36 protein-coding genes and 2 pseudogenes are annotated in these 43,336 nt (G+C 43.3%); 13 read left to right on the forward strand and 25 right to left on the reverse strand.

Annotation, left to right across the window (positions count from 1 at the left end; translation table 11 throughout):
* Positions 1–746 (forward strand): hypothetical protein (locus QT984_RS25095; RefSeq protein WP_333375184.1); only part of this gene is annotated, 746 nt, incomplete at its 5' end.
* Positions 747–825: 79 nt separating this feature from the next.
* Here QT984_RS25095 and QT984_RS25100 read toward each other — a convergent pair.
* From QT984_RS25100 to QT984_RS25120, 5 genes are all read right to left on the reverse strand, one after another.
* On the reverse strand, positions 826–2,139 hold the full coding sequence (locus QT984_RS25100) for a hypothetical protein (protein WP_333057282.1): 1,314 nt from the start codon (positions 2,137–2,139) through the stop codon (positions 826–828).
* A gap of 15 nt (positions 2,140–2,154) precedes the next feature.
* A complete protein-coding gene (locus tag QT984_RS25105) occupies positions 2,155–3,027 on the reverse strand; it encodes a hypothetical protein (RefSeq protein WP_333057281.1) in 873 nt (290 codons plus the stop codon).
* Positions 3,028–3,100: 73 nt separating this feature from the next.
* The gene (locus QT984_RS25110; protein ID WP_333057280.1) at positions 3,101–5,608 is read right to left on the reverse strand and encodes a dynamin family protein; all 2,508 of its coding nucleotides are present in this window, start codon (positions 5,606–5,608) and stop codon (positions 3,101–3,103) included.
* Positions 5,609–6,003: 395 nt separating this feature from the next.
* A complete protein-coding gene (locus QT984_RS25115; RefSeq protein WP_333057279.1) occupies positions 6,004–7,188 on the reverse strand; it encodes an aspartate aminotransferase in 1,185 nt (394 codons plus the stop codon).
* A gap of 99 nt (positions 7,189–7,287) precedes the next feature.
* Positions 7,288–8,433: an iron-containing alcohol dehydrogenase family protein gene (locus QT984_RS25120; protein ID WP_333057278.1), complete on the reverse strand. Its 1,146-nt coding sequence runs from the start codon at positions 8,431–8,433 to the stop codon at positions 7,288–7,290.
* 201 nt (positions 8,434–8,634) lie between these two features.
* Between QT984_RS25120 and QT984_RS25125 the strand changes: the two genes are divergently transcribed.
* Together QT984_RS25125 and QT984_RS25130 are read left to right on the forward strand one after the other, a co-directional pair.
* Positions 8,635–9,093, forward strand: a complete 459-nt coding sequence (locus QT984_RS25125) for a DUF29 domain-containing protein (RefSeq protein WP_333057277.1) — start codon at positions 8,635–8,637, stop codon at positions 9,091–9,093.
* A 97-nt stretch (positions 9,094–9,190) separates the two neighbouring features.
* Positions 9,191–9,658, forward strand: coding sequence for a DUF29 domain-containing protein (locus tag QT984_RS25130; protein ID WP_333057276.1), 468 nt, complete (start codon positions 9,191–9,193; stop codon positions 9,656–9,658).
* A 93-nt stretch (positions 9,659–9,751) separates the two neighbouring features.
* Here the strand turns inward: QT984_RS25130 and QT984_RS25135 are convergent, their stop codons facing one another.
* From QT984_RS25135 to QT984_RS25155, 5 genes are all read right to left on the reverse strand, one after another.
* Positions 9,752–10,081 (reverse strand): type II toxin-antitoxin system PemK/MazF family toxin, encoded by a 330-nt coding sequence (locus QT984_RS25135; protein WP_333057275.1) that lies wholly within the window; start codon positions 10,079–10,081, stop codon positions 9,752–9,754.
* The gene (locus QT984_RS25140) at positions 10,068–10,508 is read right to left on the reverse strand and encodes a hypothetical protein (RefSeq protein ID WP_333057273.1); all 441 of its coding nucleotides are present in this window, start codon (positions 10,506–10,508) and stop codon (positions 10,068–10,070) included. Before QT984_RS25140 ends, QT984_RS25135 begins: the two co-directional genes overlap by 14 nt.
* A gap of 41 nt (positions 10,509–10,549) precedes the next feature.
* Entirely contained in the window at positions 10,550–10,672 is a 123-nt protein-coding gene (locus tag QT984_RS25145) for a hypothetical protein (protein ID WP_333057272.1), read from the reverse strand.
* A gap of 6 nt (positions 10,673–10,678) precedes the next feature.
* Positions 10,679–12,364 carry a DNA repair helicase XPB gene (locus tag QT984_RS25150; protein ID WP_333375188.1) on the reverse strand — a complete coding sequence of 562 codons (1,686 nt, stop codon included), beginning with the start codon at positions 12,362–12,364 and terminating at the stop codon, positions 10,679–10,681.
* A gap of 390 nt (positions 12,365–12,754) precedes the next feature.
* Complete coding sequence (locus QT984_RS25155) at positions 12,755–14,620, reverse strand: hypothetical protein (RefSeq protein ID WP_333375190.1); 1,866 nt, start codon at positions 14,618–14,620, stop codon at positions 12,755–12,757.
* Positions 14,621–15,143: 523 nt separating this feature from the next.
* Here QT984_RS25155 and QT984_RS25160 point away from each other — a divergent pair.
* Positions 15,144–16,568 (forward strand): aspartate ammonia-lyase, encoded by a 1,425-nt coding sequence (locus QT984_RS25160; RefSeq protein ID WP_333211168.1) that lies wholly within the window; start codon positions 15,144–15,146, stop codon positions 16,566–16,568.
* Between the two features lie 173 nt (positions 16,569–16,741).
* Complete coding sequence (locus QT984_RS25165) at positions 16,742–17,068, forward strand: hypothetical protein (RefSeq protein WP_333057269.1); 327 nt, start codon at positions 16,742–16,744, stop codon at positions 17,066–17,068.
* 865 nt (positions 17,069–17,933) lie between these two features.
* Here QT984_RS25165 and QT984_RS25170 read toward each other — a convergent pair.
* Positions 17,934–18,266, reverse strand: a pseudogene (locus QT984_RS25170) (transposase); the annotation flags it as partial.
* A gap of 1,125 nt (positions 18,267–19,391) precedes the next feature.
* On the opposite strand from QT984_RS25170, the gene QT984_RS25175 reads away from it, so the two are divergent.
* The gene (locus QT984_RS25175) at positions 19,392–19,661 is read left to right on the forward strand and encodes a glycosyltransferase (protein WP_333057268.1); all 270 of its coding nucleotides are present in this window, start codon (positions 19,392–19,394) and stop codon (positions 19,659–19,661) included.
* A 23-nt stretch (positions 19,662–19,684) separates the two neighbouring features.
* The gene (locus QT984_RS25180) at positions 19,685–20,023 is read left to right on the forward strand and encodes a hypothetical protein (protein WP_333057267.1); all 339 of its coding nucleotides are present in this window, start codon (positions 19,685–19,687) and stop codon (positions 20,021–20,023) included.
* Positions 20,024–20,193: 170 nt separating this feature from the next.
* Here QT984_RS25180 and QT984_RS25185 read toward each other — a convergent pair whose 3' ends face one another.
* The 4 genes and pseudogenes from QT984_RS25185 to QT984_RS25200 all read right to left on the reverse strand — a co-directional run.
* Positions 20,194–20,547, reverse strand: coding sequence for a DUF1257 domain-containing protein (locus tag QT984_RS25185; RefSeq protein WP_006635781.1), 354 nt, complete (start codon positions 20,545–20,547; stop codon positions 20,194–20,196).
* Between the two features lie 130 nt (positions 20,548–20,677).
* On the reverse strand, positions 20,678–22,198 hold the full coding sequence (ycf46, locus tag QT984_RS25190) for a stress-responsive protein Ycf46 (RefSeq protein ID WP_333057291.1): 1,521 nt from the start codon (positions 22,196–22,198) through the stop codon (positions 20,678–20,680).
* A 107-nt stretch (positions 22,199–22,305) separates the two neighbouring features.
* Positions 22,306–22,656, reverse strand: a complete 351-nt coding sequence (locus QT984_RS25195; protein WP_006635783.1) for a hypothetical protein — start codon at positions 22,654–22,656, stop codon at positions 22,306–22,308.
* Between the two features lie 672 nt (positions 22,657–23,328).
* Positions 23,329–24,365, reverse strand: a pseudogene (locus tag QT984_RS25200) (IS5 family transposase); the annotation flags it as partial.
* A 97-nt stretch (positions 24,366–24,462) separates the two neighbouring features.
* Between QT984_RS25200 and QT984_RS25205 the strand changes: the two are divergent.
* Positions 24,463–24,633 (forward strand): hypothetical protein, encoded by a 171-nt coding sequence (locus QT984_RS25205; RefSeq protein ID WP_333211145.1) that lies wholly within the window; start codon positions 24,463–24,465, stop codon positions 24,631–24,633.
* Positions 24,634–24,700: 67 nt separating this feature from the next.
* On the opposite strand, the gene QT984_RS25210 is transcribed toward QT984_RS25205, so the two are convergent.
* The 5 genes from QT984_RS25210 to QT984_RS25230 all read right to left on the reverse strand — a co-directional run bounded on the left by QT984_RS25210 (position 24,701) and on the right by QT984_RS25230 (position 30,180).
* Positions 24,701–25,546, reverse strand: a complete 846-nt coding sequence (locus tag QT984_RS25210; RefSeq protein WP_333057265.1) for a WecB/TagA/CpsF family glycosyltransferase — start codon at positions 25,544–25,546, stop codon at positions 24,701–24,703.
* A 78-nt stretch (positions 25,547–25,624) separates the two neighbouring features.
* Positions 25,625–26,707 carry an NAD-dependent epimerase/dehydratase family protein gene (locus tag QT984_RS25215; RefSeq protein WP_333057264.1) on the reverse strand — a complete coding sequence of 361 codons (1,083 nt, stop codon included), beginning with the start codon at positions 26,705–26,707 and terminating at the stop codon, positions 25,625–25,627.
* 59 nt (positions 26,708–26,766) lie between these two features.
* On the reverse strand, positions 26,767–27,996 hold the full coding sequence (locus QT984_RS25220) for a glycosyltransferase (RefSeq protein WP_333057263.1): 1,230 nt from the start codon (positions 27,994–27,996) through the stop codon (positions 26,767–26,769).
* A gap of 113 nt (positions 27,997–28,109) precedes the next feature.
* Positions 28,110–29,270, reverse strand: a complete 1,161-nt coding sequence (locus QT984_RS25225) for a glycosyltransferase family 4 protein (protein WP_333057262.1) — start codon at positions 29,268–29,270, stop codon at positions 28,110–28,112.
* Position 29,271: 1 nt separating this feature from the next.
* Positions 29,272–30,180, reverse strand: a complete 909-nt coding sequence (locus QT984_RS25230) for a glycosyltransferase family 2 protein (protein WP_333057261.1) — start codon at positions 30,178–30,180, stop codon at positions 29,272–29,274.
* A 394-nt stretch (positions 30,181–30,574) separates the two neighbouring features.
* Here QT984_RS25230 and QT984_RS25235 point away from each other — a divergent pair, with 394 nt between their 5' ends.
* Together QT984_RS25235 and QT984_RS25240 are read left to right on the forward strand one after the other, a co-directional pair.
* Positions 30,575–31,519 carry a glycosyltransferase family 2 protein gene (locus QT984_RS25235; RefSeq protein ID WP_333057260.1) on the forward strand — a complete coding sequence of 315 codons (945 nt, stop codon included), beginning with the start codon at positions 30,575–30,577 and terminating at the stop codon, positions 31,517–31,519.
* Positions 31,520–31,532: 13 nt separating this feature from the next.
* A complete protein-coding gene (locus QT984_RS25240; RefSeq protein ID WP_333057259.1) occupies positions 31,533–32,234 on the forward strand; it encodes a CatB-related O-acetyltransferase in 702 nt (233 codons plus the stop codon).
* A gap of 39 nt (positions 32,235–32,273) precedes the next feature.
* On the opposite strand, the gene QT984_RS25245 is transcribed toward QT984_RS25240, so the two are convergent.
* From QT984_RS25245 to QT984_RS25255, 3 genes are all read right to left on the reverse strand, one after another.
* Complete coding sequence (locus QT984_RS25245; RefSeq protein WP_333057258.1) at positions 32,274–33,470, reverse strand: hypothetical protein; 1,197 nt, start codon at positions 33,468–33,470, stop codon at positions 32,274–32,276.
* On the reverse strand, positions 33,467–34,804 hold the full coding sequence (locus QT984_RS25250; protein ID WP_333057257.1) for a flippase: 1,338 nt from the start codon (positions 34,802–34,804) through the stop codon (positions 33,467–33,469). Before QT984_RS25250 ends, QT984_RS25245 begins: the two co-directional genes overlap by 4 nt.
* A gap of 267 nt (positions 34,805–35,071) precedes the next feature.
* Positions 35,072–36,493, reverse strand: a complete 1,422-nt coding sequence (locus QT984_RS25255; protein ID WP_333273769.1) for an O-antigen ligase family protein — start codon at positions 36,491–36,493, stop codon at positions 35,072–35,074.
* Positions 36,494–36,698: 205 nt separating this feature from the next.
* On the opposite strand from QT984_RS25255, the gene QT984_RS25260 reads away from it, so the two are divergent.
* The 3 genes from QT984_RS25260 to QT984_RS25270 all read left to right on the forward strand — a co-directional run bounded on the left by QT984_RS25260 (position 36,699) and on the right by QT984_RS25270 (position 41,331).
* Positions 36,699–38,171, forward strand: coding sequence for a polysaccharide biosynthesis/export family protein (locus QT984_RS25260; protein ID WP_333057255.1), 1,473 nt, complete (start codon positions 36,699–36,701; stop codon positions 38,169–38,171).
* Between the two features lie 135 nt (positions 38,172–38,306).
* Entirely contained in the window at positions 38,307–40,643 is a 2,337-nt protein-coding gene (locus tag QT984_RS25265; RefSeq protein WP_333057254.1) for a polysaccharide biosynthesis tyrosine autokinase, read from the forward strand.
* A gap of 322 nt (positions 40,644–40,965) precedes the next feature.
* A complete protein-coding gene (locus QT984_RS25270; RefSeq protein ID WP_039886668.1) occupies positions 40,966–41,331 on the forward strand; it encodes a response regulator transcription factor in 366 nt (121 codons plus the stop codon).
* A 66-nt stretch (positions 41,332–41,397) separates the two neighbouring features.
* On the opposite strand, the gene QT984_RS25275 is transcribed toward QT984_RS25270, so the two are convergent.
* Positions 41,398–41,895, reverse strand: coding sequence for a hypothetical protein (locus QT984_RS25275; RefSeq protein WP_333057253.1), 498 nt, complete (start codon positions 41,893–41,895; stop codon positions 41,398–41,400).
* 351 nt (positions 41,896–42,246) lie between these two features.
* Positions 42,247–42,489 carry a transposase gene (locus QT984_RS25280; protein WP_333057252.1) on the reverse strand — a complete coding sequence of 81 codons (243 nt, stop codon included), beginning with the start codon at positions 42,487–42,489 and terminating at the stop codon, positions 42,247–42,249.
* Positions 42,490–43,336 lie beyond the last annotated feature (847 nt).

Below are 43,336 nucleotides of genomic sequence, written 5' to 3' on the forward strand. Positions count from 1 at the left end.
GCGATCCTGAACAGATTTTTGAAGAGTTTCTCGGTGCGGATGCTAATGAAGACCTATTTTGGCAGAAGGTTAAAACTAATTTGCAAGCGGGTAAAGTTCGCTTAGTGTTTGTAGCTGACGAGATTTCCGCTGAAATGCGCCGAGTTGTGGAATTTCTCAACGAACAAATGGACCCCGTTGAAGTTTTGGCCCTGGAAATTAAGCAGTATGTAAGTGAAGACGGTTTGAAAACGCTGGTTCCCAGAGTGATCGGTCAGACAGCGGAAGCACAGCAGAAAAAATCCAGCGCAACGCGCGAAAGAAGGCGCTGGGATGAATCTTCATTTTTTGCCGAAATCAAAGCTAGACGAGGCGCGGACGAGGCGCAAATGGCAAAAGCTATTTACCGATGGGCAAAAAGTCAAGAACCCGAAGTTCAAATCCACTGGGGAACGGGGGACGCCTACGGCGGTTTCACGGCTCAATTGCCTCAAAGGGGAAGAAAACCCTATCAGTTATTCACTGTAGATATTGCTGCCAGAATGGAGATTTCGGCTGACAATTATGGTTCCCAGCCGCCGTTTAATGCGGAACAAAATTGGCTAGAATTGAGAAGTAAACTGAGTTCGATCGGTCTGTCGCTGCCTATAGAACCGGGCGAGAGAAGGTCGCCGAGTCTGGCTTTGTTTACTTTGCAAGACGAATCTGCCCTCAAGCAAGTTATGGAAACTTTTGATTGGGTGATAGAGCAAATTCAAACGTTATAGTTATCAGTCATTTGTAGGGTGCGTCAGAGCAAGTTATAGATTGATAGAATAAGGGTTTGGGCTTCTGACGCACCCTACCCTATGTGCTGGGTAGTATGTATATGCCCGGTTCACTGTCTGGCCCAGGCAGAATTTCACGGCTGCTTTTAACACCTTTACTTTCGCACAGATTTGCAAACGATTCTAAACCCTCTAATCTTGCTGAAAGTTCACTCAACCCATCCAAATATTCAGCTACAGCAATTTGGCGATGTGTCCATGTTTGATCAAATTTAGCAGAACTATAGGACATTTCAAACTCTACATCAACATAATTTTTTTTGCCTCGGATTTGGTCAGGAGATAAAGTGCGATCGCTTGGTGATATTTCCGTAATTCGTTCTACTCGTTCTGAGGCAATATGGTTTTTAAACCGAGAATTAGTAAAGCGATAAGCAGTAGATAGATAAGTGTTTTCATCATTGATTAGTGCCTTACCCCATCTTTCCGCGACTTGTTTAAATTGGGGGATTTGTAACGCCAGTAATTCTTTAGCTTCTTGATGTTTCCCTATTTCTAAGAGAAGATTGGCTGCTGTTGCTATGGCTACAGCCCAACCTTGAATAGAAACATCAGCATTAAGCATAATTTCAGCATCTAATTCTGGGGTAGCTTGCATTGCTTGATTACTGAAAAATAATCCCACACGGGAAGCTGTTTTAATGGCTGATCTCGGTGATTCATCAGGAAAAAGAGAGCGATCGTAAAGTTCAGCTTTTAAAGCTGCAATTTCTTTAATTAGCATGGCTTGATGAAGATGGGAAATAGCTTTAGCAAGGCTTTTTTGCTTTTGGCGGCTGTCTTCTACTAATAAATACAGATATGCCAATTGTCCAGAGATAATATTTAAGCCATCGTCAACACGATTTAAGCGATTATCAATATGATTAAAACCTGCTATTAAGTTATTTTCAATCCGATTTAAGCCCGCTTCAACTCGGTTAAATCCTTCTTGCATTGACTGTTGAATGTAGCCTAAATTTTCTTGTATTTGGTGCAATTTATAGCCCATATAGGCAAAGCCAGCAATACTAACACCAAGGTTTAAAACACTTGCGCCGGCAGTAATTTGAGTTAACCCCATCACTGAGGATAGGGTTTTTTCAATACCCATTAATTTATGATAGCTAAGCCCATGACCAATAACATCAACTCCTCCCAAAATGGGAGAAAATGGAACAGTCATCAGTTTGCTAGTCAGTCCGGGAGTTTCGGCTAAATGGCGGACAATTTGACCACCATTTGCAGTACCCGCAGCCCATCTAATAACGCTTCCGTAGCGTTGCATTGAGCCATCGAGTAAACCCTTGATAATTTCGGGATTGTTAACTAACAGAGTGGTATCAATCAGCATTTTACTTTCTCCTGTTTAACGATTGTAAACTTCAATGTTTCCATAGGCTTCCATTTGCAATCTATCGGAGATTGTAAGATTAACTGATAAATCAGCTAATTTACGGAAAGCATCATATCTATCCAGTTGATCCACATTTGAAGTGAATCCTTCATCAGCTTGATCTAGTTTTATATAGACTAGATAAATATCATATTCTGATTCTTCTCCTTTAGCGACTAAATACTCGCTGATATTACTTTTTATTTTAGAGTATTCAGTTTCAGAGCCTAGCCATAAATATTTCGTGATTTCATAAAGAGATTCCCCATCATTAGAATTAATGCGGCTTTTGGCCACCAGTGATTTAAGAAAATCGGCTTGTGAATGAGACACTACTAAAATTAAAAACTGATTAGTAACTTTTGGAATTGAAGGAGTTGGAATTGAAGGCGTTTGAACTGTAGAAACAGTAGGAGCCAGAGGATTAGGATTATCTTGTCTGGGTTCTTCTCCACGAGTTGTTTGTTGTTTTTGTTGATTGAGTATATATATCCAGTAACCAATTGCGGTAATAGCGAAAGCAATAAGCACAATAAATTCCATGTTTTCCCTCCTAATGTTCATTCGATTAAAAAGCGCGTTTATATATTGATAGAATCCAGATCGAGTTAGTATAGCCCAATTTGGCTTTTCTATTTGGCCTTCTTGATAAATATAATTGGTTAAGTCTTTTATTTCAGGCTGACGATCATAACCTCTCAGAATATAGGCAGAAATATCTTTATTTATATCAAGCTCTTGGCACCAAATTCTAGTAGAGTGATACAAATAAAAATCCAGAGGATTACTACCTGTTAATTCATGTCTTATTCGTTCTCTTACTTCGTTTAACTTTTGAGAAAACATAATTGTTAATCCTTAAAGAATAGATTGTTTAAAGAGGGAGCAAGATGCTCCCTCAAATTATACAACAGCAGACTTAAGATTGACGACAATCTTCTTCTAAAGTTTGACAAACCGCTGTTGCATGATCTTTTTGAACTTCAAAATCAAGCCAGAACTGTTTTTGCTGCTCAAAATTTTCCTCAAGGATAGTTAATTGTTGTTGTAAAGCACGTTCAGCTAGATTGGTAATCTCATCAACTGATTCTTCAAAGATACTGCTAACATCATCTAACCGTTTGATAATCCACTCACGTAAAATCTCCCACAAACTCCCTTTCCCTTTTTCAATTCCACTTAACCATTGTTTTGCCATTAAGTCGGGAGAAGGAAGGAAAAGTTCAACATACTCGATATCTTCGTAAATATTCCGAGTTACCGCTTCTTGGTAATTACGGGTTACAGGTCGTGTTTTTGTTCTCGTTTTTGTGCTAGAGAAACAAGAACCATCTTGATAAGATTCTGTATAGTCTTGATATTCTGTTTTTGTGCGAGTTTCATACTCTGTTTTTTTGCCAACTACTTCTCTTTTTGTGGAGCGATTTTGTTTGATAGGAGCGGAAAGTTCAAAAAACTTCTCAGGTAAAGTTGGCAAGTTTTGAGCTAACTTTTTGCGTAAATTACTGATGGCTGCTTGTTCAAGATTAATCGAAGAAAAAGTTTTATCTGACAAACAAACTTTTAATCTCTTAACTTGCTCATTCACTAATGATTCTAATGCTTGTTCAAATTGCTGGGCTTTTCCTTGCAAGAAAAACTCCGCTCTTACGGATATAGCTTCTCTCATCCTGTGATATAGCAGGCGAACATAGCGTTCATCATGTTCAAGTTCTTTTTTTCCGTTATCATCATCAGCCCGTACACGCTTAACTAAGTTGTCTGACTCAGAAGAAAATGTACTGAGTCTACGACTAACATTATCATAGGCTTGAGAAATATCATCAGCCAATGAAGGGAATATAACTTCCCGTAGTTTATCTCTTAGCTCAAAAGCTCCTTGATTATTTTTAAAAGCATCACGAACTGGAACAATTAGAACCTTGGTTAAGTCTCCTTCTACCTCAGCGACAGCATTCTGCATCAGAGAAAAACCATTAAAAACTTTTTTTTCAGCCGCTTGTTTACTCTTAATCTGATCATTAGGATCATTGCTTTTCAAGAGATTTATTATTTCCTTAATTTCGCCCTTAAATTGTTGGCTAATTTTCTTAAAATTTTTATGTAAATCTTGACGGGTTTTAGCAATTTTATATTTTTCTTGTTCAACCTGCTCTTGATTGTAAATTTTTCTGGTTTGAATCAGAATATCGAGAGATTTGGCCAAAGCATCGTAATTATCGAATACTTCCAACAAAGCAGGAAGTATTACCAATTCAGCAAATGATTCTTGAACCCGCACACGGAAACGATCCCAAAGTTCTCTACCTCCACTCCATTCAAAAGAATAGTGGAGAATTTGCCGCATGGTTTCATCATCAATAGCCTCATTGTCTTCTACCCGATCTTCAATATCGCGAAACCAATTCTTTAAATCGCGGTTCTCCTTAGTATTTAATTTAATAACTCCTGCACAGTCTTGAAACATAGCTTTAAGGAGTTTTAACCGTATCTCCTGACTCATCACTGACGGTTGGTTAAAAGCTCCTGAACCCCAAGCACACTGAGCATAATATAAAAGACGAGCATTAAAAGGCAGAACATCAGGAAGTTCGGGAAGCGATAAGACCTCTTTAATTTCTTCTCTTAACTTATCAATCCGCTCTGATAGGGGTAAATCATCTGCTCCTAGGTTATCGACCCGATTTAAGATAAAAATCATCGAATCTGTGCGACCTTGTAGATATTCGACAACTTTCTTTAATTCTTCTAATAAGCGTTTTCTGTGCTCATCATCTACCTGCATATAGTCCAAAGCCACTAAACTAAAAGCTTTATTAACTTGCTTTTGGATAGTGGCTAAGTTAGCCCGGTCTTGAACAGATTTCAATCCCGGTAAATCAATCAATTCAACTCCGATTCCGTTGGGTAAATCTAGCAAAGAAGCATCACAAGCAGGTAAAAGAGGAAGATGAGCGGTTATTTGTGGCGCAACATACTCACGCTTTTTCCGCGCCGCGTGATAGGAGTGCATCACCTCGCGAATCCGCTGGTATACATCCTCATCGCTTAATCCCGTCCATTCACCAACATCCCAAGCAGCATCTTCCGTTTCTGCAATCATTAATCTCGGTTCTTGAGAATGTTTGATGGTTAATACACCCCCACTCATTTCTCCGGCTTCAATCGGTGCGATTTTTCGACCAATCAGCGCGTTAACAATCGTTGACTTTCCAGAGGAAGTTGTGCCCAGAGTAGCAATCCGAAAACTAGGATTTTCTAGGCGTTGGACGGCTTCTTGATAAACAGTTAAAAAATCCTGTAGGCAAGATTGAATCGCCGAATCAGCAAAAACATCCGGGGACGATTTGACTAAGGTAGAGACTGAGTTGCCTAATTCTTGTAAAAGGTTGCGGGTGTTGTTTAACTTAGATTCAATTAGGGACATAGCAAAAATGCTTTCTTAATGATCTTTGTTAAGTATAACTAAGGAGGCACGGCGTCGGACATCGTACATCCACGGATGTTTTAAACCTGGCCACAAAATAAAGAGTGACTCTTAAATCAACTTGTAGAGTGCGTCGGAGATTGATTATTTCGATTTTAACAGGTTTATTCTGCTCTGGGGCATCCTACACACTAGGCTGTCCCGCACCTTGCGTTATATTTTTCGGGCGGGCGGGACACCCCACCCTAATTTCATCAAACTTGACTGTACAATTTATATGCGCCTGAGCTTGTTAATCTCATTATTATGTTTAGGGGATAATGGGTGTCACCCTCAACATAATAATGAGTTGATGCAGAGTGAGCGGCCGATCGCCAATAACCAATAACCAATGACTATTGATAGCGAATGTTTGCTTGTTTCAAACGCCGCAATGCTTCTCCCAGTCGATCGCAATCTGCAATTAAACTAATTCTCACATATCCTTCGCCGCCCGGCCCAAAAGCATTGCCAGGAGTCACCACAACACCCGTTTGCTGCAAAACATTGAGGGCAAAATCAGTCGAACTCATGCCCGGAGTGCAGGGAACCCAAAGATACATTGCAGCCAGAGGTTTAGGAATATTCCACCCTAATTCTGCCAATCCTTCCACCATGAAATCCCGGCGAGTCCTGTAACGATTCTGCACTTCGTGCAAGTAACTATCCGGCAATTGCAGTGCTGTTTCTGCTGCTGTTTGCAAAGCGGAAAATATACCGTAATCTAGGTTAGTTTTTAATGTCCGCAAACCTTGAATAATTTTGCTATTTCCTACTACAAAACCGACGCGCCAGCCGGCCATATTGTAGGTTTTGGACATGGTGTGAAATTCCACCCCGATTTCTTTACCGCCGGGAATTTCTAATAAACTTGTCGGTTGATAGCCGTCAAAGGCTAATTCCGCATAACACAAGTCGTGAACCAGCAAGATTTGATGTTTGTGTGCGAAAGCAACAATATCTTTGTAAAATTCGCGGGGTGCAGTTGCTCCAGTCGGATTACTGGGATAATTGAAATAGAGTATTTTGGCTTGTTCGGCTACGCTGTCGGGAATGTCGGCTAAGTCAATTACCCAGTCGTTTTCTGGTTTGAGGATGATGTTGTGAACTTTTGCACCGGCGATGATTGGGCCGCGAAATAATACGGGATAAGCAGGACTTGGTACTAATATTACGTCCCCTGGATTGATATAGGCGATCGCAAAATGTGCTAAACCTTCTTTAGAACCCAACAAAGGCAATGCTTCGCTTTCTGGATCGAGTTCAACGTTGTAGCGGCGGCTGTACCATTTAGTAATTGTACGGCGGAAACTGGCAGTTCCTTCAAAGGGTGGATAGCCGTGATTTGCAGAATTTTGGATGGCTGCGACAGCCGCTTCTACTACTGGTTGAGGAGTCGCCCCGTCGGGGTTTCCCATTCCTAAGTCTATTAAATCGAGTCCTTGTTCGCGGGCGCGGGCTTTGAGTTCGTCGAGACGGGCAAATACGTAGGGCGGTAGTTTTTGCAACCTGTCAGCAGGGGTAATCCAATCCAAGGTCATTTATTTTTTGTCAGTTGTCAGTTTTCGTGGTTTGTAGTAAGGACTTTCGTCCTTGCTAGCACAGCCTTTTCAGGACTTTAGTCCTTACTACAAACTGTTTTAATTCTTAATCTTTAATTCTCCCACAGGTGCGGTGGTAGAAACCATCGCTGCCATTAATTGTTGGGGAACAACTTTAAAAGGCAGTCGGTGGATGTCGGAATTGGGATTGCAGGCTATGTCGGCGGCGCGCTGCAATTCTGTGATGGTAATGTCTCCGAGTCCGAGGTTGTCTAAAGTTTGGGGCAATCCAATCTCGGCGTAGAATTTTAGCAGTTGCTGTCTGGCGCTAGCGGCGAGTTGATTGTTTTGCAGCATTTCTTCTAGTCGCAGTTGTACTAAAATGCCGTAGGCGACTTTTTCGCCGTGCAATGTGCCGTGACTTGCTAATAGATGAGTTAGGCCGTTGTGGACGGCGTGGGCGGCGACGGTGCGACATTGAGCACCACCGATTCCACCGATTACTCCTGCTAGCAATACGGCCGCATCTGTGACTTCTTGCCAGGTTTCGCTACCGGGTTCTTTGAGGGCGGCGGCTGATTTTTGGAATAAAATATCGCGCAGTATTCTAGCTTGTTGAACGGCGGAAATTATCAGGGTTTGTTCAGAGTGTCCGCTGCTGACTGATGCTTCGTACCATTTGGCGATCGCATCTCCAATTCCTGCTACTAATGTCCGCTGCGGTGCGGTTTGAATCAAACCGTAATCGAGTATTAATAAGTCTGGACATCTGGCTAATGTGACATCGTATTGGAATGCACCTTGTTCTGAATAAATGTTAGAAAGGGCTGTCCAAGCGGCACAGGTGGCTGCTGATGTGGGTATGGTGACGATCGGGATTTTGCACTGATGGGCGACGAGTTTGGCTGCGTCTAAGGCTTTGCCGCCGCCAACTCCGATGATGAAGTCGGCTTGATGGGTTTTGGCTGCTTCGCGGAGGGTTTCGAGGCTGGTTTCGCTGCAATCCTTGCCGTATGCTGTTTCGGCGGATTTTAACTGCTGCTGTTCGAGGACTGGTTGCAGGTAGGGTTGGGCGGCGGCGAGGGAGTTGCTGCCGCCGACGATTAGCGGCCGCTTTCCGAAACGGGCGATCGCATCTCCGGCTTGTGCGATCGCCGATCGACCTCGCAATACACAGGCGGGAGCAATTGTCAAGGAATAAATTGCTGGTGCGGTGGCGGTTTTAGTGCTTTGGGTTTGAGTCATCGAACCACTGGATAAGTGACGAGAAGGTTGACGCTTTGCAGGATTGCTGGATTTTCTAGGATAACTCTAATCTATGCGGAAATGGTAAGTTTTATAAAGTTTTTATTAAGTATTGTTGGGCTGTTGGGGGATGGGAGGACCCAGTTGAGGGGCGATCGCTATGATAAATTTAGGAATATAAGCAATTTCAAGGATAGGGCAATGCTGACTAAACAAGATTGGGACTGGTTAGCAGTGTGTTCTCATTATCAAACGGCTGTCACAGTCCAGACACTTCTCAAAGAAGGAAAATCTATGGAAGCAACGGCAGGTTTAGAATCTTTAATTGAAGCAATGGGAAGAACCGAAAAACGAGCATTAAAAAGCCAGTTAATTCGTTTAATGCTTCATATTATTAAATGGAAATCTCAACCTCAAAAACAAACTACTAGCTGGGCTATTAGCATTCTATCCGCACGCCGAGAAATAGAAGATATTCAGGAAGAAGTTCCTAGTTTAAATCGTGAATTTATTGCATCTATTTGGGATAAATGTTTTCAAGCAGCCGTGAAAGAGGCTAACACCGAAATGAGGAAAGTTGAATGTCAATTGACTTCCCTTTCTTGGTCAGAAGTTTTTGAGGAGGAATATACTTTATCTGATAACGATGAAGAAAATTAAAGTTTAGATCGATACGAAATCTGGATTCAACCGCCGATTGCCATAACTATTGATTTATGATAAATTTAGGAATATAAGCAATTTCAAGGATAGGGCAATGCTGACTAAACAAGATTGGGACTGGTTAGCAGTGTGTTCTCATTATCAAACGGCTGTCACAGTCCAGACACTTCTCAAAGAAGGAAAATCTATGGAAGCAACGGCAGGTTTAGAATCCTTAATTGAAGCAATGGGAAGAACCGAAAAACGAGCATTAAAAAGCCAGTTAATTCGTTTAATGCTTCATGTTATTAAATGGAAAAATCAACCTGAAAAACGAACAGCTAGCTGGGCTATTAGTATTCGTTCGGCGCGGCGAGAGCTTGAAGAAAGTCAAGAAGAAATGCCGATTTTAAATCGTGATTTTATTGAGTCTCTCTGGGAGAAATGTTTTAAAGTTGCGCTGAAAGATGCCCAGGATGAAATGGGTAAAAAATGTCAATTAACCTCACTTGCTTGGTCGGAAGTTTTTGAGGATGAATATAATTTGTCGGATGGCGCTTTAGAAGATGGAAATTTTGAGTAAAGTGCGCGATCGCATTTTTTGGACTGACGTAGCCACCTGGTTTATCAACCCAACCTGTTTACTGATCGGGACTTACGAAGAACCTTATATATGTTAGAATTGAGGCTTAACGTACAACTCCCAGACTTGTTTCACTGCTGCTGCATCTGCTTGAGAAATTGGCCCGATTTTCGCTAGCAACAAAGACTTTTCCAAACAATCTAATCTAGACAAACGCACTGTTGAAGAAACGCGCAAACCGCTGACAGACCAATCATTAAGAAATACATCAGTTTGGCTGCGGGGTTTTGCAGAGGTGACGGCGGCTGCTACCACATCATCCCCATCCAACCAAAGTAAAAGTATGGGGCGTTTTTTATAGTCTGCGCCGTTTGTAAAAGGAATATTTGCCACCCAAAAATCACCAGGATTAATAGTCGTCATAAAGTCCTTCGTCTTCGGGTGCGTAGCTGTTCAAAAAAGCTTCGTGACTGCGAGTAATGGTTGAATTAATTAAAAAGTCTTCGCTGTTGACTACAAAAAACTCTGTTAATTGGGCAGCGGTTAAATCTTCTTGGGTTGTTATCTCTACAAACGGTTTTAGTATTGGAGGGGATTCTAATACGCAACTCAAAAACTCAATAAACGAGCGCTTGGGATGCGATGGCTCTGTTTGCAAAATATTGGACTCAGAACTTTCATTTGGTGACTGTTTTACTTGTGCTTGATGTACAAGAAATTGCACAAAATCCAGAACTTCCTGTCGCTTTTCTGTGGGAAGCAGTTGCAAATTTTCTAATAAAGTTTTTTCGAGATTTCCGAGTCTCAAAAAAATCACTGGGTATGTAAAAGTTTGTGCTGGTTGGTTCATGGGAGTTTTACACTAACAGTAAAATTAATTTACTTATAAAATTATAGCTGACTTGCTCCCTCTCCGGGCGATCGCCCTTGCTCATCAATTTTAGCTTTTTGCAAACTGCCAGTTTCACTTCCAATGCGCGCCGACTGTTGATTTGTCAGAAGTCTATTATGCAAGGCTAACTAACCATCGCCTTGAACTTCTATGCGATAGTTGTAGCCCTGTTCAGTCAGAAACAGTTGGCGGTGTCGGGCAAAATCCTCCTCGCAAGTTTGTAGCGATACTAATGTATAAAAACTTGCAGTATGTCCGTCGGATTTCGGGCGGAGAATTCGTCCGAGGCGCTGCGCTTCTTCTTGGCGAGAACCATACTTTCCTGATACCTGAATCAACACATCGGCATCGGGTAAATCGACGGCAAAATTGCCCACGCGAGATAGAATTAATCCGGGAATTTCTTTGTGACGGAATGCTTCGTATAACCGATCGCGATCTGCCTGTTTTGTCTTCCCCGTAATCAGAGGCAATTCGGTAATTTTGGCGATCGCATCCAACTGTTCGAGATACTCACCAATAATTAAAATACGGTGTCCCGCCTCCTTTTGCAACAAACTTTGTACCACATCCAACTTACCCGGATTTTCCGCAGCAATCCGAAACTGGCTGCGGCGGGGCGCTAGGGCATATTCCATTTTTTCCGCCTCATTTTGGGCGACACGGATTTCCGTACAATTCGCAGTCGCAATAAATCCCTGTCCTTCCAATTCGCGCCAAGGTACGTCATAGCGCTTGGGCCCAATCAATGTGAAAACATCGCCTTCTTTCCCGTCTTCGCGAATCAATGTCGCAGTTAAACCTAACCTGCGTCGTGCTTGCAATTCAGCGGTGATCCGAAATATCGGTGCAGGTAATAGATGGACTTCATCATAAATAATCAGTCCCCACGATTGGGCGTTAAACAACTCGAAATGCGGGAATTCATCATCTTTATTCGATCGATAACTTAGCATTTGGTAAGTCGATAGGGTGACAGCAGCCGTCTGTTTGGAGACACTGCTGTACTCAGCGATCGCATCCTCAGTTAAACTCGTTTTGTCTAATATTTCCCTGCGCCACTGGTGCACTGAAGTCAAACTGCTGGTGAGGATGAGTGTCTTTTGCTTTACCAAACTCATGGCTAACATCCCGACTATGGTTTTACCAGCCCCGCACGGTAGGACGATCGTCCCACTTCCACCTTTTACCTCCCCGTCCTGATAGAATGCCTCTGCTGCTTCTTGTTGATAAGCACGCAAATTAAAGGGCAAGTCCGCTAAAGTACGATCGCGCAAAGAAATCCCTAATTCGGCACCCTCGACATATCCAGCCAAATCTTCTGCCGGATAGCCCACCGCTAGTAAAGCTTGCTTGAGTACGCCGCGATTCCCGGCATCGACTTGAAAGCAAAGATCCGAGATGCGCTTGCCCAACATTGGTTTAACGCGATCGTCCCGTACCAGCAATTCCGCTAGGGGCAAATCGGCAATTCGCAGTTGTAAATCCGGGCTAGCCGCATCGATTCTTTCAATTACAGTTAATCCATATCGCGTCCCCAACAGTTCAATTTCCTGCGCTACGGACTCAGGAATGGCATACTTGGCATATTTTCGCAAAGCTGCGATCGCGTCTTCAACTGGCATTCCCGCCGCCCGCGCATTCCACACGCTGAGGGGCGTGATGCGATAGGTGTGGATGTGTTCGGGACTTTTGATTAATTCGGCAAAGGGGGCGATCGCTTCTCGCGCCTGTTGTGCTGTGGGGGCGTGAACTTCTAGTAAGATCGATCGATCGCTTTGCACGATCAAAGCATTTTCGGGAACATAATTCATAGGTTGTTGCGATCGCAGATAAAAGGCAGATAAAAGGCAGATAAACGCAGATAATTTTAATTGGTTGTATAGCAATCCTTGCAGGAGTCATAAATTTTTTACCCCACCCCAACCCTCCCCTTGGTAAGGGGAGGGAGTAAGAAACTCACAAATGATTTAGGATTGCTATAGATACTTGTAGCGGTGAAGGAGTCGGGCGATAATCTGAGTAATAATTTCAGAATTTGTATCCGACTGCTGCATCCTGGCGCAAGTGCGATCGATACCACCGGACACAATCTTATACCAATTTAAAAAAAGAATGCAACAGTATTCTTGTTCCCCCCGCAATGCAGCGGGGGGGCTAGGGGGGGTCAAAGAGTGTTGCACGATTTTAGAGAAATGGTATTACTATTTATCCCGCTGGGGTAAGACGTAGCCGATTTGCCGCAGGGCGTTGCGAAACTTAGTTTCCTGGAATAATGGAACTGCTAAAGTGCGATCGCCCGCTAGCTGACAGAATTTTTTGGTACGGGAATCATTGGCAATCAACACTGCTAAATGGGCGTTTGTACATTCGATTAACTTGACAGTTCCTACATCTTGCAAACTATTCGCTCGTTCTGTAACATCCGTCAGAAATTGCTGTACAGTTTCGGGTAGCGGTTCGATACTTCTTGTCTCTAAAACTTCTTTAAATTCTGCTAGCGGGTATCCGGCTTCAATGGCGGTAAATAGCTTTTGTCGATCGAGTTGCCAGACGACATCGGAAACTTTTTTAGCATAGAGATCGAGGACGATCGCATCTGATGCCGCAATGCCTTCTCCTGCTACAACAATATCTAAATTGGGCAGTACGCGGAGTGTTTGACGGAACTCAATTGCTGGCGGGGTGTAATTGTGAGTCAATCCCAAACAGTAAGCCCCCAAAGCTGTCAGGCGAAAAGATATTAAGCCGTCGTAGCGACTGAGAAATCTCAAATCGTCCGTTCCCCAAAGATCGTCAAAATCGCTGGGTATGAGGGACGGATCGGCATAGGCAACATCAATTATTCCGAGGGTAGCAACATATTCAAACAACAGGCAGCGCATATATCTTTCTTGTAGAATATGCCAATCGTGACTGCCCGAATATCCTAAGTTACCATACCCAAATTCAGAAATATAGAGATTGTCGGGATCGCGCGTTACTTCAAACCGATTGCCCGTTGCCAACATATACCTGCTAAATTCGCTAAACAGAACCCATTTACCGACAGGACATTCTGCTAGCCTTGAGGCGATCGCCTCTCTCCGCCCCGCCACCGCTGTCATGCCGCGCGCGCCCTTGCCAGTTTGTCCTTTAATCGCATCAATGCGGCGAAATTCATCAAAAGTGTTTGTTTTTAACCAGCGCTTCCATGCTGTCTGTAATCCTTTGGCAGGTGATTCTTGCAAAGCTTTCTGTCCCGCTTTGGTCAAAACTAGCTTTTTGCCCGATTGTTCGGCGAATTTGCTCCCTTGGGCGATCGGGGCCCAAGCAAAGGATTTGATGTTACCAACCTCGTAGAATAGATCGCCCTTTTCCAAGGTAGCTTGGCGCTGTTCGTCGTTATAAAAATCACCCCCTTGCAATACGGCGGCGATCGCTTTTAGAGTTGCAGCACCAGGTAATGCGGTTTTTTCACTAACGGCAACTTTGCCCGACTGAATCAGACGCAAAACTGCTTCCAAATCCTTTGGGGCTGCCCGTTCCATTTCACAAATAGTCAAAGGAAGTTCGTACTCGGATACCTCTTTTTTAGATGTACGAAAGTTACGTTTTTCTACACGAACCATAAAATTATCTGGCAGTACATCACCAACCAGATTTAAGGAAATTCCTTGAGGTTTTGGCACAAACTTCAGCAATTTTTCTTCAAGATCGTAGGGTATCACAGTGCCGTAGAAGAACAAGCATAGTAGGGATGGTTCTCGGTTGTATCCATAGCGATCGCTGGTTCCCCAGTTTGGTTGTTGTCCGTATTTCGCCACAAATACATCGGCATCATAGCCACCACCTGACCCATGTATAACTTCCGCTACGGCCGCTTTTTGCAAATCGTCTAATTGCGCCCAAACTTGCTTAAGTTTTTCTCCCTGCATTTGCTGTTTAATCCCAGCAACCAGGTCAGCTTTGCGGGTTAATTTACGATCGCCCGACAACAGTGCATTCAGCTTTTTTAAATCTTCAACAATTATTCCTTCCAGTGCCTCTTGGAGGGTAGGAACATCATCTATGGTTTGGTAACGCGGCATAATTTTTGGCAATTCGCCTGCTGCAAAATTGTTTGTGCTACCAAATATAACAACTTTCCCCGATTTGTAATTTGAATTTTTGTGACAAAAATTCAAATTCTGGTTTAATATTTATTTTTAAGCACGCAAATTTATCTGCTCAAGTACAGAAGGAGGCGTTCTAAACAACTCGGAATTACACAACTATTCTTGCACACTTTTAGGTAAATAATCTTAATTTAAGATTTGAGATTTGAGATTTAACTCGGAGTGTGAGATAATTATTTACAATCGTGAGCGAAAGCATCCAGGATACAAGCCCCCGGATTCATCCGTGGAGAAATAAAAAACCTGTATCCGATAAACTTGCCCCCCCAGTTTATCCGTGGGGTCAATGCTTCAATTCTTTAATCGAAAATCGAAAATCGAAAATCGAAAATCGATTGACTTGTATTTTACTGAGTCCGCCGACGCGGTAAAACAGCAGTGGCAGTCAGCATTCTTAAAAAAAATCCCAATTCCTAATTCTCACAAACCAGACGATATGACTCAAAAGCCAACCGCAACCTATCGCACCGAAAGCGACTCGATGGGAGACAAACAAATCCCATCTAATGTCTATTATGGCATCCAAACTCTAAGGGCTATTGAAAATTTCCCGATTAGCGGCATTAAGCCTTTATCAACATACGTTGATGCTTGTGTTTTAATTAAAAAAGCAACGGCGATCGCCAATGGTGAACTAGGCTGCATTCCCCAAGACATCAGTCAAGCAATTGTCCAAGCAGCAGATGAAATCCTAGCTGGCAAATTGCGCGATCAATTTGTAGTTGATGTCTACCAAGCCGGCGCCGGAACTTCTCACCACATGAACGTTAATGAAGTTCTTTCAAATCGCGCTTTGGAAATTATGGGCGATGAAAAAGGCAATTACAAGCGCGTTAGTCCTAACGATCATGTAAACTACGGTCAATCGACAAATGATGTGATTCCGACGGCGATTCGGATTGGCGGATTGTTGGCGTTAGAAAAAACTCTGTTTCCGGCTTTGTCGGATGCCGTAGTCGCCCTAGAAAACAAAGCCGAAGAATTCAAAGATATTGTTAAATCCGGCCGCACTCACCTGCAAGATGCTGTGCCGGTTCGACTCGGCGACACCTTCGGCGCTTGGGCGCAAATTCTGAAAGAACATACCTTGAGAATTGACAGGGCATCCGATGATTTGACATCCCTGGGATTGGGGGGAAGTGCGGCAGGAACCGGGTTAAATACTCATCCTGAATACTGTCAAAAAGTTGCTGAAATTCTCTCCGAATTAATTGACCACCCCCTGAAACCAGCAAAGCATTTAATGGCTGCTATGCAGAGTATGGCACCGTTTGTAAATGTCTCCGGTGCACTGCGAAATCTCGCTCAGGATTGCGTTAAAATGTCCCATGACTTGCGTTTGATGGACTCCGGGCCGAAAACGGGTTTGAAAGAAATTCAACTGCCTCCTGTGCAACCTGGTTCGTCAATTATGCCGGGAAAATACAACCCTGTGATGGCAGAAATGACATCGATGGTTTGTTTTCAAGTTATGGGTTACGATAGCGCGATCGCCCTTGCCGCCCAAGCGGGACAATTAGAATTGAACGTGATGATGCCCCTGATTGCCTACAATCTCATTCACAGCATCGAAATTTTGGGCAATACCATCAGCGCTTTGACTACACAATGCCTCGCCAAAATTGAAGCTAAGGGCGATCGATGTCTCGCCTACGCAGAAGGCAGTCTCGCCCTCGTTACCGCCCTCAACACTCACATCGGCTATCTCAACGCCGCCGCTGTCGCCAAAGAATCTCTAGAAACCGGCAAATCTTTGCGGCAAATTGTGCTAGAAAGGGGTTTAATGAGTGCAGAAGACTTGGCAAAAGTTCTAGATTTAGAGAAAATGAGTGCGATGCCAACATCTTCTGCTAACGTATAGGCGATCGCAGGAATCAGCTATAAACTAGAAGGCTGAACTCGATTTAATTCTGCCTTCAGTCTTCTGAGTTCTGCCTCAGCCCTGTCACAGGTTAAAGTTAAACAATTCAGAATTCAAATTTTTTAGATTTAATTCTGATTTTTTTTATAGTCTAAAGTTGGGGAGCAAAATTTATGCGCGCCGGTTCTTTTGCCAAATTAACTCAAGATAAAGAGAACACAACTCAAGTGACATTTCATTATGTGGAAGGTCAGGCTGAAACTTTCACTATTCCGATACCTGCACAAGAACTACAAGAAGAACTGCTGAATTTGTTAAATCAACCTTGGTTGACTTTCCATTTAGCCGATCAAACGGTTTTTATCTGCACAGCCAGGGTGGTAAAAGTAGAAGTAAAACCTGCTATCCCTGAACTGCAAGGTCAAGGAATATTCTCTAACTCGCTGCGAGTTAGTACCATGCAGCGGGCTGCATCTGGTAGATTGCCGATGAATAGTTAGGGTTCATTTGTATTGAGATGATTCTTGATAACGCAGGCGCATATCACCCTGGTTAGGGTGTTCCGTGCCTGCGTTACATTGAGCTTAAGCTGAAGTGCATTGGGAGCATCTCAATGAAAGCAGGCCTCCGCTAGAAATTGGAGTTTTGAGGCAGGAGTTTTGAGGCAGGAGGGAAGAGGGAAGAGGAAGAAGGAAGGACCCAGAAGAAGTGTTTTTACAAATATGAGATGCTCCCAGTGCATTTAAATTGTATAGTCAAATTTAAAAAAAGTCTTGTGGGGAGTAGGGTTTGGCACTCTTAGCCCGCCCCAAAAATACAATTTAGATGCCCAACAGCTTAGACCTATTGTAAAATAATTTTATGATATAATGAAACATTTTGCTTGAGTTAATTGAATCCCAACTCGTAACTTATTTTCACTCTTGTCTTGCCATAGACAGGATAAGATGCTAGAAAGTTCTGTTGTCATTACACAATAAGTAAATCACGAAAAATCAATCTTATATAAATTTGCAATCTTGTCAATTTCCACGTTGATTTGGTATCAACATTCAAACCCTCAAAGCAATAGTTAACGCCAAGGGTGAACTTTGCTGTAGAAAATAATAAAGACAGAAGAGGACTTCGCACCATCCTAACTCTCGAAGAAGATGTCTTAGTCGCCTTGGAATATTGGCAACAATATCGAACATATTTTGGTATTTTTTTTTGTAAAGGACAGAGAAAAACAATCGATATTGTTATGCAATCCCCATTTTTTTTCTGACTTGTTGGTTATATTCGTGGATGACGTTCCAGATTGCCCCGATCTGATTTTATAGCTTTTTCGAGAATGATAATGTTTTTCTCACTAATATCAATTCACTATGAACCTGCACTTAATATAGCTTCAAGGATATAGTCCCAACCACAGAGAGATAAAACTTCTTCATTCGTGAGAGATTTGATAATTATATCTACCTGTTCTTTGAGTTTATCTAAACTCGAATAATTTTCCCACTTGAGGTCTTTTTTTGTATGTTCCCACAATCTTTCAATCGGATTCAATTCAGGACTATAGGCAGGTAAATATATTGGCATTACATGGTCATGCCAGTCTAATAAGAGAGCTTTATGAAAGCTACCATTATCCATGATAATTAGATTGAAATAGTCTGAGTATTTTTCAGCAAATTTATGTAAAAACTCTTGAAAGCAGTTGTGATTGAGCTGAGAAAATTATTGATAATATAGTTCACCTGTTATGGCTATACAACTCCATACACATAGAATTTTCCTCGCTTCCATTGCTTTTTTCCGACTGGTTTTATCCCCTTCAATGTAATCATCATGCCCTGCATAGTAATCAATCCAAATCTACTCTCGTCCTGACACCATATCCTTACAGGCTGTCCTGTTCCGAAATATTTAATCATTACTTTGATAATCTCCCACAGTTTTTTTTTTAAAAGTTTGTCTGTGCAACTTCGTTCACCTTATTGCTTTGGGGTCTTGGGACGAGAGAGGTAATATTTTAATTTATAATGAACTAGGTCATGTACGACTTTATAGCTCACTTTGATTCCGCATTCTTTTTCTAGCCATATCTGTAATTTGCCATAACTTGTTTCCCCCTCTGGCTCTTGCAGTTTTTTGATTAATTTTTATCTAACTTCGGGCGGTATATGTGGAGTCTTACCGGGAGCTTTTTTTTACTGTGAGTAATGAGGTAATTCCACCTTATTTGTAAGCTCTTAACCAACGATATATTGTTGATTCGTCTCGATCGGTGCATCGTGGCTAATTCTTCTCTTGTTTTGATTTTTTTGGTGGCAATTCAGTATAATAGCAGTAATTTTTCTTTACTTACTGCGGTTATAGCCCGTTCGAGTCGATGCTCTAGTTCCTCAACCGTTTCCGGGATTTCTACCTTAAATTTGTTGCCCATATTGCATCTCCTCTACTTTTAGCCTACATGAGCGTGTACCTTCATAGTGAATTGGTATTAATACAAAGCGGTATAATTATAACGTGATTAAGAATAACCATCCACGTGTTGAAATAATTTAATAAGGTGAAACTCCTTTCTTTGGTTCGTCTCAGCTTGACTGTAGCCTGACCAAACAAGCAATAGTGAATTATTGAGCGTACCTATCTGGCGTTGTGATGGACTCTGAAAGCATAAACAAACAAACAAAATATACGCAAGGCTTGGATTTGTGCAATCGCTGAGTGGGTAGAGGTGCATTGATAACGCCTTTGAAAGTCCCTTTGTGGTCTTAATCAAGAATCCCCCCGATTCATCGGTGGGGAGTATCAAATTTCCCCCCTCAATCCGCCTATGTGCCAGTTGAGAGTGCCGAATGTGGGTTGGAAATCATCGGTGATGGGCAAATCCGAGGGGAACTCGAAGCTCAAACAGCTCGCTTAGGCATCGACAGCAGCGTTGTATTTAGTGGCTGGCTGTCTCAGGGGGAGTGCGCCCTCAAAATGCAACAAGCTCATGCAATGGTTTTCCCCAGTGTGCGGGAATGCGGCCCGGCAGTGGTGATGGAGGCAATGGCAGTGGGCTTGCCCGTCATAGCAACGAACTGGGGCGGCCCGGCAGATTAGGAATGAGAATTAAATAACTTACAATGCGTGATGGTTCTTGTGGGATGGGCTCTTATAGCCCGTCCAGAAAGGGCGGGCTATCAGCCCATCCCCTACTCCCCACTTTCAAGAGTGTAAATTATTTAATTCGCGATCCTTATCTGAATTCCACTTGCGGTATTTTAGTAGAACCCGCTTCCAGAGAAGGCTTTGTCAAGGGACTGACAGATGCGATGCTCAAGCTCGCTCAGTCACCAGAATTGCGGCAGAGTATGGGTTGTGCGGGACGGGAACGAGTCCGGCAGCCTTTTGATTGGGAACGCAAAGTCGATCGAATACTTGAAATTTCTCAACAAACGATCGACGATTGTCCTAAGCATTAGGAAGCCGACCATTAAAGGATAAAGCAGCAGCTTTCAGGTTGAAAGCTGCTGCTTGGGAGTGCTAAAAAAGTATGTGGCGGCCCAAAGACCCCCCTCTACCTCCTAGCGATCTAAAAACGGGTTAACCCGTTTGTTTGGTTAACCCGCGAGCTTGGAAATATGCAGTTCAATTAGTTTTGCACTACCAGCTTAACGTTGGCATTTTGCAAACCGCGCTGCTTGACTGCTGCCAAGGTCTTGTTGACTGCGTACTTCTGGTTGATGGAGTTGATTAACTCAGTTTGATTGTGCTTTTTGGCGACGCCCCAGAGGTCGGCAATCAGGTCAAAAGAACCATCGCTATTGCGAGACCAACCCAGGTCATATTCGCCTTCCAGAATCGCCACGATGTCGGAGCGAACGCGCTGACCGTTATAGCCACGAACATCAGCTTCTGACTTGACTGAAATGCCCAAGTCGCGCAGGGAAGCTTTCAGGATTTCGGCATCGGTGATTTTGGTACGCAGTGTGCTAAAGTGAGACATTGGATTTCCTCCTAATAAAACTGAGAGAGAAACAACAACGGTCTGGATTTAACGGTGCCGCTTGGCGGCTCTTGAATCGAACTGCTAGCTGTTGCTAGCCTTTGCTCCTGTTTGGACCAGGAGAAAGCTTTTAAAATTCCATTCGCTGATATTCAGCGACGGAAGACGCAGCGGGCCGTGCACGCTGTCTAGCCCAATCTCGCAGGGCGGTGACCTGTTCGGTCATTGTTTTAGACAGTGGCATTGTGGATTTAATGGCCGCGATGATGTCTAGCTGCGTAAACTCTCGATCTTGAGCGAAGGCTTCGTACATTGCGGCTACTAGCGCTTGCTCAATCTCTGCACCTGAAAAGCCCTCGGAAACATTGGAAAGTTGCTCTAAATCGAAGCGAGTAATTTCCCGACGGCGCTTTGACAGGTGAATCTTAAATATATCTTGGCGTTCTTCTTTGGTAGGCAGATCAACAAAGAAGAGTTCGTCGAATCTGCCTTTCCTCAAGAATTCTCCCGGCAACCGCTCGATTCGGTTGGCTGTTGCCATTACGAAGACTGGGGAAGTCTTTTCTTGCATCCAAGTGAGGAACGAACCGAAAATCCGGCTGGAGGTGCCTCCGTCTGAGTCGGCCGAACCAGTGCCTCCTGCAAACGCTTTGTCTAGTTCGTCGATGAAGAGGAGGGCTGGAGAGATGGATTCTGCGGTTTTGAGGGCATTGCGGAGGTTGGCTTCCGATCGACCCACCATCGAGCCGTCGTAGACTCTACCCATATCTAGCCTCAGCAGGGGCAGTCCCCAGAGGCGGGAGGTGGTCTTGGCAATCAGCGATTTCCCGCATCCCGGTACGCCGAGAATTAACATCCCTTTTGGTTGGGGCAGACCGTATTCTCTCGCCCTTTCTGTAAAGGCGTTGGAACGCTGTCTCAGCCACCGCTTCAGCTCTTCTAAGCCGCCGACTGCATCCAGGGTTTCGTCTTCTTCAATGAACTCTAGAATGCCGTTGCGCCGAATTAATTGCTTTTTCTCCGAAAGAACTATGTCTACTTCTTCTTCTGTGAGGCGCCCAGTCGAAACTTGAGCTTTGCGATAAACTTTTTCAGCTTCGTCCTTGGTCAATCCCAAGGCTGCTTTTAAAAGTTTTTCTCGCCCTTCTGTGGTAATGCGTCGCGATTTCGTTTGTTCCAACTGACCAGACAATACTTGGTTTAGTTCCTTCATGTCTGGCAACGCGAAGTCTAATACCACTACTTCCTTTTCTAGCTCGATCGGAATTTGCTGCAAAGGAGACATCAGTATAATTGTCTTTTGCGTTCCTTTGAAGTGGGCGATCGCATCGCGCAACCACCTCGTTACCGGAGGAGAATCTATAAAAGGATGCAAATCTTTGAAAATGTAGATGCTAGCGTTACTGTTGGGTTCTCGCTGCCTGATCACCCATTCAATTGCTGCCTCTGGCGAGACGGTGTTGTGTTGGGTGGTGGTGCGGGGTTGACCATACTCCACAATGCCGTGAGTTACAGTCCAGATAAATACTCGTCGCTGTGGTTTTGCTTGAGCTATTGTCGAAATTGCTTGCTCACACCGCTCTTCCTCGGATGTCACGAGGTAGATCAGAGGATATTGAGCTTGGATTAGAATACTGATCTCTTCTTGCATATTCCTCGACCCACTAGAGACGGTGCTATCTTTGCTGAATCTCAATGCTGCCATTAGCCCTCTTACTGAAATGTTCAGTTTTAGCTTTTTGGGGAAGCAAGGCATTCTTAGCAGGGAACCAATTCTTCCTCTCCCGGTTTTGCCGTGCTGGCACTGACGCCCGACACCTGCTTTACTGGAAGATCCTGTTCAGCCAATACGCTCGGCTGACTTGTTACGGATGCCAGTTCTCCATCTCGCATTACTACTGAACCCGTGCATTCTGGACAGTTGTATACCCGATGGGTTTGTCCGTAGGAGGCTTCTACTTCGTCAACCAGTTCGGGATTTCCTAGGTAGAAGACAATTGCCCTTTCTGCAATTGATGACATCGGTTCAGTTTCGACTGCGGCTCGGATTTTGAGCTGGCGATGCAGTTCTGGTGGAAGATACAATGTAACTTTTTGCTTTTCTTGCATAGGACAGTGAATTGACTTACCCGGGTATGTATATCAGATTAGCCGCTTAATTCTTTGCTGTCAAGCCTCTATGCTGCTTTAGCGTCATCTTGTAATATTTCGTTACATTTGAGGTAACTCTGGGGCTGTTAACAACGAAAAAGTTAGGGGTGTAGCTGATGAGGCCGAGGTGCAGCGGCAGGTATGGGTAGCGTCAAGGACGATCGACCAACTATAAATATGAACAATAGATATATAGGAGTAGGGCCAACAAATTCTTTGAGTCGCCATCTGGGGTAAGGTGCGCCATCAGTGCCCAGCCCGCTCATGAGTGCGCCGTCATTACTGACAAGTTAAGCTAAAACCCACATTCCGCAGATGTGATGATATTACTGGTATTTTTCAAAAATCAAAGCCATCAAACTTTTTTTAGTCTAACTTTTTTAACTTTAATTTATATTTTTTATGAAAATTAAGTAGTCAAGCAAAATTAATTACATAATTATCTCCAAATTCTTTAACAATAGTCCGGACAGTTTTTGGAACTATACTACAAGCTTACGCGGGGCAAGGAGCATAAAAAAGTCGAATTAAATGTAAGTCAGGGGTGGAGCTGACATTGATTTAATTATCCACAGTGGCTCAAAGTCAAGCGAGCATAAGCCATTGGGCCAAAAACTGTCCGAACTATTGTTTTAAGTCTCCTGATTCGTTAAAATTATCCCAGCTCATCCGATCTAAGAATACATACCCTTCAAAGCAACTAGCTGATAGTTTGGCTCGCCTCTCTACGCTTTTTCCGGCTTTTCCTCTGACTATCGGACGGATGTGGGGTTGGCTTAAACTTACTATTCTATCCTCAATACTCTGTTTATTATTATCAAATAACCATTGCTGTTGGCGATAGACATCTGTAAGGACTAGCAAGGTTTTATATTGCTTTTTGTTCAGGCATTCTATGGTCGCACCTGCATCGATTAGCTGTTGAATATGAGGTAGATTTCTTTTAATATATTGGAGCTGTTTTTTTAGTGCCTGTTTTCTTTTGTTTCGGGTGGGCTGTCTTTGTTTAGCTACTGCTAAGTAGTCTTTTCTTGCTAGATTACGGTAGGTTGTTGGTTTTTTACTGGTTTGATATTTGATCTGTTTATACAGGATGTCTATAATTTTTTCGGTATGAACTCTGGCTTTGTTTAATAGTCCTAAGTCGGTCGGATAGGTAATGTCGGCTGGGGCACAGGTAGCATCTATGATTAATTTTCCGCGATTGGGTGACTCATTTTTGGCGTCCGAATCCTTTTTTTTTATGGTTTAACTGGGGTGATGGAGCGGATTTTTTCAACCATTCGTTCGTTAAGTTTATTAATTAGATTCTGGCTAATTCGTTGCCGAAAATGAACTAATAGAGAGGGGTCAAAGGGTAGCTCGTTACTGTAGCTTGATTGACCAATAAAGTATTGTAGATAGGGGTTTTCCCTAATCTGTTCTACTCTTGGACGATCGCTAATTCCCAGTTTTTTTTTAATGATTAATACTCCCAACGCCATCCGAAAAGATTTGGCTGGTGCACCATGCGCTGTCGGGAAGTTAGCCGCATATTCTGATTCAAATTCATCCCACGGGATTATTTGGGCCATTTTTACCCAACGGTTGAGGGCTGACAATTTACATCCGTTGGTTAGTTCAAAGTCTAAGGGTTGGAGGGGAGCAAGCTCAGCTTTTCTGTACATGATCGCAGGTGGCTATGCACGGGTTTTGACCTATTTTACCTGTTTATCACGGCGACTTTACTCTCGCTCGCGCGATCGAAACCTTTCGCCACGCAATATGCGATCGATTATTCAGCAAGCCCTAATATATTCAGATCATCTCAGTGGGATGTTAAGAACTCGCGATTTGGATAGCGAACTCTTAACCTCCCACTATAATTCCGATGTCAGCGGATTTGATAGAAGTTTTTTTGAACAGGCGATCGCACTTGCACCTCAAAACGATTAGTTACGATGTGTTTGCTTTTTTAGCTTTTACTTGCGATCGCCCATAATTCACCAGAAACGTTTAAATTTCAACCATATAATACTTCTTCTACAGGCGGCGTGGCGTCTGTGGGGTCGAACTGTTTGATTTTCAAAGCTTGTAGCAAAAACAACCAGATATAAAGTGGATTCAAAAAAACATACCGCTGCCAAAGCCGCCGAGGTTCCTTCATCATCCGAAACAGCCATTCCAAACCTATTTTAGATAAAAAGTCAGGAGATTTAGCCAAATTACCCGCATGAAAATCGTAAGCAGCACCTACAGCAATCAACGGCATTGATAAGTCGTCCCGGTATTCGTAAGCCCAGACTTCTTGCCGGGGACACCCCAAGCCGACAAAGGTAATTGCTGCACCGCTGTTGCGAATTTGCTGTGCAATTTCTTGTTTCTCTTGGGGCGAAACGTGCCTAAATTTAGAAGGCTGAGTTCCAGCAATAATTAACTTGGGAAAACGCTGGCAGAGATTGTGAGATAAAGCTTCCAGTACAGAAGCTTGAGATCCGTACAAATAGATAGGTAATCCTTCTTCTGCCGCACGTTCGCAGATTTGTAACATCGCATTCGGCCCGCAAACTCGATCGGGCAATTCCGTATGGTAGAGCCAATTTAACGCCCACCTGACCGGCTGTCCGTCTGGCAATACTAAGTCCATGTGATTAATCCGATAACGATGAGTGCTGTCGAGAACCCCAGTCATTACCCCGTGAACCGCGAGAGCAGAAACTGACATTGGTTTTCCGGCGCTGGCTGCCGCAATAATTTTGCTAACAGCCGCTTCATAATTAACGGCATTTACTAATATGCCCAGTACATTCTTTTTGCCTTTATCAATCATGGAGCACCTCTTTAAGTCAACGCTCGCAGTTACACTCATAAATCTCCCCTAAGATTTGTTTAACGTTGTATTTTTCAATCGTTTACCGAAATTCCCAGCACATTATTTTTGCCCCGCTCAATCATTGGAATCCTCTTTCAGCCAACGATCGCGGTTACATTCATAAATCTCCTGTAGGATTTGTTTAACGTTATATTTCATTTTCCAGTTGGGATAGTGACTGGAAAATTTGGAATTGTCGCTAATCCACCAAATGTGATCGCCAATGCGATTCCCTTCAGCATAAGTCCAATTAAACTTGCGTTCCGCAATTGCCTCGCACATCTGGATCGCTTCTAACATTGAACAATTGCTGTACCTGCCTCCTCCTGTATTATAAACTTGGGCGCTTTGGGGAGCTTTATAAAATTCATAAAATGCCGAAATTAAATCAGCGCTATGAATGTTGTCGCGAACTTGCTTGCCTTTGTAGCCAAACACCGTGTAAGGAGTTCCCGTGACTGCACACTTCATCAAGTAGGCGAGGAAGCCGTGCAATTGAGCTCCTGAGTGATTTGGGCCAGTCAAACAGCCACCGCGAAAACAAGCGGTGTTCATATTAAAATATCGACCGTATTCTTGGACTAAAACGTCAGCAGCTACCTTAGAAGCACCAAACAAACTGTGCAGGCACTGATCGATTGACATATCTTCCCGAATGCCGGTTTCGTAAGTATGGCCAGGTTCAATTTCCCACCTGTGTTCTAATTCAATTAAAGGCAAACTGTTAGGCGTATCGCCGTATACTTTATTGGTAGAAGTGAAAATGAAAACCGCTTTAGGACAGTACAAGCGAGTTACTTCTAGAAGATTGAGAGTGCCGTTGGCATTGACGGTAAAGTCTATTTTCGGAGCACGGGAAGCCCAATCATGGCTGGGTTGGGCTGCTGTGTGAATTACTAATTCGATCGACTCGCCGTACCGCTGAAAGATATTGGTAATCGCTTCATAGTCGCGAATGTCCACATCTAAGTGATAATACTTGGTACCCAAAGACTTTTCGAGCAGTTGGCGGTTCCAGTTTGTAGAACCATCAGCACCAAAAAAGAACTGGCGCATATTATTGTCGATGCCAACGATATCTAAGCCTTGTTTGGCAAAGAACTTACACGCCTCAGAACCAATTAAACCCGCCGAGCCAGTAATGATTGCAACGCCCACGTTTCACCGCCTGAAAAAATATAGTTTTCTTTGTTTTGCTCGATCGAACCCATCAGAAGTTATCCTGATTTTCCATCGAATACATCTTCGCACAATTGGGCAAAGAATTTACCTTTGATATTCCAATCATAGATTTCCCTGACGCGCGTTTGACCCGATCGACCCAAGCGATCTCGCAATTCACGATCTTGGGCTAAACACACTATAGCTTCTGCTAGACCTTGCACAGTGCGATCTGGGTCAGTAGCAGCCACTTTAATCCCCGTTTGAGCCGTTACTTGAGTAGCCGGACCCCCCAAATCCAAACAAATCGTCGGACGACCAACCCCCATCATTTCCGTGCAGACAAATCCGCCAGAGTCATGCAAACTCGGATGGAGGAGAACGTGAGACTCCCCCATTTTAGAAAGAGTTTCACTGCGAGATAAAGTTCCCCAAAAAAATACTTTATTTGCCAGTCCCAATTCTGTTGCCAAAGCTTCCAAACGCTGCCTTTCCGGGCCGTCTCCCACAATCCAGTATTCCGATTGTTCCAGCTTCGCCTCCGCAAATGCACGGAGTCCCAAGTGCACCCCTTTCCAATGTAAGAGACGACCAACACTGATGAATCTAATTGGTTGCTCCGGCGGGGTAGGAAATTTCTCTAGTTCTTGAATTTCCTGCTGCGATAAACCGACTTGCGAGAAAATCTTCACGTTTTTTGCTTTAAGAAATCGCAGTCGGGCTGCGGTTTCTTCCGTAGTCGCCAGTGCCACGGCACTGCGGCGCGCCGTCAGACCCACAAACGGATCGCGTTCTCCTACGCTTTGAGCCAATGCCCGCAGCGTTTCGTAAATTTTCCCCCGGCGACTAAAATCTTGCCAAAAAGGCTTTGGTGCTGCTTCTGCACCCCCCACAGGCCCCCAAATAAAAGGATGCGGCAACAGCGCCAGGAAACTGGGAGACCAATGTTTGACATAAGTCACGTGATGTACTATGTCAAAACCAATTTCGCGATCGAGCTTCCGAGCGATAAAATATGCCCAGATTTGCCACAGATAGTAGTGAAGTTGCAGCAATCCTTGTTTCCCCTTCCAATCTTCGCTCCACCCAAACGGATCAAAATAAACAAAGTGCAGGTTGGGCACTGGGTTCCGCTCTAGTTCTGCTTCAATGTACGATCGACAAAACGTGCGAGTAAATACCCAACTTTCGTGATGTTTAGCAGATTGGATAACAGTATTCCATCCTACTCCCTCTTCGGAGCCGAGATTCGGTTCGCAAGCAAACGCAGATAATAAAACTTTCATGGCTAAGTGGTAATTGGTAATTGGTAATTGGTAATTGGTAATTGGTAATTTTTCCCTCTTTCCTCTTCCATCCCTCCGTTAAATCCTTTAAAAAATCCTTTGCCGAACTTGCTTTACCTATTCTCCATCAAAAAAGATGTAACTTCGACGTAAGCTTTAGCTGCTGTTTCTGGCGTTTTTTGAGAAATTATCTGTCGTGAACGCTCTCCCATCGACTCAATCAAATCAGGATGATCTAGAAAAACTTGCATTTTCTCCGCTAATTCTTGAACACTGCTAGGGTCGAAAATATAACCGTTCTCGCCTGACATAATTAACTCACAGGAAGCTGCACCATTTGAACACAAGACTGGTTTTCCCAAAACCATCGCTTCGGGTACAACCATACCCCAGACATCCTCAAAAGTAGGAAACACAAAAATATCAGCTTGCTGAAAATAAGCACCTAAATTTCCATATTCTACCCATCCCGCCCACGTTACTTGCTCTTCAAAATCGCACTGTTTAATAAATGCTTCCAGTTCTTCCCGCTGATCTCCCTTGCCAATAATCAACAGCGAATAATCAACATAACCTTGATTTTTAAGAATAGCGCAAGCTTCTAAAAGCGTTTTAATTCCCTTTCTAGCCGTGATGCGCCCTACATACAGAAAAATCGGGCGTTTCAACTGCAAGTTTTGGGGCTGAGTCTGATCCAATCGTTTCAGCAAAGCACCCGCATCAGGTACCAGATAGGTTCGGGTAAAAATTTTATCCTCCGGTACGTTGAGAACTTCCATCAGATATTTTTTACCCGCATTGCTATTGGCAACAAAAGCATCGGCAAACCGCACAATGATGCGGCGCACAAATGTCCTAAAACTGGAATCTCGAAAGTCTGTATTTGGGGAACTACCATCGTAAATAATTGCAACTTTCCACCTCAGTAGCGGTTTTAAAAACGCAACAATTACAGTCCACAAAGAGAAAGCTTGGGGAAAGACCACATGAGGTCTAAATTTTAGCAAATAGCCGATAATACTAGGCGATACTACAATGAATCCGCGATCGTATCCTGTTTCTATCTTTTCCGTCTCGACAAATTTAGTCTCCCCTACCAACTGAATTGCCGATGCTCCCGGCAGGGTCGGATCGAACCCAGACCAAACACGACCAGTATAAAATACAGTATTCTTAAAAAATTTCGTAAATTCCCTCAAAACAGGCTGCCAGTAAGCTCCCAGTTCCACTTCCGGGACAAGCCAAGCAATGCGGAGTTCATTTCTATCAACCATCCTATTCACCTTGAGTTTTGTTTTTAGTCAATCCCAGTTTACTCAACACTGAAAGCCAAACTAACCTGCGATAAGGTAGCAGCCAATAAATTGGCCACAACCAGCCACCATGCCGCTGAGTAAATACTTTCCACTCTTGAGCCGGTTGCAGGGTAGTATCTTTGAATGATAAACCTTTCGGTTTGCTCATTTTATCCAATCCTTCACTTAAATTATCAGCAGCCGTTTTGATCACTTGGGGGTTGAGAGAACAAGTGCCTAAATAGCCAGGAGAAATCCAAACTGTACATCCTTTCTGTCTGGCTCGTAAACCATAATCCCAATCGCCAATATAATGGACAAAAGCCGGATCGAGGTTGCCGACCTTTTGCACAACACTGCGGGGAATTAATACGCAGTTGCCGTGCATAGTATCGCACATCTGAGGCTCTTTTGTTGGTTCGAGGATACCATATCGGAAGGGGTGCAAAGGGTTATTTCGCACCACACCTCCGTATGTTGTTTGACCCGTTTCGGGGTCGCAGGTAGAACCGCCAATGATGGCTTTTGTTTCTCCTTTTTCTGATAATTTTTGAGTTGTTTCTAGCAATACACTTACGGTGTCTCGATAAATAAGAGTGTCATCATTTAACCATAGGTAGTAGTCGGGATCATCTTTCATTGCTTCGGTAAAAGCCCCACGCATTCCCCCGTTCCAAAATAAGTTACCATCGCCGGAAAAAATATTGACTTGAGGATAGATTTGACGAACGGCCTCGCTGGTGCCATCGGTACTGGCGTCATCGACTAGATAGGCTAAAATATCAACATCGGCTGGAAGTGCCTGCTTAAAAAGAGCATCTAAGCAAGCTAATGTTTTCTCTTTGCGGTTGAAGCAAGTTAAAAGGGCGGCGATTTTAGTACGGTTCATTATTCCCAATTTTGCTGCTTTTAACGATAGGTAAGGCTAAAAGTAACAGTGTTTTATTTTACCACTCGCTCGGCGGTTGCAACCGTCGCTACAAAAATGAAAGTATGGCTTACGCAGTCGCTCCCCCCCCCTTTTCACAATGGGGCTTTAAGAGTTCCCCACTTGGGCAACGGGGTGGGGGTATCAAGGTTTTAGAGTTTAAGAGCGTCAGTCCTAGAAGTCTGTCTGGGTAAACTATTGCTGTATTATAGTTGACCCGCGAACTTTTTGGTGATAAATTGGAATTTAGAACTTAAGTTAACAAGCGAAGCCTGCAAACTTCCTAGCACATTCATAATATTGATGAGTTGTACTAAGCAAAAATATTTATACTCGTAGGAGTTGAACAGTTTAAATGCCACATTATCATACAAAAAGTCCCATTGTTTTTGTGGTCTTCAATCGAGTGGATACTACTGAAAAAGTCTTCGAGGCGATTCGACAAGTTAAACCCCCTAAGCTGTTAGTAATAGCTGACGGCCCTCGTGCCAACAAACCTGGGGAAGATGAAAAGTGCGCCGCTGTACGTGCAATTATCGATCGGGTCGATTGGGACTGTGAAGTTCTGAAAAATTATTCAGAGATTAATTTAGGTTGCAGGGATCGCATTTCTAGCGGTTTCGACTGGGTATTTAATACCGTAGAAGAAGCAATTATACTCGAAGATGACTGTTTGCCACACCCGAACTTCTTCCCTTTTTGTGAACAGTTATTAGAGCATTATCGAGATGACAAACGGATTATGTCAATCGCTGGCGTAAATTTACAATTTGGCAGAAAAAGAACAGAAGACAGTTACTATTTTTCGCGTTTTAGTAACTGTTGGGGATGGGCGACTTGGCGCAGAGCATGGCAATACTATGATGTTGACATGAAGTTATGGCCTCAACTTCGGGAAGCCGGTTTTCTCGAAAATTTATTAGGTAATCCTCAATCTGTAAAAGTTTGGGATAGTGCTTTTCAAGTTTCCTATGATGGAACTGTCAACAATTGGTTTTTTAGATGGCTTTTTACTTGTTGGGTTCAAAATGGACTTGCTATTATTCCAGAAAACAATTTAATTTCTAATATTGGATTTGGCAGTCAAGCCACCCATACTTCAGGAGAAGATAGTATATACAGTAATATGCCAACGGAAGCAATGACCTTTCCTTTAAAGCATCCCAACCACGCGATCCGAAATTTTGTAGCGGATCAATTCACTCAAGATACATTTTATGATTATCATCCCCCATTAATCAGGCGCATCAAGAAAAAATTAAATAAGCTATGTGGGAACACAATATTTAACCTTCACTAAGTAATTAGTAACCATGTCTAAAATCTCAACATTTCTCAGTTCTCTACTCAAAAATCCAATCACTGAATATCTGCGATTTTTAGTCAATTGGTGGAAAAACAAGTTTAAATATAATAATTTTTATCAAGACTATATGGCTTTGGTTACAAATTCAACTATCAGTCACAATGTTAGTGTGTCTAGTCGTGTAGCCATAGAAGGTTCTGTCATAGGTTCTTACACTTATGTGCGCGATAATACGCGAATTTTCAATGGTGTTGTCGGCAATTTTTGTTCGATAGGGCCAAACTGCATCATTCGCTTAGGCGTACATCCTGTGGGAAATTTTGTTTCAAGCCATCCGATATTTTATTCGCCAAAGATGCTAGTAGGGACAACCTTTGTAGACCAAAAATATTTTGAGGAAGAGGAAAAAACTGTCCATATCGGCAATGATGTTTGGATTGGATCAAATGTTATTGTTGTAGATGGTGTAACTATTGGTGATGGAGCCATTATCGCAGCCGGAGCCGTTGTCACAAAAGATGTGCCACCTTATGCTATATATGGAGGAATTCCGGCCAAACTTATTCGCTATAGGTTTGATGAACAAAAGATTGATTTTCTGCTGAAGTTTAAGTGGTGGGACAATGATGAAAAATGGTTGAGAAAAAATGTCAAAGATTTTCACAACATTGACAAATTTATCCATATTTATAACACGGAAAATAGTTGAAGGCTAGCGGATTCGGTAGTAGGTCTAATTAGCCCGATGTTATATAACATCAGCAGTCATCTGGGATTTAAACTTAGACCAATTCAGAACCATCACAGCCGCTATGAATGCCAGTGTCTCATTGCTAGTCTGATACGGTAAAAATCTATAGCGAAAACTAGCCATTCTCGGATCACGTTCTTGGTATAAAATATCTTGGGCAAAGTTCCCCCAACGCTCATCTATCAAATCAATTGTCATACCAGCATGAGCCGAAGGTAGCAACATATTAGAGCCGTGAAGACCAATTACTAAGCGGCTTTGTGAATAAATACCGCATATTTCCTTTTCAACTTTTTCATTAAAACTATCCACTCTGTAATCTTCAATCCATTCTGGAAACTTAGTTTTTCTCCCCAAACCAGCTACTGCAAATTTTGCTTCTGGTACTTGCAACCTGATCTTCTCAAATAACTGCTGAATTTTTAAATTTTGCAATGGCAGTGACATTGCTTTTTGATCTATTTTTCTAAGCACTCGAAACAGCAAACGGTTAACTAATAAACGATCTTCGCGCCAAATAAAAGTAATTTTTATTTCTTTGTTCTCAAAGTTATGTTTTGGAACTCTAGTAAAGCGCGTGATGTCGAACTGACTGGGATGAGAATGAGCTTCGCTGACATAAATTTCATCAAAGCGTTTAGTTTCTTCTTCAACAAACTCGGCGAAGCTGGGATAGTAATTCTGACCATTTTTTAAAGAAATAGGTACGGTCCAGACTTCTGCAACTTCATCAGGAACCATCCACCTTAAAAACTTAGGAACTATCACAACTAACCCGTAGTCCGAGTTGCATTCTAAGTGCCTTTGTGCATTTAGCAACTTGAGCAGGGAATGACCATAAAGATGATCGATACAGTTTAAGATAATTACCCGATTGCAGGGTTTAAAAATTTCTTTTACAATCTCAAGTTTTTCCGGTTGAGGATTTTGGAGTGAATTAAGTAATGGTTGGCCTAACCATTCCTTCTTGTAATCCTCGGCTGCAAAAATTTCTCCTTTTATTAAATTAACTTGGATGTAGTTTTTCACTCCATGACCTACTCTCAAATCGTCGATTATCTCGCTGCCGCATCCCTCGCACTTAGAGTCTAGAACAATGTGGATACCGTGCCACAGAACATTTTTCGGATTAAGTTCTGTTCCACAATAGGGGCAATTCGATCGCTGTTCGATTTTAGGTTTAATTTGAATCACTTTACTAATCCTCGGATTCTACAAGCTGCCTTGTATAAGTTAAGCGAACGCCAGATAAAATTTGCGAAGGGGCGCAATTCCTTAATCAAGAAATTGACTAATATAATCACGTAAAAATAAGTTATCAGAGTAGCTGCCGTTGCTCCAAAAGCTCCATATTTAGGAATCAGAAAAAAGTTCAACCCTACATTAAAAATAGATCCGACTACAGTCAAGTAAAGACCGTAGCGCAACTGACCTTCTATGTTCAAATATGTACTCCGTGCTACTCCAAAGTTACTGCCAAATTGCGCCCAAACATAGATTGACAGTACCGCTGCTGACTTCGCATAGTTTTCACCGTAAAGCAGATGCACTATCCAGGGAGAAAGTAATGATATCGGTATCGCCACTCCCAACCATAAAAATATCATAATATCCGAGTAAATTTGAAATTTATTTAGATATTCTTCATAATTTGTATTTCTCAAATTCGCTAATTTGGGAAAAATAGAACCGGATATGATCATCGGCAAGAAATCGCAAATTTCGGAAATTTTAACAGCGGCAGCATAATAGCCAAGTTCAGCATTTTTATTCATCGCACCGAGCATTATCTGATCTGTTTTTGAGTACACATAAACGGCCAATCCCGACAATATTATCGGCCAACTCTCCGATAGCAGTTCCTTACACCTTTCCCAACTGAAGTGCCAATCCTTAATTTTATTCCCCGTAAGCTGATAAAAATATACATAAGCGATTCCTACTAATGCGACCTCTGTCAATCTAACCCAGGCGAAGGCAAGCAGGGGGGCTTTAATTGTTACTAACCCAATTCTGACAGCAGCAACTAAAAAACATACTGAATTTTTAGCCAACACTGTATATTTTGACTGGATTTGGGACTGAAACCAAAAATTGATAGCCTCAAAAGCATTAAAGATAGTTCCGGCTGCGATGATACCTACCAGCCACCGAGTCAGAGTGTCGTTGGGTTTGAGTAGCGCAATCACGGTGACAGTTAACAACAAAGTGATGCAGCCACCAGTAAATTGCAGTCCGAAGGCAGTTCCGAGGGTCTCATTTTTGCATTCTGGGTCGCGAGCGATATTCCTCACTACCAGAGTACCCAACCCCATCGTTGCCACCGAACTAAACAGCGACACAAAGGCGATCGCGTAGTTGAGCAATCCAAATTGTGTCGGACCAAGATAGCGAGCCACCCAAAGACCGACAAACAGACCTAGACCCATCTGCAAGATTTGGTCAGTGAACAGCCAAGCTATGTTGCTGAGTACCTGGCGCAGATTAGGGCCGAGCCTTTTACTGACCGCAGTTAACTTATCTAGCATCAGAATATTTTAAATCTTTACAAAACACAAACGCAGTTCTGGCAGGGTCGGCAATCTCGCAAAATTAGACTGGTTGATCCTATAACAACATATCACAACTTGAGGGAGCATCTCAATGAAAGCAGCCCACCTAGAAATTGGAGTTTGGAGGCAGGAGGCACGAGGCAGGAGGCAGGAGGAAAGAGGAAGAAGGAATGAGCCAGAAGAAGTGTTTTTACAAATATGAGATGCTCTCCAAATTGACCCACGATCCGCCCAATGCTTACTTCAATGGACAGTGCCAGCTAAAGAACGCCTTTGAGGGCTACTGGTGCTACTGTTAGAACTATTGTTAGCATTATCTATCGCCAGTCGAACCGTCAACATTGCGTAACTCAGCCAAGGATTTGCTATCTCTATAATATAACTTTCTGTGATGTTGCTTATAATAATAGACACTAGAAAACAAATCGGTATTCCCGCTTCTTCCAGGGTGCTACGACTCAAATACCGAACTGCGTAAGCTAAATTGAGCAGCAAGGAAGTCATCATTAAGATTAATCCGGGCCAACCGAAGGCTAACAAGATACCGATCGCGCCATTGTGAGGATTTTTCGGTTGAAATCCATTAGGAGTATAAATAAAATAAGCCGGAGTACCCGATCCTAACTTATCTTGTTGAAAAAATCCATCGTATCCGTAGCCAAACCAGGGGCGCTGATTTACCGCAGCAATTAACTGCGGCCAGAATTCTGTCCGCCCAGTTAGAGTCAAGTCTTTGCCTAAGCCACCTACAATAATATCCTCTAGGTTGTCTACTACAAAAACAGTCATAATTATGCTGACGACCAGGAAACATATAATCGCAGTAAATGCCCACTGAAAACTTAATTTTTGTAGAAAGTTTAGTGACGACACTGCAATTATTAATAGGATTGTAATCACTAGAGCCGCGCTCGATTTATTAGCCCTTACCAGGTAAAATGAAAAAAACATCATTCCCAAAGCAATCCAGCGATCTTTCTGAGTTTTAGCTCCTTGAAAATAATGCAAATACCAAAATGCCGTACAGAGAGATAAGACTCCCCCCAAAGAATTTTTAGATTGGGTTAAGCCAACAAAATCGCCTGCTCCAGGGGGTTTAATTACAAAACTTGCCAAACCAATTGCCGTGTATCCCCAGCGCCAGAAACGAGATAAATCCTCCCATTTATATTGGGCTGCAATGTAAAACCCGAAAGCAGTAAATCCTGAGAAAGCTAGGCTTGCTCTTAGCGTTTCTTCAGGAACTAGAGACCATAATGTAGACAGTAAGGGAAGTAATATATAAAGTAAAAAGAAAGGATTCATTATCAATATTTTGGAAAAAATATCTATAAAATTGCTCATAAAAATTTTGATTCTTGAAATCAAAATTAATACTACCCAGGGGTAAAAAAAATAAGGTATTAGTTTTAATATTCCCCCTTCTGGATCTTTCAAATTAACAAAATGCAAGTAATTAAAAGGAGGTTGTATCAAAAAGGGAGAGATAAAAATATAAAGACAAGCAAAGCTTTTTTCTAAAGCCAAACCGATTTTTTTATAGCTGGCAAATTGAAATAATAGTATAGTTGCCATCCCGACTATAGCAAGTAGCATCAAAGTCAATGAAGAACTACCTAAAATCAGCTCTCTCAGCATATTGGGTAGAGACACTGGTTGATTCATAATTGCTTTCCTTTATCACCAACAATATCAAATTATATAGATATAAAATATAGCCGTCAACCCGCAACCACGCTAACACATAAATTAGGCATAAAGCAAAAATACAGCATCGTTTTTTCGGCGATCGCTTAAAATAATGAGCTTTTTGCCCAGCACTAAAAAGGCTACACTTATATAAATCATAGTCAATAAAATTAGGTGGTGTATGGTTAACACCCATTTTCCAAGGCAGATAGCCCCGTCGGTTGTGGGTGTTGTCTTGTTTGCTTCCAGTGTCCTCGCTGATGCCAGGATCACCCCGGCACAACTTCCCATCCCGCTAGGCGCAGACCAAGCCCAGAATGTTGCGCCCGTTAGGCGATCGCCCGAAAGCTACAAACTCGGCGGTGGCGATCGCATCCAAGTAGAAATACTCGAAGTACCCGAACTTAGCCGTGGCTACGAAGTCCTTTCCGACGGTTCAGTCAACCTGCCCCTGATCGGCTTGGTCTCCATCCGCGGTCGCACCTTAGTAGAAGCCACCAACATCATCCGCAACGCCTACCGCCGCGTCCTCAAAGACCCCATAGTCACAGTCAGCCTCGTCGCCGCCCGCCCCCTCAACGTCGGCGTCATCGGAGAAGTCACCAGGCCCGGAAACTTCACCATTACCCTAACTCCTGGCCCGGGAGCCGCGCCGAGTGTCCAGTACCCCACTGTCACCCAAGCGATCAGACTCGCAGAAGGCGTCACGGGTGTGGCCGACATCCGCAACATCCGTGTCCGCCGTCCCCAACGAGACGGCCCCGATCAAGTGCTCAATGTCAACCTGTGGAAATTCTTGGAGGAAGGAGACATCTCTCAAGACATAATTTTGCAAGACAGAGACACAATCGTGATTCCCACAGTCGCCAACTTCAACCAAGCAGAAGCTCGTCAATTTGCGACGGCAAACTTTTCGCCACCCCCAGAAAAACCTCGATCGATCTCCATCGTTGGTCAAGTCACCCGCCCCGGGGCTTACGTCGTGATCGGTGGCAATACCACCAACGACCTCAGCCGCGAAGGTTTCCCCACCGTCATCCGGGCCATTCAGCTAGCTGGTGGCATCACATCGGATGCCGACATCCGGCAAATCCAAGTGCGGCGCGTCACCAGAAGAGGTGAACAAATTATCCCAGTCAACCTGTGGCAGTTCCTAGAGTCCGGCGACGGCGCTCAAGATACCATCCTCCAGGAGGGAGACACGATCATTGTGCCCAAAGCCACGATCGTTAACCCAGCAGAAGCTGGCGTACTCGCTAGCACTAACTTTGCCCCCGTCGGCATTAACGTTTTTGTAGTAGGAGAACTCAGAACATCCCTCGATCCCTTGAGGCTCCCAGCTAATGCCACACTGAATCAAGCTTTAGTTTCCAGAGGATTTTTTGGCTACGAGAATACCAGAGCTAGAAGGGATAAAGTTGAGCTAGTCCGCCTCAATAACGACGGTACAGCTACTAAACGGACGATCGAAGTCAATTTAACTCAAGGAATTAACGAAGAAACCAATCCTCAACTTCGCAACAACGACATGATTATCGTATCTCGCAGGGGTCTCGTCAATTTTGTCGATCGCATGAACGCTGTAATCGGACCTGTCGGGCCTGCGACGGGAGTGTTAAATTTTATAAACGTTCTCCGATTTTTATTCAGGTAAGAAGGCGGCGGGTGAGGTGAATAATTCCTGGCAAAGGCTAGAATAAACTAAACAATAAGATTACCCAGCCGCGACCTGGCCGCTTCAAAAATATCAACCTCAAAAATATCAACCTCAAAAATACCCAGGCTGAATATGGATAGCAGACAAGATTACCAACCCTTCACACCTAAATCGAATGGCAAACTGCCGGAGTTATCTGCTCAGAACTACAGAGATCACTTTGTTGAGGAGAGAGAAGAAGAAAAGCTAGACTTGTCCTGGCTCTTAGGCGTCGTGCGCCGTCGCTTCCCGGTCATGGCAGCCGCCACCATTGCTTTGAGCGCCCTGGCAGGAACAGCGATCGTCGCCACTTCTAAAAGCATAACGATCGAGTATGAAGGCTCCTTTTCCCTGTTAGTAGAACCCGCCACTGCTGAAGGTTTGCTGTCCAAACAATTAAACAACACCCAAGCTGCCGACTTAGCAAGAATTAATATAGAAGGAATTAGCTTAGTAGACTACGAAACCCAAATTAGGATTTTGCGTAGCCCCAAATTGATGCAGCCCGTGCTTGAGGAATTGCGAGCGTGGTATCCCAAAATGACCTATACGGAACTGATCTCAAAAATGTCCATCAACCGCATCAGCTACACGAAAGATGGCAAACAGCAAGGCACAAAAATTTTACAAGTTCGCTACAAAGATGCAGACAGAAAAAAAATTAACAACGTATTGGACAAAATTTCTAAAGCTTATCTAGACTACAGCTTGCAGCAACGGCTGATGGGCATTAATCAAGGTATTAAATTTATAGATACGGAGCTTCCCAAGCTCCGAGAAAGAGTAGAAGTTCTGCAATTGCAAGTCCAAAGACTGCGGCAGCAGAGCAACTTATTTGAACCTCAGATAGAGGGAAAATCTTTGTCTGAACAAGTTCAAAGCATTCGCGGCAAGCAAGTAGAAATCAGAGTTCAGCTAAAAGGGATGCGAAACCTCTACCAAAGCTATGAAAAACTACTCAAGGAAAATAATCCCCAGGGGCTGCTGATTACCCAAGGACAAGCTTACGGCGGACTCTTAGGTCAAATTCAGAGAATAGACTCGGAATTGTCAATGAAATTAGCTCAGTACAGAGAAGACAGTTTGCCAGTTTTAGCGCTGCGAAAAAGTCGGGAAGAACTTATTTTAACCGCCACTCAACAAGCAAAAGAAGTGGTGATGGGAAATTTAGAGACCCAAATCAAAGAAATTGAAGCGCGCGATCGTGAAATGACCGCTGTGCAAAATGCTCTCAACCAAAAAATTAGAAACTTTTCAGTTACAACCCGACAATACGACAATTTACAGCGAGAACTGCAAGTAGTTACTAAGAGTTTGTCGGACTTCTTGGCAAAACGAGAAGCCTTGCGAATTGATGCGGCTCAGGAGCAAATACCCTGGGTGCTGATAAATCCTCCGGAAATTCCGCGAGACAAATTCGGCAACCCTATAACAGCTACCGTCAAACAAACCAGAAAACAGTTAGCGCTGGCAGTAATTTTAAGCAGTCTGCTGGGCATAGCCGTCGGCTTGCTCGTAGAGGTACTAAATACTGTGTTCCACACTCCAGAATCACTCAGAATGGCCACAAGATTGCCAATACTCGGGGTGATTCCGTTTACCAAGAAAGTCAAGCGCAGACCGCCAGCCAGACAGAGAAAACTAACATCGGCTCGATCGAACTCGAAAGTGGAAGTAGTCGAACAGGTCGAAGCTAGACCTACTGGTTCGATGAGCGGGGCACCAAGTATTTTGAGCGACTTGGACTATCAATTTTTAGAAGCATTTCGATCCCTATACACGAACATTCACTTGCTGAGCGCAGGCACGGCAATTCGATCGCTCTTAGTCGGCTCAGCCGTAACCGGAGACGGGAAATCTACAGTAGCTTTGCACCTAGCAGCCACAGCAGCAGCCGTAGGACAGCGAGTATTGTTAGTAGATGCAGATTTGCGTTGCCCCCAACTGCACGCTAAGTTAGGACTGTCGAACGTGCGTGGCCTGGGCGATGCCATCTCCACAGATATCAGCCTCAACGACGCGATTCAACGAGCCCCGAACCAAGAAAATTTGTTTGTACTCACCGCAGGCCAAATTCCCCCCGATCCGATCAAGCTTCTTTCTTCCAAAAAAATGCAGTATCTGATGGAGCAATTTCAAGCATTTTTTGACTTAGTAATTTATGACACCCCGCCACTAGCAGGCTTGGCAGACACCCACTTGATCGCAGCTCACACAGACGCTACGATTATGGTCGTCCAAATTGGGCAAACGGACCGAGCGCAAGTTCGCAAAGTTTTAGAAGAATTAAAAATTTCTGGAGCTTCCGTTTTGGGAATCGTTGCTAATGGCTGCAAAAACACCGGTCACAGCTACCGCCAACGCCCGGTCGTTTTAGACACGCTCTACGACCAAAAACTATCGGCTTTAGGTACGAAAAATCCTAATTAGACAAATGTTGATGCAGGCGGCCGAGGGCCGCCGTCCTCAACGGGAAACGCACAACCAAGCTATACCCTGATTTTTTGATAATAGTACCATTTGAGAAAGAAAATGATAGACTAACGGACATAGCCTCGTGTGTCAACCGAGATTGCGCGGATATTTAAATTTTGCGGTAATTACTCAGAAAATGATTGAGAAATCAGCAAAAGTGGGTAAACTACATTTAGCAGAGCGCAATCTCAATCAGGAAAAGACACCTTTGAAGGTGAACGTTAGTGTAAACGTTAATGAGAACGTTTCAACCCAGAAACTTGGTAGGGATTATTCTATGAGTACAGTTATGGTTGTTGATGATAGCGTCACTCTGCGGGAGATGATCGCCGACTTGCTCAAAGGTAGAGGACTAAACGTCACGGTAGCGAGTGATGGCGTAGAAGCTCTAGAGCAAATTAAAGCTAACCGCCCAGATTTAGTCGTTCTGGATATCGTGATGCCCCGGATGAACGGCTACGAAGTCTGTCGCAGGCTCAAAAGCGACCCTAAAACCCAAAATTTGCCTGTAGTAATGTGTTCGAGCAAAAGCGAAGAGTTCGATCGCTATTGGGGAATGAAACAAGGAGCCGACGCTTACATCGCCAAGCCATTTCACCCTCAAGAATTGGTCGGGACTATTAAGCAACTGCTGCGAGGTTGAGGTGGAGGAGTAGGGACAGGAAAAAAATTGTCTTCAGCGCTGATTATTTCTGCTCCCGCAGCCTCTCTAAACTACTCGATTGACAATAGTCCAAACATCCCCGTCCGATCGCACGTAGGGAACAGAAATACTCTTAAAACCAGTAATAAAAGGCTTGTAATAAACTTGCCAGTAGCTGGGACTAATTTGGTCGGCGATGGCCTTGAGTCCCTTCACTTCCGCCGCCAGTTCCGCCGCCAGTTCATTAATCCGTTCCGCGTGTCCCTGAGCTAGTAGTCTTCCTTCTTCAACTTGCTCCTCCATCGGACTGATTCTTTGCAACTTTACCGACTGCTGTTGTTTCTGACTCAGTTGAGCAGACAGAGCCGCGATCGCGTCATCTATACCCTTGACTTCTGCCGACACTTGTGCTGTTTCCCTGGCGTGACGCCGATAAGCATCGGCGATCGCTTGGGGCGAATCACCTGCTGGGACAACATCGGCAATACTAAGCTGCTGGCGTTCCAGGCGCAATTCCTCAATTTTAGAGTAAATTGCTTCTATATCTGTCTGAAGTTTGTCCACCTAATTATTACCGCGTGGTTGTTTGATATTTTAGCATATTAACACAAACCAATGACCTAATCGCCCTATAAATAGCATACAGCACTTCCGGATGTTATGAGGTACAGTAGCAGCAATTAGTAAACCAGTTTTTAAGATGTTTCGGATTAATTAAGTCAAGAGCCACAGAAATTATGGTGTCAACCATTTTAGTGGTGGTTGGTGACAAATGGATCGAGAAAGATTTGAGTTGCGACCACCATAATTCAATTGGATTAAAATCAGGAGACTATGGGGAAAAACACAAGATAGAAGCACCCACCGCTTCAATCTACTGGCTTAATTGAATCTACTTTATGCGCGGGTAAATTATCAATTCACGTCTACTGCTCCCGACCACAATTGTGGCACTAAACATTGCTCAATAAATACCTCAAATGCTTTGCCATCCATTGAGTTATCCATTGTCATGAGTGCCACTACTCGCTTCAAACTAATTGCACCAATTACTGTGACTTTTTTCCCTCGGTAAAAAGGTTTAACCGCATAGACTCTCGTTCCTCGTTGTGAACGTGCATGACTTCTGGTTAAACAAGCGTAATACTCCAGTATCATCTAAAAAGACTATATTTTTTGGGTCGATATGCTTGAGTTTTTACCAATAATCTAACCTTAACTTCATGACTCTTTCAGTGCCGGCTTGGCTACCGATCACTGTTTTTTTTTACGATTCTTCTGGGCAAATAACTCACACAATTCTAGTAAGGTTGCATCGGGATGTGCTGCCACTATTTCTCTCAAAGAAGCTGTGGAATTATTCAAATGACTATATCTCGGTTTCCCACTCTCGTTTCGGCTGTAAATTCCCCTCGATTTTTTGTTGCTTGACCAGTTTTTGAACTAAGCTTTTACTGACGGAAAATATCGCTGCTGTTTTTCTGATCGACAGCTTCTGATATTGATGGGCTGCTACTATTTTTGGAAAGCAAATTTACTGAATATGCTTTCATTGGTGTATTTTTTAATCCCACATTCCGCACCCCCAACTGGCACATAGGCAGATGGAGGGGATAAAAGTGAATCATCCGAGATAATAGTGAGTAAAAACACCCAAAAATCTGTGCAACGCTCGCATCACTCAGTTAGGAATTCCTAAAAATTGACATGAGGGCATTAATTCAATCTTCTTAGCCCATTAAAAGTCAAAAATCAGACCATTAATAACTATTAATTCCCAGCATATATCGCCCGCATTATGACAATAATACATCACTGCTGAATCAACAATTATTTAAATGTAAGTCAGTTTTACCAATCAATAATAGACTTCTTTTCACAACAAAAAATAATAAGACCGACAGGTGACTGGAAATAAATTTAAGATAGCTAACCGTTCTGATGTCAAATTAGAAACTTGCTGAATTCCTTGAATACACACGGCATGAATCGATTGAAAACTTTG

The sequence above is a fragment of the Microcoleus sp. Z1_B2 genome (genome assembly GCF_036700325.1).
GTDB lineage: Bacteria > Cyanobacteriota > Cyanobacteriia > Cyanobacteriales > Microcoleaceae > Microcoleus.

Bases quoted from the DNA above. Each gene is read 5' to 3' on its own strand.
- QT984_RS25100 (WP_333057282.1), bottom strand. From the start codon at position 2,139: ATGCTGATTGATACCACTCTGTTAGTTAACAATCCCGAAATTATCAAG.
- QT984_RS25105 (WP_333057281.1), bottom strand. From the start codon at position 3,027: ATGTTTTCTCAAAAGTTAAACGAAGTAAGAGAACGAATAAGACATGAA.
- QT984_RS25110 (WP_333057280.1), bottom strand. From the start codon at position 5,608: ATGTCCCTAATTGAATCTAAGTTAAACAACACCCGCAACCTTTTACAA.
- QT984_RS25115 (WP_333057279.1), bottom strand. From the start codon at position 7,188: ATGACCTTGGATTGGATTACCCCTGCTGACAGGTTGCAAAAACTACCG.
- QT984_RS25120 (WP_333057278.1), bottom strand. From the start codon at position 8,433: ATGACTCAAACCCAAAGCACTAAAACCGCCACCGCACCAGCAATTTAT.
- QT984_RS25125 (WP_333057277.1), top strand. From the start codon at position 8,635: ATGCTGACTAAACAAGATTGGGACTGGTTAGCAGTGTGTTCTCATTAT.
- QT984_RS25130 (WP_333057276.1), top strand. From the start codon at position 9,191: ATGCTGACTAAACAAGATTGGGACTGGTTAGCAGTGTGTTCTCATTAT.
- QT984_RS25135 (WP_333057275.1), bottom strand. From the start codon at position 10,081: ATGACGACTATTAATCCTGGTGATTTTTGGGTGGCAAATATTCCTTTT.
- QT984_RS25140 (WP_333057273.1), bottom strand. From the start codon at position 10,508: ATGAACCAACCAGCACAAACTTTTACATACCCAGTGATTTTTTTGAGA.
- QT984_RS25150 (WP_333375188.1), bottom strand. From the start codon at position 12,364: ATGAATTATGTTCCCGAAAATGCTTTGATCGTGCAAAGCGATCGATCG.
- QT984_RS25155 (WP_333375190.1), bottom strand. From the start codon at position 14,620: ATGCCGCGTTACCAAACCATAGATGATGTTCCTACCCTCCAAGAGGCA.
- QT984_RS25160 (WP_333211168.1), top strand. From the start codon at position 15,144: ATGACTCAAAAGCCAACCGCAACCTATCGCACCGAAAGCGACTCGATG.
- QT984_RS25165 (WP_333057269.1), top strand. From the start codon at position 16,742: ATGCGCGCCGGTTCTTTTGCCAAATTAACTCAAGATAAAGAGAACACA.
- QT984_RS25180 (WP_333057267.1), top strand. From the start codon at position 19,685: ATGCGTGATGGTTCTTGTGGGATGGGCTCTTATAGCCCGTCCAGAAAG.
- QT984_RS25185 (WP_006635781.1), bottom strand. From the start codon at position 20,547: ATGTCTCACTTTAGCACACTGCGTACCAAAATCACCGATGCCGAAATC.
- ycf46 (WP_333057291.1), bottom strand. From the start codon at position 22,198: ATGCAAGAAGAGATCAGTATTCTAATCCAAGCTCAATATCCTCTGATC.
- QT984_RS25195 (WP_006635783.1), bottom strand. From the start codon at position 22,656: ATGCAAGAAAAGCAAAAAGTTACATTGTATCTTCCACCAGAACTGCAT.
- QT984_RS25205 (WP_333211145.1), top strand. From the start codon at position 24,463: ATGCGATCGATTATTCAGCAAGCCCTAATATATTCAGATCATCTCAGT.
- QT984_RS25210 (WP_333057265.1), bottom strand. From the start codon at position 25,546: ATGAGTGTAACTGCGAGCGTTGACTTAAAGAGGTGCTCCATGATTGAT.
- QT984_RS25220 (WP_333057263.1), bottom strand. From the start codon at position 27,996: ATGAAAGTTTTATTATCTGCGTTTGCTTGCGAACCGAATCTCGGCTCC.
- QT984_RS25225 (WP_333057262.1), bottom strand. From the start codon at position 29,270: ATGGTTGATAGAAATGAACTCCGCATTGCTTGGCTTGTCCCGGAAGTG.
- QT984_RS25230 (WP_333057261.1), bottom strand. From the start codon at position 30,180: ATGAACCGTACTAAAATCGCCGCCCTTTTAACTTGCTTCAACCGCAAA.
- QT984_RS25235 (WP_333057260.1), top strand. From the start codon at position 30,575: ATGCCACATTATCATACAAAAAGTCCCATTGTTTTTGTGGTCTTCAAT.
- QT984_RS25240 (WP_333057259.1), top strand. From the start codon at position 31,533: ATGTCTAAAATCTCAACATTTCTCAGTTCTCTACTCAAAAATCCAATC.
- QT984_RS25250 (WP_333057257.1), bottom strand. From the start codon at position 34,804: ATGCTAGATAAGTTAACTGCGGTCAGTAAAAGGCTCGGCCCTAATCTG.
- QT984_RS25255 (WP_333273769.1), bottom strand. From the start codon at position 36,493: ATGAATCAACCAGTGTCTCTACCCAATATGCTGAGAGAGCTGATTTTA.
- QT984_RS25260 (WP_333057255.1), top strand. From the start codon at position 36,699: ATGGTTAACACCCATTTTCCAAGGCAGATAGCCCCGTCGGTTGTGGGT.
- QT984_RS25265 (WP_333057254.1), top strand. From the start codon at position 38,307: ATGGATAGCAGACAAGATTACCAACCCTTCACACCTAAATCGAATGGC.
- QT984_RS25270 (WP_039886668.1), top strand. From the start codon at position 40,966: ATGAGTACAGTTATGGTTGTTGATGATAGCGTCACTCTGCGGGAGATG.
- QT984_RS25280 (WP_333057252.1), bottom strand. From the start codon at position 42,489: ATGATACTGGAGTATTACGCTTGTTTAACCAGAAGTCATGCACGTTCA.